General features: G+C 65.5%; 50 protein-coding genes (1 of these 50 cut by a window edge). 23 read left to right on the forward strand and 27 right to left on the reverse strand.

From position 1 onward, the window contains the following. Positions 1 to 6 carry the final stretch of an MlaD family protein gene (locus JQ572_RS22765; protein ID WP_211385064.1) on the forward strand. The gene continues 870 nt to the left of window position 1, outside the view, so the window shows 6 of its 876 coding nt (coding positions 871-876); its start codon lies beyond the left edge, outside the window; it ends in the stop codon at positions 4 to 6. A 244-nt stretch (positions 7 to 250) separates the two neighbouring features. On the opposite strand, the gene JQ572_RS22770 is transcribed toward JQ572_RS22765, so the two are convergent. Then, the gene (locus tag JQ572_RS22770) at positions 251 to 5956 is read right to left on the reverse strand and encodes an apolipoprotein A-IV repeat region-like domain-containing protein (protein ID WP_211385065.1); all 5706 of its coding nucleotides are present in this window, start codon (positions 5954 to 5956) and stop codon (positions 251 to 253) included. Between the two features lie 397 nt (positions 5957 to 6353). On the opposite strand from JQ572_RS22770, the gene JQ572_RS22775 reads away from it, so the two are divergent. Both JQ572_RS22775 and JQ572_RS22780 read left to right on the forward strand, forming a co-directional pair. Further along, positions 6354 to 6728: an Hpt domain-containing protein gene (locus JQ572_RS22775; RefSeq protein WP_211385066.1), complete on the forward strand. Its 375-nt coding sequence runs from the start codon at positions 6354 to 6356 to the stop codon at positions 6726 to 6728. A 166-nt stretch (positions 6729 to 6894) separates the two neighbouring features. Continuing rightward, positions 6895 to 7215, forward strand: coding sequence for a 2Fe-2S iron-sulfur cluster-binding protein (locus JQ572_RS22780; protein WP_027560383.1), 321 nt, complete (start codon positions 6895 to 6897; stop codon positions 7213 to 7215). A gap of 60 nt (positions 7216 to 7275) precedes the next feature. Here the strand turns inward: JQ572_RS22780 and JQ572_RS22785 are convergent, their stop codons facing one another. Continuing rightward, positions 7276 to 7743, reverse strand: coding sequence for an acyl-CoA thioesterase (locus tag JQ572_RS22785; protein WP_211385067.1), 468 nt, complete (start codon positions 7741 to 7743; stop codon positions 7276 to 7278). A gap of 182 nt (positions 7744 to 7925) precedes the next feature. On the opposite strand from JQ572_RS22785, the gene JQ572_RS22790 reads away from it, so the two are divergent. After that, positions 7926 to 8954 carry an NAD(P)/FAD-dependent oxidoreductase gene (locus JQ572_RS22790; protein ID WP_211385068.1) on the forward strand — a complete coding sequence of 343 codons (1029 nt, stop codon included), beginning with the start codon at positions 7926 to 7928 and terminating at the stop codon, positions 8952 to 8954. 138 nt (positions 8955 to 9092) lie between these two features. Further along, the gene (locus tag JQ572_RS22795; protein ID WP_211385069.1) at positions 9093 to 9704 is read left to right on the forward strand and encodes a DUF2147 domain-containing protein; all 612 of its coding nucleotides are present in this window, start codon (positions 9093 to 9095) and stop codon (positions 9702 to 9704) included. A gap of 89 nt (positions 9705 to 9793) precedes the next feature. Here JQ572_RS22795 and JQ572_RS22800 read toward each other — a convergent pair whose 3' ends face one another. Further along, entirely contained in the window at positions 9794 to 10891 is a 1098-nt protein-coding gene (locus JQ572_RS22800) for a hypothetical protein (RefSeq protein WP_249129201.1), read from the reverse strand. Between the two features lie 395 nt (positions 10892 to 11286). Between JQ572_RS22800 and JQ572_RS22805 the strand changes: the two genes are divergently transcribed. Further along, positions 11287 to 11643, forward strand: a complete 357-nt coding sequence (locus tag JQ572_RS22805) for a hypothetical protein (RefSeq protein WP_211385071.1) — start codon at positions 11287 to 11289, stop codon at positions 11641 to 11643. Positions 11644 to 11677: 34 nt separating this feature from the next. Here JQ572_RS22805 and JQ572_RS22810 read toward each other — a convergent pair whose 3' ends face one another. The 11 genes from JQ572_RS22810 to JQ572_RS22860 all read right to left on the reverse strand — a co-directional run bounded on the left by JQ572_RS22810 (position 11678) and on the right by JQ572_RS22860 (position 27006). Continuing rightward, positions 11678 to 12658, reverse strand: a complete 981-nt coding sequence (locus tag JQ572_RS22810) for a zinc-binding alcohol dehydrogenase family protein (RefSeq protein ID WP_211385072.1) — start codon at positions 12656 to 12658, stop codon at positions 11678 to 11680. Positions 12659 to 12784: 126 nt separating this feature from the next. Then, on the reverse strand, positions 12785 to 15040 hold the full coding sequence (locus tag JQ572_RS22815; RefSeq protein ID WP_211385073.1) for a TonB-dependent siderophore receptor: 2256 nt from the start codon (positions 15038 to 15040) through the stop codon (positions 12785 to 12787). A 191-nt stretch (positions 15041 to 15231) separates the two neighbouring features. Then, positions 15232 to 15501 (reverse strand): hypothetical protein, encoded by a 270-nt coding sequence (locus JQ572_RS22820; protein ID WP_211385074.1) that lies wholly within the window; start codon positions 15499 to 15501, stop codon positions 15232 to 15234. Between the two features lie 186 nt (positions 15502 to 15687). Next, a complete protein-coding gene (gene garD, locus JQ572_RS22825) occupies positions 15688 to 17229 on the reverse strand; it encodes a galactarate dehydratase (RefSeq protein WP_211385075.1) in 1542 nt (513 codons plus the stop codon). A gap of 130 nt (positions 17230 to 17359) precedes the next feature. Then, positions 17360 to 18808, reverse strand: coding sequence for an aldehyde dehydrogenase family protein (locus JQ572_RS22830; RefSeq protein ID WP_211385076.1), 1449 nt, complete (start codon positions 18806 to 18808; stop codon positions 17360 to 17362). Between the two features lie 18 nt (positions 18809 to 18826). Further along, a complete protein-coding gene (gene gudD, locus JQ572_RS22835; protein WP_211385077.1) occupies positions 18827 to 20170 on the reverse strand; it encodes a glucarate dehydratase in 1344 nt (447 codons plus the stop codon). Between the two features lie 26 nt (positions 20171 to 20196). Beyond that, entirely contained in the window at positions 20197 to 21141 is a 945-nt protein-coding gene (kdgD, locus tag JQ572_RS22840; RefSeq protein ID WP_211385078.1) for a 5-dehydro-4-deoxyglucarate dehydratase, read from the reverse strand. A 128-nt stretch (positions 21142 to 21269) separates the two neighbouring features. After that, positions 21270 to 22175, reverse strand: a complete 906-nt coding sequence (locus JQ572_RS22845) for a LysR family transcriptional regulator (protein WP_211385079.1) — start codon at positions 22173 to 22175, stop codon at positions 21270 to 21272. A gap of 122 nt (positions 22176 to 22297) precedes the next feature. Then, positions 22298 to 23650 carry an MFS transporter gene (locus JQ572_RS22850; RefSeq protein WP_211385080.1) on the reverse strand — a complete coding sequence of 451 codons (1353 nt, stop codon included), beginning with the start codon at positions 23648 to 23650 and terminating at the stop codon, positions 22298 to 22300. A gap of 233 nt (positions 23651 to 23883) precedes the next feature. After that, positions 23884 to 25839 (reverse strand): SGNH/GDSL hydrolase family protein, encoded by a 1956-nt coding sequence (locus JQ572_RS22855; protein ID WP_211385081.1) that lies wholly within the window; start codon positions 25837 to 25839, stop codon positions 23884 to 23886. A gap of 84 nt (positions 25840 to 25923) precedes the next feature. Further along, positions 25924 to 27006: a lysylphosphatidylglycerol synthase transmembrane domain-containing protein gene (locus JQ572_RS22860; RefSeq protein WP_211385082.1), complete on the reverse strand. Its 1083-nt coding sequence runs from the start codon at positions 27004 to 27006 to the stop codon at positions 25924 to 25926. A 428-nt stretch (positions 27007 to 27434) separates the two neighbouring features. On the opposite strand from JQ572_RS22860, the gene JQ572_RS22865 reads away from it, so the two are divergent. From JQ572_RS22865 to JQ572_RS22875, 3 genes are all read left to right on the forward strand, one after another. After that, positions 27435 to 27941, forward strand: coding sequence for a YciE/YciF ferroxidase family protein (locus JQ572_RS22865; RefSeq protein WP_211385083.1), 507 nt, complete (start codon positions 27435 to 27437; stop codon positions 27939 to 27941). Between the two features lie 139 nt (positions 27942 to 28080). Further along, on the forward strand, positions 28081 to 29490 hold the full coding sequence (locus JQ572_RS22870; RefSeq protein WP_211385084.1) for an MFS transporter: 1410 nt from the start codon (positions 28081 to 28083) through the stop codon (positions 29488 to 29490). Between the two features lie 112 nt (positions 29491 to 29602). Further along, positions 29603 to 32002 carry a bifunctional diguanylate cyclase/phosphodiesterase gene (locus JQ572_RS22875; protein WP_211385085.1) on the forward strand — a complete coding sequence of 800 codons (2400 nt, stop codon included), beginning with the start codon at positions 29603 to 29605 and terminating at the stop codon, positions 32000 to 32002. Between the two features lie 2 nt (positions 32003 to 32004). Here JQ572_RS22875 and JQ572_RS22880 read toward each other — a convergent pair whose 3' ends face one another. Beyond that, complete coding sequence (locus JQ572_RS22880; protein ID WP_211385086.1) at positions 32005 to 32439, reverse strand: hypothetical protein; 435 nt, start codon at positions 32437 to 32439, stop codon at positions 32005 to 32007. A gap of 65 nt (positions 32440 to 32504) precedes the next feature. Between JQ572_RS22880 and JQ572_RS22885 the strand changes: the two genes are divergently transcribed. Both JQ572_RS22885 and JQ572_RS22890 read left to right on the forward strand, forming a co-directional pair. Beyond that, on the forward strand, positions 32505 to 33092 hold the full coding sequence (locus tag JQ572_RS22885) for a hypothetical protein (protein ID WP_211385087.1): 588 nt from the start codon (positions 32505 to 32507) through the stop codon (positions 33090 to 33092). Positions 33093 to 33154: 62 nt separating this feature from the next. Beyond that, positions 33155 to 33754 (forward strand): YdcF family protein, encoded by a 600-nt coding sequence (locus JQ572_RS22890; RefSeq protein WP_211385088.1) that lies wholly within the window; start codon positions 33155 to 33157, stop codon positions 33752 to 33754. Between the two features lie 3 nt (positions 33755 to 33757). Here the strand turns inward: JQ572_RS22890 and JQ572_RS22895 are convergent, their stop codons facing one another. Beyond that, a complete protein-coding gene (locus JQ572_RS22895) occupies positions 33758 to 35101 on the reverse strand; it encodes an aminotransferase-like domain-containing protein (RefSeq protein ID WP_211385089.1) in 1344 nt (447 codons plus the stop codon). A 186-nt stretch (positions 35102 to 35287) separates the two neighbouring features. Between JQ572_RS22895 and JQ572_RS22900 the strand changes: the two genes are divergently transcribed. After that, positions 35288 to 35524 (forward strand): DUF1127 domain-containing protein, encoded by a 237-nt coding sequence (locus JQ572_RS22900; protein WP_211385090.1) that lies wholly within the window; start codon positions 35288 to 35290, stop codon positions 35522 to 35524. 797 nt (positions 35525 to 36321) lie between these two features. Here the strand turns inward: JQ572_RS22900 and JQ572_RS22905 are convergent. After that, the gene (locus JQ572_RS22905; RefSeq protein ID WP_211385091.1) at positions 36322 to 37185 is read right to left on the reverse strand and encodes a LysR family transcriptional regulator; all 864 of its coding nucleotides are present in this window, start codon (positions 37183 to 37185) and stop codon (positions 36322 to 36324) included. A 103-nt stretch (positions 37186 to 37288) separates the two neighbouring features. Here JQ572_RS22905 and JQ572_RS22910 point away from each other — a divergent pair, with 103 nt between their 5' ends. Beyond that, the gene (locus tag JQ572_RS22910) at positions 37289 to 38281 is read left to right on the forward strand and encodes a zinc-dependent alcohol dehydrogenase family protein (protein ID WP_249129202.1); all 993 of its coding nucleotides are present in this window, start codon (positions 37289 to 37291) and stop codon (positions 38279 to 38281) included. Positions 38282 to 38321: 40 nt separating this feature from the next. Here the strand turns inward: JQ572_RS22910 and JQ572_RS22915 are convergent, their stop codons facing one another. Both JQ572_RS22915 and JQ572_RS22920 read right to left on the reverse strand, forming a co-directional pair. Beyond that, complete coding sequence (locus JQ572_RS22915; protein ID WP_211385092.1) at positions 38322 to 38516, reverse strand: hypothetical protein; 195 nt, start codon at positions 38514 to 38516, stop codon at positions 38322 to 38324. 302 nt (positions 38517 to 38818) lie between these two features. Continuing rightward, entirely contained in the window at positions 38819 to 39802 is a 984-nt protein-coding gene (locus tag JQ572_RS22920; RefSeq protein ID WP_211385093.1) for an aldo/keto reductase, read from the reverse strand. A 102-nt stretch (positions 39803 to 39904) separates the two neighbouring features. Here JQ572_RS22920 and JQ572_RS22925 point away from each other — a divergent pair, with 102 nt between their 5' ends. Then, entirely contained in the window at positions 39905 to 40798 is an 894-nt protein-coding gene (locus tag JQ572_RS22925; protein WP_211385094.1) for a LysR family transcriptional regulator, read from the forward strand. A gap of 113 nt (positions 40799 to 40911) precedes the next feature. On the opposite strand, the gene JQ572_RS22930 is transcribed toward JQ572_RS22925, so the two are convergent. Beyond that, on the reverse strand, positions 40912 to 42009 hold the full coding sequence (locus JQ572_RS22930; RefSeq protein WP_211385095.1) for a hypothetical protein: 1098 nt from the start codon (positions 42007 to 42009) through the stop codon (positions 40912 to 40914). 246 nt (positions 42010 to 42255) lie between these two features. Between JQ572_RS22930 and JQ572_RS22935 the strand changes: the two genes are divergently transcribed. Further along, a complete protein-coding gene (locus tag JQ572_RS22935; protein WP_211385096.1) occupies positions 42256 to 43305 on the forward strand; it encodes a patatin-like phospholipase family protein in 1050 nt (349 codons plus the stop codon). A gap of 17 nt (positions 43306 to 43322) precedes the next feature. Here the strand turns inward: JQ572_RS22935 and JQ572_RS22940 are convergent, their stop codons facing one another. Together JQ572_RS22940 and JQ572_RS22945 are read right to left on the reverse strand one after the other, a co-directional pair. Beyond that, positions 43323 to 43751 carry a CBS domain-containing protein gene (locus JQ572_RS22940; RefSeq protein WP_211385097.1) on the reverse strand — a complete coding sequence of 143 codons (429 nt, stop codon included), beginning with the start codon at positions 43749 to 43751 and terminating at the stop codon, positions 43323 to 43325. A 190-nt stretch (positions 43752 to 43941) separates the two neighbouring features. Then, a complete protein-coding gene (locus tag JQ572_RS22945; RefSeq protein ID WP_211385098.1) occupies positions 43942 to 44763 on the reverse strand; it encodes a rhomboid family intramembrane serine protease in 822 nt (273 codons plus the stop codon). Between the two features lie 453 nt (positions 44764 to 45216). Here JQ572_RS22945 and JQ572_RS22950 point away from each other — a divergent pair, with 453 nt between their 5' ends. Both JQ572_RS22950 and JQ572_RS22955 read left to right on the forward strand, forming a co-directional pair. Further along, on the forward strand, positions 45217 to 45771 hold the full coding sequence (locus JQ572_RS22950) for a PAS domain-containing protein (protein ID WP_211385099.1): 555 nt from the start codon (positions 45217 to 45219) through the stop codon (positions 45769 to 45771). Between the two features lie 55 nt (positions 45772 to 45826). Continuing rightward, entirely contained in the window at positions 45827 to 46255 is a 429-nt protein-coding gene (locus JQ572_RS22955; RefSeq protein ID WP_211385100.1) for a cupin domain-containing protein, read from the forward strand. A gap of 61 nt (positions 46256 to 46316) precedes the next feature. On the opposite strand, the gene JQ572_RS22960 is transcribed toward JQ572_RS22955, so the two are convergent. Beyond that, positions 46317 to 46706, reverse strand: a complete 390-nt coding sequence (locus tag JQ572_RS22960) for a COG4315 family predicted lipoprotein (protein ID WP_211385101.1) — start codon at positions 46704 to 46706, stop codon at positions 46317 to 46319. Positions 46707 to 46845: 139 nt separating this feature from the next. Between JQ572_RS22960 and JQ572_RS22965 the strand changes: the two genes are divergently transcribed. Next, positions 46846 to 47367, forward strand: coding sequence for a GNAT family N-acetyltransferase (locus JQ572_RS22965; protein WP_211385102.1), 522 nt, complete (start codon positions 46846 to 46848; stop codon positions 47365 to 47367). Positions 47368 to 47385: 18 nt separating this feature from the next. Here JQ572_RS22965 and JQ572_RS22970 read toward each other — a convergent pair whose 3' ends face one another. Then, positions 47386 to 49335: a DEAD/DEAH box helicase gene (locus JQ572_RS22970; RefSeq protein ID WP_211385379.1), complete on the reverse strand. Its 1950-nt coding sequence runs from the start codon at positions 49333 to 49335 to the stop codon at positions 47386 to 47388. A gap of 378 nt (positions 49336 to 49713) precedes the next feature. Between JQ572_RS22970 and JQ572_RS22975 the strand changes: the two genes are divergently transcribed. Then, positions 49714 to 50067 carry a cupin domain-containing protein gene (locus JQ572_RS22975; RefSeq protein ID WP_211385103.1) on the forward strand — a complete coding sequence of 118 codons (354 nt, stop codon included), beginning with the start codon at positions 49714 to 49716 and terminating at the stop codon, positions 50065 to 50067. Positions 50068 to 50085: 18 nt separating this feature from the next. Here JQ572_RS22975 and JQ572_RS22980 read toward each other — a convergent pair whose 3' ends face one another. The 3 genes from JQ572_RS22980 to JQ572_RS22990 form a co-directional block, all read right to left on the reverse strand. After that, positions 50086 to 50598 (reverse strand): hypothetical protein, encoded by a 513-nt coding sequence (locus JQ572_RS22980; protein ID WP_211385104.1) that lies wholly within the window; start codon positions 50596 to 50598, stop codon positions 50086 to 50088. Positions 50599 to 50712: 114 nt separating this feature from the next. After that, positions 50713 to 51141, reverse strand: a complete 429-nt coding sequence (locus JQ572_RS22985) for a VOC family protein (RefSeq protein ID WP_249129203.1) — start codon at positions 51139 to 51141, stop codon at positions 50713 to 50715. 113 nt (positions 51142 to 51254) lie between these two features. Further along, positions 51255 to 52406, reverse strand: a complete 1152-nt coding sequence (locus JQ572_RS22990; protein ID WP_211385106.1) for a zinc-binding dehydrogenase — start codon at positions 52404 to 52406, stop codon at positions 51255 to 51257. Between the two features lie 107 nt (positions 52407 to 52513). Here JQ572_RS22990 and JQ572_RS22995 point away from each other — a divergent pair, with 107 nt between their 5' ends. The 4 genes from JQ572_RS22995 (at position 52514) to JQ572_RS23010 (ending at position 56271) form a co-directional block, all read left to right on the forward strand. Continuing rightward, positions 52514 to 52852 carry a GNAT family N-acetyltransferase gene (locus JQ572_RS22995; RefSeq protein ID WP_249129206.1) on the forward strand — a complete coding sequence of 113 codons (339 nt, stop codon included), beginning with the start codon at positions 52514 to 52516 and terminating at the stop codon, positions 52850 to 52852. 273 nt (positions 52853 to 53125) lie between these two features. Further along, positions 53126 to 54373 carry an MFS transporter gene (locus tag JQ572_RS23000; RefSeq protein ID WP_283814086.1) on the forward strand — a complete coding sequence of 416 codons (1248 nt, stop codon included), beginning with the start codon at positions 53126 to 53128 and terminating at the stop codon, positions 54371 to 54373. 51 nt (positions 54374 to 54424) lie between these two features. Then, positions 54425 to 55591, forward strand: coding sequence for an MFS transporter (locus JQ572_RS23005; RefSeq protein WP_211385107.1), 1167 nt, complete (start codon positions 54425 to 54427; stop codon positions 55589 to 55591). Positions 55592 to 55659: 68 nt separating this feature from the next. Beyond that, positions 55660 to 56271, forward strand: a complete 612-nt coding sequence (locus JQ572_RS23010; RefSeq protein WP_094895511.1) for a PilZ domain-containing protein — start codon at positions 55660 to 55662, stop codon at positions 56269 to 56271. The last annotated feature ends 277 nt before the right edge of the window (positions 56272 to 56548 follow it).

The raw sequence follows: 56548 nt of genomic DNA on the forward strand, positions 1-56548 counted from the left end.
CAATAGTAGCTGGTTCGCGCGCTTCTCACCGTCGTCATTGCGAGCGAAGCAAAGCAATCCAGACTGCCTCCGCGGGGACAGTCTGGCTTGCTTCGTCGTAAGAGCTCTCGCGATGACGGTGCTTGTAGGGGCCGTAATTCCCCGATGCGCAGTGAGCTGCTCGTGCAATGACAATCCAAAACAAAACGGAGCCCGCGAGGGCTCCGTTTTTCATTCGCTATTCGCTACTCGCCATATCGCAAGTTGCGTCTTACCCCAGCCGGCCTGCCGCGTGCGCCAGCAGCGTGTACACCAGGCCCGTTTCCGAGGTCAGGTGGTTGCGCAGCTCCTGCGGGCCGCGGCCGTCGCGAGCGACTTCGTCCAGCAGGCGTTCGAACTCGGCGACGTAGCGGTCGACCGTGCCCTTGAAGTTGCGGTCGGCGCGGTACTTGCGGGCGACCTCGTCGAAGGCCTTCTGGCCGGCGGGCGTGTAGAGGCGCTTGGTGAAGGCCTTGTTCTCGCCGCGCTGGTAGCGGTCCCACATCTCGGCGGCAAGGTTGCGGTCCATCAGCCGGCCGATGTCGAGCGACAGCGATTCCAGCGGATTGCCGCCACCCTGCGGAGCCTGCGGCTGCGGGGCCGGCGCAGCCTGGCGGCCGCGCGGCGCTTCACGCCCCGCGGGCGCGCCCTGGTTGGCGTCCGTGCGGTTCAGCAGGTCGGACAGCCAGCCGTCGCGGCCCTGATCGTTGCCCGCGGGTGCAACCGGCGGAGCCTCGGTGCGGCGCGCGGCCGGCATGCCGAGGTCGGGCGGCGGCAGCGTCGAGGCGCTGCCGGTGTCGCGCACGCGCGTCTCGGTGCTGCGCGCGCCGACGGTCGCCAGCATCGGCTCTTCCTGGCGTTGCACGCTGGCGCGGCCCGTCGTGGTGACGTCGAGGCCGCGGCCGTGCTGAGCCACAATGCGGTTGAGCTCGGCGAGGGCCTCGATCTGGTCGACGATCACCTTGCGCATCTGCGCGGTGCTCTCGGCGGCCTCCTGCGGCATCTCGAGCACGCCGCGGCGCAGCTCGTTGCGGGTGGCTTCGAGCTCATTGTGCATCTCGAACGCCATCTGCTTCATGCTGGAGACGAGGTTGCCGAACTTCTCAGCCGACTGCTTGAACATCGCATCCGCCTCGTCGGTGGTCTGGCGGTAGATGTCCTGCATGGCCTCGATGGTCTGGCGGTGCTCCTCCTCGGAGGCCGACCGCACCGCCTCGAACTGGCGGGTGATCGCGGCCGAACCTGCGCCGGCGGTCTCCGCGACGACGCGGGCGATGTCGCGGGCACGCTCTTCGGCGGCTGCCAGCGATTCATCGAGCAGGCCGGTGAAGCGCGACAGACGCTGGTCGAGATCGGTCGTGCGCAGGTCGATCGTGGTGACGAGCGATTCCAGCGCCTGCTTGCGTTCGGCCAGCGAGGCGGTGGTGTTCTTGTTGCTCTGCTCGACGACCTGGGCGGCCTCGACGAGCGCCTTGCCGTGCGCGTCGAACTGGGTCGACAGCTCGCCGAGATCCTGCAGCGCCCGGGTGGTCTTCGTGTTGAAGACGTTGAGCTGGTCTTCGAGGTTCTGCGTCGCAGCCCCGTTGCGCGAGGTGACGTCGTTCATCGCCGAGACGAAGTCGGCGACGCGCGTCACCAGCGCCCGCTCGAGCGAGTTGAGGTTGTCGTGCGCGCCGGTCAGCACCTCCTGGAGCAGGATGTTGCCTTCGCGCAGGCGTTCGAACAGGGCGACCGTGTCGGTGCGCAGGATCTTGCTGGTCTCCTGCATCTCGGTGACGGCCGCGATCGAGACCTGGCGCGACTGGTCGATCGCCGCGCGCGAGGCCTGCTCGAGGTCCTTGAGCGACTTGTTGACGGCACCCGTCGCCATCTCGCTCGCCGAGTTGATGGTCCGCGCCACCTCGGAGCCGTTGCCCATCATCGTCTGCGAGAACGCGTGGCCGCGCGTCTCGATCGACTTCAGCGCGTCCGACGTGACGCGGTCGATGTCGAGCGTGAGCTGGCTGGTCTTCGAGCCGATCGCGTCCACGAGCGAGCCGCGCTTGGCGTCGATCATGTTCGCGAGCCGGTCGGACTGCTGCTGCACATAGGTGACGATCTCGTCGGTCTTGCCGGTCATGGCCTGGCCGAAGCTGCTGCTGGCGGCGAGCACCGAGCGCTCGACGTCGGCCGAGCTCGACTTGACCCGCGAGCTGGCCTCGTTGGAGGCGTTGATCAGCGCGTTCTGGGCGTTGAGCGCACTGGTCTGGATGTCGTTGGTCGCGTTCGCGGTGGCCGCGCTCAGCGTGCGCTCGATCTCGGTCGAGATCGTGCGGATCTGGCTGGCGGCATCCGCCGACGTCGAGGTCAGCGAAGTCTGCGCCTCACGCGCGCTGTTGAGGATGGTCGAGGCGGTGTCGGCGCCGACCGAGGTCAGCGTGCGCTCGATGTCCGTGGTCAGAGACTTGATCTGGCTCGCCGCGTCCGTCGAGGCGGAGATCAGCGTGCCCTGGGCCTCGCGCACGCCGCTGGTGAGTGCCTCGATGGTGGCGCCGCCGGCGGTCGCCAGCGCGCGCTGCATCTCGGCCGCCAGCGAACGGACCTGGCTGGTCTGTTCGGCCGAGACCGACAGCAGGGTGGTCTGGGCGTCGCGGGCGCTGGTCGTGATCGTCTCGGCGGTGGACTGGCCGACCTGCGAGAGCGAGCGATGGACCTCGGCCGCGAGCGACTTGACCTGGCTCGCGGCATCCGAGGACGCCGTGACCAGGGTGCTCTGTGCCTCGCGCGCACCGGTCATGATGGACTCGGCCGTCGCGGTGCCCGCCATAGAGAGCGAGCGCTGCACGTCCGAGGACAGCGCCTTGATCTGGTTGGCGGTCTCGCTCGAGGCCGCGATCAGCGCGCTCTGCGCGTCGCGGGCGCCGGCGGTGATCGATTCCGCCGTGGTGGTGCCGGCCATCGAGAGCGAGCGCTGCACGTCGGCGGTGAGGGTCTTGACGTGGTTGGCCGCATCGGAAGAGGCCGTGACGAGCGTGGTCTGGACCTCACGGGCGCCGGCCAGGATCGAGGCTGCGGTCGCCGAGCCTGCCGCCGACAGCGTGCGTTCGACGTCGGCCGACAGCGACTTGATCTGGTTGGACGCATCGCCGGATGCGGCGACCAGGGTCGACTGGGCCTCGCGGGCGCTGCTCAGGATCGAGTTCGCGGCGCCGGTGCCGACCGCGGTCAGCGCGCGCTCGACCTCGGAGGAGGTCAACTTGAGCTGGGCGTTGACGTCGGAGGAGACCGTCATCAGCGACTGCTGCGCGGTGCGCGCACCGGTCTGTATGGTCTCGCTGGTGTTGACCACGAGGTTGGTGAGCGAGCGCTCGGCGTCCTCGACATGCGAGCGGATCGCGGTCGAGATCATCTCGGCGCGGGACATCATGTCCTCGCTGGCCTGGCGGCCGCTGCTCTCGATGCGGCCGGCGACGGCCTCGACACGCGAGCCGAGCAGGTCCTCGAACTGCGCCACGCGCACGTCGATGTCGCTAGCGACCGAGCCGACCTTGGTCTCGATGGCCTGGTGGATGTCCTGGAAGCGTGCCGTGACCGTGTCGGTCAGATGCATGCTGCGGCCGTCGATCAGCTCGGCGACGCTGGTGATGCGGCGGTCGACCGCCTCGATCGCCTGGGCGGTGCCGTCCGTGAGGGTCGAGGTCAGGATCGTGAGGCGCGTGTCGATCGACTGTACGGCCTGCGAAGCGCCGTTCGTCAGCGCGGTGTTGAGGTAGGTGAGGCGGGAGTCGATGGACTCGAGCGCCTGCGAGGCGCCACCGGTGAGGGTGGTCGTCAGATGCGTCAGGCGCGTATCGATCGCCTGGATCGTCTGCGAGGCGCCATCGGTCAGCGTTGTCGTCAGGTTGGTGAGACGGGAGTCGATGGACTCGAGCGCCTGCGACGCGCCGCCGGTGAGCGTCGTCGTGAGGTGCGTCAACCGCGTATCGACCGACTGGATCGCCTGCGCGGCACCGTCGGTCAGCGACGAGGAGAGCGTGTTGAGGCGTACGTCGATGGTCTCGGTGACGGACCTTGCGCGGGTATCGAACGACTGCTCGAGCGCGCTGACGCGGCTGCCGAGCTGTTGGTCGAATGTCTTGATGTGACCTTCGATGGTGCTGTCGAGGCTGGAGATCTTGCCGTTCAGCGAGGCATCCAGATTGGTGACACGTTCGCCGATCGTGGTCTCGAACTGCACCAGGCGCTGATCGAGCTTCGCGGTGATCTCGCCTCCGTTTTCGGTGAAGCGGGTGTCGAAATTGTCGACATAGGTCTTCAGCGACTCATGGATGTCCTGCGTGCGCTGGCCCATGCGATCGACGATTTCGCCGCCGAACGTCTTCACGGTGCGGTCGAACTCGGAGATGTGGCGGGTGATCAGCGCGCCCAGCGTGCCCGAGTCGCGGGCGAACTTCTCGACCAGCTCGGTGCCCTGGTTCTTCACCAGCTCGTCGAAGGCGCTCATCTGCAGCGACAGCGAGTCGTGCGCGGTCTCGGTCTGACTCACGACCTTGGCAACGAGGCTGTTGACGGTGGCGTCGAGCGCCTCGCTCGCCTTGTCGCCGCTCGTCATGATCTGGTTGGCGAGCCGGCTGCCGGCGTCGTCGATCTTGGCCGAGATGTCGTTGGAGCGCAGCTCGAGCTCGAGCAGCAGCGAGTCCGACGAATTCTTCAGGCTGTCGTGCACCTGCTCGGTGCGCTCGGAGATGCCGTCGACGATCGCGGCGGAGCGCTGCTCGAATTCGCCGGTGATGCGGTCGATGCGCTCGTTCAGCATCTCGTGGACGCGGTCGGCGAGGTCGACGAACTCGTCGTGGACGTGGCCGGTCTTGAAGTTGAGGCTGGTGGTCAGCCGCTCGCTGGCGTCGAGCACGGCGCGCGTGGTCTCGTTGCTGGCCTCCTCGAGGCGGTCGAGCAGGTCGCCGCCGCGCTCGCCGAGGGCGAGGATCATGTTGTCGCCGGCATTGCTCAGGGCGCCGGTGATGTGGGCGCCGCGCTCTTCGAGAGCGCCGGTGATGGACTTGGCGACCTCGTCGACACGCGAGGCGATCGCGTCCGAGATCAGCGCGATGTCGTGGCGCAAATCGATCTGCACACCGGAGATGGCGCTGCGGACCTGCTCTGCCTGGCCGACCAGGTTGTCGCGCTGATGCGCGATGTCCTGGAGCAGGGCGCGGATGCGCACTTCGTTGTCTGAATAGGCGCGTTCGAGCGCCGCGACCTCGTTGGCGACCAGCGTCTCGAGTTCGCCGGCGCGCGCGATCGCGCGCTCGATGCCGTCGCCCATCGCCGCGACCTCGCGGCGGATGGCCTGGCCGACGGTGACCATGGAATCGGAGGCCGAGCCTTCCGGCTCGGAGAAGCGAATCGCGACCTGCGCCATCGCCTGCGCGATCATGCGCATTTCCTGGCCGCGCCAGACCAGGCTCGCGAGGAAGTAGAACAGCATGATCGGCGCGAAGAACATCGCGATCAGGCCGGCGATGACGAGCACGCCGCCGCTCTGGCCCATGGCGGCCTGGATCGAGGGCAGGAAGCCGACCGTCAGCGCCGCGCAGGCTGCGAGCCATACGCCGGCGAAAATGGTGGCGAAGGTGTAGACGCTGCGGGCAGGGCGGCCCTTCTGAAGCGCCTGGAGCAACTGGCCGATGGTCTCGCGGTCGTCGTTGGCGGCACGGCGCGAGGAGCGCGGCTCCTCGATCGGATCGAACACCGCCCGTTCGTTCGCGGCAGGACGCGGCTCGAAGCCCGGTTCGTCGAACATCGGGGGAGCCGGCGGGGCTACCGGAGGTGGCGTTTCGCTGCGCATCGAGGCGTTGCGGCTGGTGTCCGCAGCGGTGTCGCTGATGTTCAGGGCTTCCTGGATCGCAGAAAGCGCAACTTCTGTGGGGTCTTTGACCTTTTTCGGAGTGTTCGCCATGTTCAGTCCGAGCCCTCGTTACTTTTACGCGTCCCCCCGCGAGCCCTGCGCGCTACGCAAGCCCACAGACCGGATCATGCCGCTTGCGCGGATCTCCGAGCCATCCCCACCCGGACGGCTTGTCCGCCAATTTCCGCAACATCCTATTGGCAGAGCGTCGCGAATGAAATGCCTGCGATTAAGACAATCTTAATCATCGTTAACAGGATCGCGCCGTAACGCCTTAGCAATAAATGCAATTCTCCACGGGACTCGCCGGATTGCGGCAACTTTTCGTCAATAAACGGGCGGATTTACGTAAAACGGCCCGAACACTTCGTTAACCATTTCCGTGCTTCGGTGAGAGGAACCTGACCGCCGGACCGGCGGACATCGCGCGATGCCGGGGGCCTGCGCCATGACGCCTGAACTGCAACGGATGGACTGGATGCCCTCGCCCCCGCTTGCACCCATCGACAGCCCGCTCGACCTCGATCACCTCTCCCGCATGACGCTCGGCGACCCTGAGCTGGAACACGAAGTGCTGGCGATGTTTGCCGAGCAGGCGGTCCGCCTGATCGCGGCGATGGCAGCGCTGCCGGCCGAGGCCGGCGCACTCGCCCACAAGCTGAAGGGCTCGGCGCGCGGGATCGGCGCCTTTGCAGTGGCGGACGCTGCAGCCAGCCTCGAGACCGCGATCCGGACCGGCCAGAACCGGCCCCACGCCTTCGCCGCGCTGAAAGAAGCGGTGACCGAGGCTCGCACCGCCATCGAGGCGATCCTGAAGCCTTGAGGCCGGCGCGGTCAGAACCGGGCTCTAGCGTCTTGTTTTGACGTATTTTCTTCCCGTAAAGCGGGATTCATTTCGCCTCAAAACGCTATGGCGCCGGGCTAATCGACCCGTTATAGGACAGCCCGGACCCTCCTTCATTCACAGCACCGCGGCAGCACGAGCACACATGGCCAAGATTCACTTTGTCGACCACAAGGGCGAAACCCGTACGGTGGAAGTCGAGAACGGCGCAACCGTGATGGAAGCCGCGATCCGCAACAGCATTCCCGGCATCGAAGCCGAATGCGGCGGCGCGTGTGCCTGCGCAACTTGCCATGTCTATGTCGACGAAGCCTGGCGCGAGAAGGTCGGCAGCCCGACGCCGATGGAAGAGGACATGCTCGACTTCGGCTTCGACGTGCGCCCGAACTCCCGCCTGTCCTGCCAGATCAAGGTTTCCGACGAGCTCGACGGGCTGGTCGTGGCGACACCGGAACGCCAGGCCTGATCTTTCATGTCTTTCTTGCAAGCCTGATTTTTGCAGCAGGCCCGATCCTCACTGATTGAATCATGGGCCCGGCATCGCGACCTCGATGCCGCGCTTGTGCCAGGGCCTCAGCTTCGCGATCACCTCCGCAGTGAGCGGCGTCGGCCGCCGCGACGCTTCGTCGATCGTCACGCCGACCGAAATCGCCGATGCGATGCACTTTCCTTCCGAAAACACGACCTGCTCGAACGTCACCGACGTTCGCCCCAGCTTCACGACGCCGAGGCCGAGCTCGATCGTGTTCGGCCAGTGCAGTTCGGCGCGGAAATGGATGTCGAGCCGCACCATGATCCAGGCGAGCCCTGGCGGCGTCAGCCCGTATTCCGGGCTCTTCATCAGCGTGACACGGCCGGTCTCGAAATAGGTGGCGTAGACCGCGTTGTTGACGTGCTGGTTCGGATCGAGATCGCCGAAACGGACATTGTCGGCGAGGCGATAGGGATAGTCCTCCAGGCGCGGCGTCGTATCGAGGCGGCTTGGTGCGTTCACCGATTGATCTCCGTCATATCCTTGATCGTTACAGCCCAGTTATCCTGACCCGGCAAGTGGGCACGGCTGCGGGGCGCTCCCGCTTTTATGCCTTCCCTGATCCATCCCCGTTGGCTAGACAGGCAGGGTCACCTCTGCCCGCCGGGCGCCGTCCAACCGATAACGACCGATAAAGAGACGACATGAGCGACGTGATCAAAACCGATGTGCTGATTATTGGCGCCGGCCCTTGCGGTCTGTTCGCCGCCTTCGAGCTTGGCCTTCTCGATATGAAGGTGCATTTCGTCGACATCCTCGACAAGGTCGGCGGCCAGTGCGCCGAGCTCTATCCGGAAAAGCCGATCTACGACATTCCCGGCATTCCGCAGGTTTCGGGGCAGGGCCTCACCGACGCGCTGATGGAGCAGATCAAGCCGTTCCATCCGACCTTCCATCTCGGCGAGATGATCGAGACGGTGGAGAAGATCGGCGATCCCGCATTTCGCTGCACCACGGACGCCGGCAAGGTGTTCGAATGCAGGGTGCTGGTGATCGCGGCCGGCGGCGGCTCGTTCCAGCCCAAGCGTCCGCCGGTACCGGGCATCGAAGCCTATGAGGGCACCTCGGTGCACTATGCCGTGCGTAAGATGGAGACGTTCCGCGACAAGAACGTGCTGATCGTCGGCGGCGGCGATTCCGCGCTCGACTGGACGCTCAATCTGCATCCGCTGGCCAAGCGCATCACGCTGCTGCACCGTCGCGACGACTTTCGCGCCGCCCCTCACAGCGTCGAGCAGATGCGCGCGCTGGTCGCAGGCGGCAAGATGGATCTGCGGCTCGGCCAGGTCACCGCGCTCTCGGGCGCCGAGGGCAAGCTCACCGGCGCCACCGTCAAGGGCAACGACAACATCGTGAGCGAGATTTCCTGCGACACCATGCTGCCGTTCTTCGGGCTGACCATGAAGCTCGGTCCGGTCGCGAACTGGGGCATCGCGCTCGAGAACAATCTGGTGCCGGTCGAGACCTCGGCATTCGAGACCAACGTATCAGGCATCTTCGCGATCGGCGACATCAACACCTATCCCGGCAAGATCAAGCTGATCCTGTGCGGCTTCCACGAAGGCGCGTTGATGTCGCAAAAAGCCCATCGTTACGTCTATCCTGACAAGCGGCTGGTGTTTCAGTACACGACCTCGTCCTCCAGCCTGCAAAAGAAGCTTGGCGTCAACTGACACGGCAGGACGGGGCGGCGATGCCCCATGTTTCTGGTGCTAGCGCTTCTGGTGCTGGAACCGTTCGCGAAATCGCCGTAGTCTGCGGCCATTGCGGTGGCGGCTCGGCAAGGCGATTGGCTCAGCAAGGTGATGATGATGCGGATTTTCTTTTCCAGCTTTCGGCTGCTCTCGCTCCTCGCGCTGTTGCTCGGTGCGGCAAGCCCGGCTGCGGCGCAAATGTCGGCTGCAGCGCCGGCCCAGCCGACCGCCGCGGGCCTCTGGCAAAAGGTCGAAGACGGCAAGACGGTGGGATGGTTCCTCTTCATCGACCACAACGGCATCTTCGAAGGCGTGATTGCAAAGACCTTCCCGCGGGCCGGCGATGATCCGAACGAGGCCTGCACGAAATGCACGGACGATCGCAAGAACGCGCCGGTGCTCGGGCTCTCCTTCATCCGCGACATGAAGCGCGACGGGTTGAAGTATGATGGCGGCAACGTGGTCAATCCGCGCGACGGCAACATCTGGAAGGCCAAGATGACCGTCAGCCCGGATGGCCAGACCCTGACCATGCGTGGCTTCCTCGGCATTTCGCTGTTCGGCAAGGACGAGACCTGGACGCGCCTGCCCGACGCCAACATCGCGCAGGTCGATCCAGCCATCGTCGCCAAATATCTTCCTGCCCAGGCGACCGCGGCGACGAAGCCGGTGCCCGCGCCAGCGGCGAAGAAGGGCGGCGCGATGATGGCGCCGGCGCAGAAGCAGTAGGGTTGCTTGCGCATTCTCTTGTAGCCCGCATGAGCGAAGCGACATGCGGGGCAGCCGTTATCGCTGCGCTCACCTGGGCTACAGGACCGTCAGTACGTTCGTGCCTTCCTGCACGGTGCATAGAAGGTGCCGCCGGCGACGACCCGCTCGAGGCATTGCCGGGGATCGGTGATCTCGCCGTCGACCCGGAAGTAATAGGCCTGCGTGCCGAGGCTCAGAACGTAATGTCCCGGCGGAAGTTCGAGCTCTGAATCGCCGGCGTGGAGCTCAAGCATCTCGGGCGCCCCGGGAATCGGTGACACCCGGAACGGATAGGCGAAGTTGCGGATGACGCCGACGTCGTCTCCGCCACTCAGCGCCTTGCCAGCGGCGTCGTTCGAGAACTCTCTGGCGATCCTTGCCACGACCCGAACCTCGACCCGTTCGGGAATCGCGTTTGCGACGTCGCGGCGGAATACGATGAATTTGACGCGCCCGTTCGGCAGATGCGGCCGGTCGGGGTTCTTGAACTCCGGTGAAATCGCGATGCGAATGTCCGGCGCCATGATGCCGGTCGCATTCAACTCCGCCAGCGACTTGTCATCGATCAAGGCGTAGACGCCGTAGTCGGTTGGAAGCACGCGCGCCGGTTTCGCCGGCGGCGCGACGGCGGTCACCATTTCAGGCTTGCTGACCGCCATCGTCGTCTCCGGTTTGGGCGGGACCAGCGCGATCTCCTGGGACTGGGATGAAACCAGCCGGCGCAGCGCGGCGATATGGTCTCGCTGCGAAATGAGGAGAACGATGGCGACGGCGGCAAGCAGGATGGCCCCTGTACGCTTCATCACCGGCCAGAGCGGGCCCGAGATCGCAGGCCGAGTGGACGCCTCGATCCCCGAGCGCAGCACCGGAGTGTCGGCGGACAAAAGCGGGCCGCTTGTCTGACCCGCCTTCGACGAGGTGAGTTGATGTTGCGGCAACCGCTCCAGCGGCGGCGCTTCACGCGAGAACTTCTCGACCTCCTCGATCGCGTCCTCGAGCGCCCGCTTCATCTGGTCGATGTTCTTGGCGTCGGCGTAGGTGAACTGCTCCTGGAGCTTGTAGCGGGCAAGATCGTAGACGAGCTGCCGCCTGAATTCCGGATCGTCCTTCACCGTCTCCAGCATGCGCGAAATCACCAGCGCAAACTGCACTTCGTTTGCGGGCAAATCGGTCGCGTCCTGCTGGCCAGGGAGCAACTCTCTGGAACTCATAGCGCTGACGGTCCGATGCCTGTCACGCCAACATCCGATTTCTCTAATCCAAACAGTCTGTTAAACAATGCGACAAGGTTCGCGGCAACGTTCGTACACGTCCCGGCACGACAAGGAAAGCCTCCAAAAATAGCTGCGGCAGATCGCGGGCGTGCTCAGCCTGAAGCAATGTGTGCACACAACAGCTTGCGGCAGTAGTTCCCCGGAATGCGTGCTGGCGCCGGATTTGCATAGCTGTTGCAAAGCCGCTGGGGAGCGAGTCGCCGTCTTCACGCCTGCCGCCACCGTGCGGAAGGCGGACGGCGGCGTCTGTCCCTCGCGGCGCCGATTGCGATCCGCAGGAAGACGACATGCGACTTGCCAGACTATGTGCTGCCTCGCTGTTGGGGCTGACGGCGCTGCTTGCGACCTCGGCGCTCGCGCGCGACGACGGCCGCTACGCGAATTCACCGCTAAAACCCTGGTTCGAGAGCCTGCACAGCGAATACGGCCAGTGCTGTTCCGATGCCGACGGCTATGTGGTCGCCGATGTCGATTGGGAATCCGACAAGGGCCGTTATCGCGTGCATCTCGACGACGAATGGGTCATCGTGCCCGACGGCGCCGTGATCACCGAGCCGAACAAGATCGGCCGCACCATGGTGTGGAAGCACTATATCGACGGCCATCCGCGCGTGCGCTGCTTCATGCCGGGCAGCATGACCTAGCCGTCCGGTCCGTCATCCGGGACGAGGCGCATCCTCAATCGGTGAGGACGACGATCTTTCCGCTGGCCGCGTTGGCGTCCATGCAGCGGTGCGCCTCCGCGATCTCCGTGAGATGAAAGACCCGCCCGACCTGGACGCGAAGGGCGCCTGTTTCGATCTGCCGTACCAGTTCCTGCAACGGCGTCTGCATGAAGTCGTCAGGGCCTCCGGAGTAAACCGTGAGGCTGACGGCATTGGGGATGACGTCCATCGGGCTGAATTGATCGAACCACCATTTGTCTCCGACCATGCCCGTCATGCAGACGATGCCGTTCGCCCGCACGGATTGCAGGGAGTCGGCCAGCGTCGTCGTGCCGACGAGCTCGAGCACCTTGTCGACGCCGCCTCCGCTTGCAGCCTTGACCTTCCCGGCGATCCGGCCGTCATCGATGATGGCAAGGTCCGCCCCGGCGGAGCGCATCAGGTCCGTGCGCGCGGGATTGCGCGTGGTGGAGATCACCTCGGCGCCGTGCTTGCTGGCGATCGCCGCGGCCGCAAGGCCAACCGAGGTCGTCCCGCCGCGGATCAGAAGCCGCTCGCCGTGCTTGAGCTGCAAGGCGGTGAACAGCGAACCCCAGGCGGTCTGGAGCATCTCCGGCAATGCGCCCAGCCTTTCCCACGACAGCGCGGTCTCGAGCGCCTGGACCTGTGCGGCCGGCACGCACACATATTCCGCGTAGCCGCCGTCGAACTGCCGTCCCATGCCGCCCATGGCCGTCGCGACGATCTGGCCCTTGCGAAACCGGCCGCCCGGCGCCTGCTCAACGAGGCCGACCGCCTCGATGCCGAGCACGCGCGGGAAGCTCACGCCCGGCGATAGCCCGCGCCGGGTGAAGAGCTCGGACCGGTTGAGGCCGAAGGCCTTGACGCGAATGAGAACCTGATCCGGGGCAGGCGTCGGCACGGGCCAGCTCTCGATGCGCAGCATCTCGGGTCCGCCGGCCTCGCGTATCACTGCTGCCTTCATCCGGGTCATATCATGAAAATCCTGCGAGCTTTGGCCAACTGGCTTGCAGGAGAAGGCGCAAAGATTCAAGCGCTGGCTCAGCGCGCGCTGTTGTGCGGCTACCTCATGCGCGGGGGTATGACGTCAACCTCCTTGCTAGAATTTGTAGGTCGCGCTGCCGAGTACCGTGCGACCGATGCCGAGGAAGCAGTCGCCGCGTGCGAGGCAGGTGGTGACGTGACGCTTGTCGAAGAGATTGCTGGCATTGACCTGAAATCGCCAGGGGCCGGTCTCGTAACGGACCATGGCGTCGAACAGGGTGTAATCGGGTGTGCGGATCGTGTCGGTGCCGTCCCATGACGTGCCGATATAGCGCACGCCGCCGCCAAGCGTGACGCCGGGCAGGCCGAGCAGGGAGAGACGGTACTTCGCCCAGAGCGAGGCCTGGTGGTCCGGCACGGTCTCGACATGCTTGCCCGTGTTGTCGCCGCTCTCCACGCGGGCATCGAGATAGGTGTAGGCTCCGATCAGGTCGAGCTCCGGCGTGATGCGCGCCAGCACCTCGAGCTCGGCGCCGCGGATGCGGACCTTGCCGGTCTGGATCGAAATCAGCGGATTGTCGGGGTCGCTGGCCAGCCGGTTCCGTTCGGTGGTGTCGAAGATGGCGCCGTTGATCGCGTTGCCAGGTGTCGGATTGTACTTGAAGCCGAGCTCCACCATCTCGCCGCGCTGCGGCGCGCAGACCGTGGCGCAGACGCCGCTGCCGAACACCGGATTGAACGACTGCGCATAGGTCACGTAAGGCGTGACGCCGAACGGCAGCTCGTACATCAGTGCGGCGCGGCCTGTGGTCGCCTGGTAATGCTCGACCGGAGAGCCCTGCGTGGCGCTGGTGACGTCGTCGTGGCGCAGGCCGAGCACTGCGAGCCATGGTCCGAGCCGCAACTGGTCCTGCGCATAGAGGCCGAGCTGGCTCTGGCGGAGATCCGGCTCCGCCGACATGACCGGCGGCGTGACGCCGGTGTAGACCGGCGCGTAGAGATCGAACGGCGTCGCATCGTAGCCTGCGCCGGACGATGCACGCTCCTTGTAGCCGCGGTAGTCGATGCCTAACAGCGTCTTGTGCAAGAGCGCGCCGGTTGCGAACTTCAGCTCGGCATTGCTGTCCGAGGTGAAATTGTCCTTGACGCTGTCCCGGGCCCAGATGTAGCGCGCCACCGTGCGACGTTCGGCATCCAGGAATGGATTGTCCGGCGTGGAGTACACGTCCGGATACAAGCCGTGATAAATACCCTCGACACGAGTATAGCGTAGGTTCTGCCTGACGGTCAGAGCGTCGTTGAAGCGGTGCTCGAACAGGCTGGAGACCGCGCCGGTCTCGGTCCGGTAGCGATCCCAGCCCGGCTCGCTGGTGAAGCGGTTGATCGGAATGAATCCGTTGGGGCCGGGATAGAGCGTGCCTTCGTGCGGCAGGAAGGCGGTCGACGAGCCCGTCTTGTCCTTTTGATAGGTGCCGAGCACGGTCCAGCTGGTGTTGTTGGTCGGCCGCCACGTCAGCGACGGCGCCAGCACGATCCGGTCGTCCTTGACGTAGTCGGTCTGCATGTTCCTGTCGCGAAAGACGCCGACGAAGCGGTAGAGCCACTCGCCATCCCCGGTCAGCTTTCCGGTGGAGTCGAGCTGCACCTGCTTGCGGTTGAAGCTGCCATATTGCACGCCGATCTCGTTGGCGGCTTCCGCCTGCGGGCGCTTCGAGATCAGGTTCAACAGGCCCGCCGTCGAGGTGTCGCCGTATAGCACGGAAGAGGGGCCGCGCAAGACCTCGATGCGCTCCAGCGTGTAGGGCTCCGGCCGCCATTCGTTGAAGTTGAAGGTGTTCACCACACGGGTGCCGTCGAGATAGATATTGGGGTCCTGGCCGCGGATGCGCGGATAATCGCCGCGCGAGTCCGCGCCGTAGGCATCGGCGAACACGCCGGGCACGTAGCGCAGCGCTTCCTGCACGGTGGTTGAGCCCTGGTCGGTGACCCGGTCGGCGGTCACCACGCTGATCGATTGCGGCGTCTCGCGCAACGGCGTGTCGGTCTTGGTGCCGGTGCCGCTGCGGGTCGCGACGTACCCGTGGACCGGGCCTGTTGCGGTCTCCGTCACCGTGCTTGCGCCGGCTGACGGCGCATTGGCATTCGACGGCATCCGTTCGGCCTGACGACGGCGGCTCGCCGCCTGCGCAGCCTGGCGGGAGCGAAGCGGACGCGGACGTGCCGCCGGCCGCGATGATGACTGTTCGACGACGACGGCGGGCAGCTGTTGAGACGATGATTGCGCCTCGGCCGGTGCGGCGTCCACCAAGCCTGCCAGCAGCGGCAGGACGCCGCCGATCAATCCCGCCGTCGTCCGTAGATATGTTGTCATTTGCGACCCCATCATTTGCGGGGCGACGACTAACAAGTGTAGTCGGAAGCTTGAAGTGCAGGAGGGACGCAATAGTCCCGCAATCATCGGATTTGGAATTAGTATTCATATAAATCGAGCGCGCGCCGATTGATGTCGGCGCGCGAATGCGGGAATGAGATAATGAGGTGGTGCGCCTCGCTCAGCGCCGATCAACGCTGCTCGCTGGTGGCGTTGGCGGCCGCAAGCCGCTTGACGCGCGGCGACAGCACGGACATTTGCGTGGGCGAGGCGGGCATGCCGGCGACGACCATCGCGGGCGCAGTCGGCTGCTGCTCGACGCCGGCGCCGCCGAGCACCTGGACTTGCGTCGTCGAGATCGGAAACGAATTCACTTCGTAAGAGGGAAGCTCGCCGGCGAATGCACCGGCCGAACCCGCCATCATCGCACCGGCAGTGGCAATCATCGAGAGAATACGCATTGAAAAATCTCCGTTGAAAAATATCAATCGGAGGTTTGGTCGCGGCGCTGCCGCCACAGGTTCGCTCGTGGACGAACATTCGCTCGCCGCCGCCGGACATATTTGATTGCGTGGTGCGACGGAACGAAGCAAGGCGGAAACGCATCGCTTCTGTGTTTCAGGACGGTTTCGCCGGCGCGGTGATCTTCAGGTCACCGGCGCCGGATTGAACAGCGTCAGATCGTTGTGGATGCCCCAGCGGTCCGACCATGGCTTTGTCCGGCCGCTGGCGACGTCGAGGATCAGGCGGAACAGGTCCCAGCCGGTTTCCTCGATGGTCTTCTCGCCGGTGGCGATGCCGCCGGCGTCGAAATCGATCAGGTCTTTCCAGCGGCGCGCAAGCTCGCTGCGGGTCGCGACCTTGATCACAGGCGCGGCCGCAAGCCCGTAAGGCGTGCCGCGGCCGGTGGTGAACACTTGCAGCGTCATGCCGGAGGCGAGCTGGAGCGTGCCGCAGATGAAGTCGGAGGCAGGAGTGGCCGCGAACAACATGCCTTTCTGCGTTGCCTTCTCGCCGGGCGCGAGCACGCCGGTGATGGCGGACGAGCCGGACTTGACGATCGAGCCCAATGACTTCTCGACGATGTTGGCAAGACCGCCCTTCTTGTTGCCGGGCGTGGTGTTGGCGCTGCGATCGGCGCCGCCGCGCGCCAGATAGGAATCGTACCAGGCCATCTCGCGCACCAGCGCGCGGCCGACGTCCTCGTTGATTGCGCGGCGGGTGAGAAGCTGGATGGCGTCGCGCACTTCGGTGACTTCCGAGAACATCACGGTGGCGCCGGCGCGCACCAGCAGGTCTGCGGCGAAGCCAAGGGCGGGGTTGGCCGTGACGCCGGAAAACGCGTCGCTGCCGCCGCATTGCAGGCCGATCACGAGATCGGCCGCCGGGCAGGTCTCGCGGGTGCGCTTGTTGAGGATCTTCAGGCGCGCTTCGGCCTGCGTCATGATCGCGTCGACGATCGCGCCAAAGCCGTCGAAGGCTTCGTCCTGCATGCGGACAATGGCGTCGCTGACGCCTTCCGGCACCAGCCGCTCGGGCGCGAGCTTCTCGCATCCCAAGCTAATGACCAGGATCTCGCCGCCGAAATTCGGGTTCAGCGCGATGTTTTGCAGCGTGCGGATCGGCACAACCGCGTCCGGCGCGTTGATCGCGACACCGCAGCCATAGGCGTGCGTCAGCGGCACGACGTCGTCGACGTTCGGATATTTCGGCAACAGCTCGGCGCGGATGCGCTTCACCGCGTATTCCATCGTGCCCTTGACGCATTGCACGGAGGAGGAGATGCCGAGGATGTTCTTGGTGCCGACCGAGCCGTCGGTGTTGCGAAAGCCTTCGAAAGTAAAGCCTTCGAGCGGCGGCAGCGGCGCGGGGACGGCGGTGGAGATTTCCAGCTTGTCCAGCGCTGGCGCCTCCGGCATGCGGATGCGCGCCTCGTCCACCCATTCGCCGGCCTGGATCGGCGCGAGCGCGTAGCCGATCACCTCGCCATAGCGGATGATCGGCTGATCTTGTGCGATGTCGACCAGCGCCGTCTTGTGGCCTTGCGGCACGAAGGCGCGCAGCGTCAGGCCGCAGGCAAAGCGCGAGCCGGCAGGAAGCCCGAAATCATTGACCACGATCGCGACATTGTCGCGCTCGTTGAGCTTGATGTAGCGGGGCTGCTCTTTCGCTGCCACTGACTGGTCCATTTGCTTTGCCTCAGAAGCTGAAGTCGTAGGGTGGGGCAAAGGCGCAACGCGCCGTGCCCACCATGCTTCACACCGAACCCAAGCGGTGGGCACGCTTCGCTTTGCCCACCCTACGATATCTTGCCCTTGGTTAGCCCGGATAGGTATAGGCGGTCTTCACCGTGGTGTAGAACTCGCGGGCATAGGAGCCCTGCTCGCGGGCGCCGTAGCTCGAACCCTTCCGGCCGCCGAACGGCACGTGATAATCGACGCCTGCGGTCGGCAGATTGACCATCACCATGCCGGACTCGCTGTTGCGCTTGTAGTGCGAGGCGTATTTCAGGCTGCTGGTGCAGATGCCGGAGGCGAGGCCGAACTCGGTGTCGTTGGAGATTGCCAGCGCCTCCTCGTAGTTCTTGGCGCGGATGACGGCGGCGACGGGGCCGAAGATCTCCTCGCGCGCGATGCGCATGTTGTTGTTGGCCTCGGTGAACAGCGCCGGCTGCAGATAGTGGCCGGGCGTCTCGCGCTTGAGCAGCTCGCCGCCGAAGGCGAGCTTGGCGCCCTCGTCCTGGCCGATCTTGATGTAGCGCAGGTCCTGGTCGAGCTGGCTCTGGTCGACCACCGGGCCGATATGGACGCCGGCCTTGAGCGCGTCGTCCACCGACAGGCCTTTCAGGCGCTCGGCCACCGCCGCGACGAAGCGGTCATGGATGCCTTCAGTGACGATCAGGCGGGAGGAGGCGGTGCAGCGCTGGCCGGTCGAGAAATAGGCACCGTTGACGGCGACCTCGACGGCGGTCTTGAGGTCGGCGTCGTCGAGCACGACCAGGGGATTCTTGCCGCCCATCTCGAGCTGGAACTTCTTCATCGGGTTCGACAGCACGCAGGCCTGCGCGATCTTGCGGCCGGTCTGCACCGAACCGGTGAAGGAGATCGCGGCGACGTCGGGGTGATCGAGCAGGGTCTGGCCGACGACCGAGCCGGAGCCGACCACGAGGTTGAATACGCCGGCGGGAATGCCGGAACGGGTGATGATCTCGGACAGAGCGTGCGCCGAGCCCGGAACCAGTTCAGCGGGCTTGAACACCACGGTGTTGCCGTAGCAGAGCGCCGGCGCGATCTTCCAGGCGGGGATCGCGATCGGGAAATTCCAGGGCGTGATCATGCCGACGACGCCGACCGGCTCACGGGTGAGCTCGACGTCGAGGCCGGGACGGACGGAGGCGCCCTTCTCGCCGATCAGGCGCAGCGCCTCGCCGGCGAAGAACGCAAAGATCTGGCCGGCACGCGCGACCTCGCCAATGCCTTCCGGCAGGGTCTTGCCTTCCTCACGGGCGAGCAGGCGGCCGAGCTCTTCCTTGCGGGCGATGATCTCGAGGGAAATCTTGTTCAGCGCGTCGTAGCGCGCCTGCGGCGTCGACTGCGCCCAGGCGGGGAAGGCGGCCTTGGCGGCGGCGATCGCTTTTTCGGTCTGCGCCTTGTCGGCCTTGGCGTATTCGCCGACGAGGTCGTTGGTGTTGGAGGGGTTGATGTTCTTGGTGACGCCGGAGCCGTCGACCCACTCGCCGCCGATGAAGTTCTTCAGGATCGCAGTCATGTATTCCTCCAGAGTTTCTTAGCGAACGAGGCAGGGACGCTTGTCGTCGAAGGTCCAGCCGGGGATCAGGTCCTGCATGGCAATAGCGTCATCGCGGGCGCCAAGTCCATGCTGCTTATAGAGGTCATGCGCGGCGTCGATGGCGGCCCTGTCGATTTCGATACCCAGGCCCGGCCGGTCGGGCACGGCGATCTTGCCGCCCTTGATCCGGAGCGGCTCTTTGGTCAGCGCCTGGCCGTCCTGCCAGATCCAGTGCGTGTCGATCGCGGTGACCTTGCCCGGGGCGGCAGCGCCGACATGGGTGAACATGGCGAGCGAGATGTCGAAATGGTTGTTGGAGTGCGAGCCCCAGGTCAGGCCGTTGTCGCGGCAGGTCTGGGCAACGCGCACCGAGCCCTGCATGGTCCAGAAATGGGGATCGGCGAGCGGAATGTCGACCGCTCCCAGACGCAAGGCATGCGAGAGCTGCCGCCAGTCGGTTGCGATCATGTTGGTCGCGGTCGGCAGCCCGGTGGCGCGGCGGAACTCGGCCATGATTTCTCGGCCGGAGAAGCCGGCTTCGGCTCCACAGGGGTCCTCGGCATAGGCGAGGATGCCGTGCATGTCCTTGCAAAGCCGGATAGCCTCGTCGAGTGACCAGGCGCCGTTCGGGTCCAGGGTCACGCGCGCGTTCGGAAAGCGCTTGGCGATGGCGGTGACGGCCTCGATCTCCTGCTCACCGCGAAGCACGCCGCCCTTGAGCTTGAAATCGGCGAAGCCGTAATGATCGTGGGTGGCTTCCGCGAGCCGCACCACGGTCTCCGGCGACATCGCCTCCTGATGGCGCAAGTTGAACCATTCCGGCTTGCCGGTCTCGCCCGCGACGTAGTCGAGTTTGCTCTTGCGGCGATCGCCGACGAAGAAGAGATAGCCGAGCGTCTCGACGCTTTTGCGCTGCTGGCCCTCGCCGAGCAGCGCGGCGACGGGCAGGTTGAGATGCTGACCGAGCAAATCGAGCAGCGCGGATTCAATCGCCGTGACCGCATGGATCATGACGCGCAGGTCGAATGTCTGCTTGCCGCGGCCGCCGGCATCGCGGTCGGCGAAGGCGGTGCGGATGTCGGCGAGGATGTTGTTCATCGCGCCGACGGTCTTGCCGGTCACGAGATCGCGGGCATCCTGGAGCGTCTGCCAGATCTTCTGCCCGCCCGGCACCTCGCCGACACCGGTGTGACCGGCATTGTCGGTGAGGATGACGATGTTGCGGGTGAAGAACGGCGCGTGCGCGCCGCTCAGATTGAGGAGCATGCCGTCGCGGCCTGCGACCGGGATCACCTGCATCGCGGTGACGACCGGTGCGCCGGTGATCTCGGTCCTTGCCATCGTCCGCTCCTCCCTGTTGTCGTTTGTTATTCTGCAGCCTGTTGTGACGATCGGATGGCGGGCAGATCCTTGACCAGCGCCGTCACTTCCGCGATCTCCTGCTCGGTGAGATCGGTGAGGGGCGGGCGGACCGGGCCGGAATCGCGGCCGATCACCTTCATGCCGGCCTTGATGATCGAGACCGCATAGCCCTTCTTGCGATTGCGGATCGCGATCAGCGGCAGGATGAAATCCTTCAGCCCGGCATGGATCGTCGCGTGATCGCGCTTGCGCACGGCGTCGTAGAAATTGGTGGCGAATTCCGGAACGAAGTTGAACACGGCCGAGGAGTAGGTCGTCACGCCCATGTCGAGATAGGGCAGCGCGAATGTCTCCGCGGTCGGCAGGCCGCCGATATAGGTCAGGCGGTCGCCGAGCTTGGTGTGGACGCGGGTCATCAATTCGATGTCGCCGATACCGTCCTTGTACCCGACGAGGTTCGGGCAGCGCTCTGCGAGACGCGCCAGCGTGTCGGGCTGGAGGATGGCGTTGTCGCGGTTGTAGACGATGACGCCGATCTTCACCGAGGCGCAGACCGCCTCGACATGGGCGGCAAGGCCGTCCTGCTCGGCATGGGTGAGATAGGGCGGCAGCAGCAACAGGCCGTCGGCACCGGCCTTCTCGGCCCCGATCGCGATCTCGCGGGCGATTGCGGTGCCGTAGCCGGTTCCGGCGAGCACGGGCACGCGGCCCTTGGTCTCTTCCACGGCGATCTTGACGACCTGCGGAACTTCGGTCGGCGTCAGCGAGAAGAACTCGCCGGTGCCGCCGGCCGCGAACAGGCCGGCGACGTCATAGCCGCAGAGCCAGTCCATGTTGGCGCGGTAGGTCGTTTCGTCGAAGGAGTAATCCGCCTTGAACGGCGTGACGGGGAAGGACAGGAGGCCGGATCCGATCTTATGGGCCATCTCCTGCGGGGTCATCTTGCTCATGGGCGCTGCTCCCTTATTGCGTGTTGTGGAGGACGCAACCAAGGCCTGCGCGTCCATGCGCCGTTGTTTAGGCAACCGTTCTATGCGCGTCCAAGCCAAAGCCTATATCGACCGATGCGAAATCAGCATCAATCTTCCATCGTCTCCGCGGAGGACAATTCACCTGCGATTTTGACGAGCGCCGACAGCAGCGGATTCTCGTCGTCGCGGCGCCAGACCATGAACAGCTCGACAGGCACGCGCGTGCGCAGCTTGAGCGGCCGCAGCCGCACGTCGGAGATCTTCAGGCTTGCCGCGGCCGCCGGCACGATAGCAAGGCCGAGGCCGGCGCGGACCATGGCGAGGATCGAGTGGATCTGGCTGAGGTGCTGCACATAGCGCGGCAGCACGTCGGCGCGAGTGAACAGCGCCACCAGCAGATCGTGGAAATAGCGACTTTCATAGGGCGAATACATCACGAAGGGCTGGCCGTCGAAATCCTTGATGGTGACGGTTTCGGCGTTCGCCAGCGGATGCTTCTTCGGGATCGCGGCGAGCAGGGGCTCGGCGACGACGCGGCGGCTGGCGATTTCCGGGCGCGCGATCGGCGGTCTGAGCAAACCCGCATCGATCTGGCCGGAGCTCAACGCCTCGAACTGGTCGCCCGACACCATCTCCTTCAGCGAGAAGTCGACTTCGGGCAGCTTGGCGCGGCAGGCTGCGACGAGCTCCGGGAGGAAGCCGTAGGCGGCGGCGGCGGTGAAGCCGATCTTCACCGAGCCGGTCTTGCCGAGCGCGATGCGACGGGCGACCTGCGAGGCACTTTCGGCGAGCTTCAGGATGCGCCGCGCCTCGGGCAGGAAGCTGCGCCCGGCAGGTGTCAACCGCACCGAGCGGCTGGTACGCTCCAGCAGCGGCGCATCGATGATGTGCTCGAGCACCTGGATCTGCCGGGACAGCGGCGGCTGGGTCATGTTCAGCCGCGCGGCGGCGCGGCCGAAATGCAATTCCTCCGCCACCGTGACGAAACAGCGGAGCTGGTTGAGGTCGAACATCGATACATGCCTTAGATGAATAAGGCGTTTCCCCGGCACTTCTAGCATCGATTACCCCCAAAACAAAGACGGCGGCTGTGACGCCGCCGTTGAGTTGCCTGGTCAAGCTCCCGCAGGAGCCCTCAGGAGGAACGTTTGAGCACCACCCGCTCGATCTTGCCGACGATCACGAGATAGGCGAATGCGGCCACCAGCGCGTTGGCGCCGACGAAGACCAGCGCGCCGTTGAACGAGCCGGTCGCGGCCAGGATGTAGCCGATCACGATCGGGGTGCTGATCGAGGAGAGGTTGCCGAAGGTGTTGAACAGGCCGCCCGAGACGCCGCCGGCTTCCTTCGGCGAGGTGTCGGAGACGACGGCCCAGCCGAGCGCGCCGATGCCCTTGCCGAAGAAGGCGAGCGCCATGAAGCCGACCACCAGCGCCTGCCCGTCCACATAGTTGCAGGCGATGATCGACATCGACAGCAGCATGCCGCCGACGATGGGGATTTTCCGCGCCAGCGTCAGCGAACCCGTCTTGCGCAGGATGGCGTCGGAGATGACGCCGCCGAGCACGCCGCCGATGAAGCCGCACAGCGCCGGCAGCGTCGCGACGAATCCGGCCTGCAGGATCGACAGGCCGCGCTCCTTGACGAGATAGACCGGGAACCAGGTCAGGAAGAAATAGGTCAGCGTGTTGATGCAGTACTGGCCGAGATAGACGCCGAGCATCATGCGGTTGGAGAGCAATTGGCGGATGTGGTCCCAGCGGGGGCCGGAGTCCGGCGCACGCTCGTGCTTCAGATCGTCCTTCGGCGCGTCGAGATCGACCAGCGCGCCGCCGTCCTTGATGTAGTCGAACTCGGCCTCGTTGATCCCGGGATGCTCCTTCGGGCCATAGATGGTCTTGATCCAGGCGAGACCCATGAGGATTCCGAGCGCGCCCATCACGAAGAACACGTAGCGCCAGCCGTAGTCGTGCGCGATCCAGCCCATCAGCGGCGCGAAGATCACGGTGGCGAAATACTGCCCCGAATTGAAGAAAGCCGATGCGGTGCCGCGCTCGTTACCGGGAAACCAGGCCGCGACGATGCGGGCGTTGGCGGGGAAGGACGGAGCCTCGGCGATGCCGACCAGGAAGCGCAGGCCGAACAGCACGGTGATCGCGGTGCCGGCGCTGAAGAAGCCGACCCAGCCCTGCATCATCGTGAAGATCGACCAGACGATGATGCTGAAGGCATAGACGAGGCGCGAGCCGTAGCGGTCGAGCAGCCAGCCGCCCGGCACCTGCGCGATCACATAGGACCAGCCGAAGGCCGAGAAGATGTAGCCCATGGCGACGGGATCGAGATGGAGCTCCTTGGAGAGCGCGGGGCCCGCGATCGAGAGCGTGGCGCGGTCGGCGTAATTGACGGTCGTGACCAGGAACAACATGGTCACGATGAACAACCTGACGCGAGACCTCCTCACGTCCGTTGCGGACACCACTGCGCTCATCACGCGCCTCCTTAGAACTCGAAATGTTTCCTCACTGCGACTCCTAGAGGCGCGCGCGGCAAAGTGTCCAAGTTCAAGGGGGTATCGATCGATGCCGTTTTTGGATTGATGGAACGGCAGGTCGAGGAAACGATGCGTGGAAATCGTGACCGGGATCGAGTGCTCGAGCCACCAACTCGTCATTGCTTCGCTGCGCTCGCGATGACGGCGCGGAGAGAGTTCGCTCTTGCTATTTACTGCTGCGCGCCCGGAAGCAGTTGCGGCAGCAGTCCGCGCGTCACGCCGGGCGGCACGGCATCGAGCCCGAGCACTGCGCTCGCGGCCGGCAGCGCCGCGTCCGCCATCGCGGCGTGACCTTCGGCGCTCGGATGCACGGCGCCGCCATAGATGGCGGAGAGCACGCCCCAGGTCGCGTCGTGGATGTCGGTCGGCTGGCTCGCGGCCGGCAGGCCTTGCGGATAGGTCATGGCCGCGAAGTAGCTGTCATTGGCGTCGCGGATCCAGCGCGCGCGCGGCAGATAGGCGCGGAATTCGGAGGCGCTGCGGCCGCACAGCATCGGCTGGCTCGCCGCGCTCACGATATCGGGATTGAAGCTCTGGCCGTTCTCGGCAAAGCAGGTGCGGTCGAATTCCGGATCGTTGCCCGAATGCGCGCAGAAGCCGTGATCGGCGAACGCGGCCTGGTGCGCGTCGACGAAGGTCATGCGGTCGGCTTCCGGATCGCGGCACAGCGCACCGCGGGTGCAGGTGGCAAGGCCCTTCAGTTGCGGCAGGAATTCCGTGTCGACGAAGGTCGAGACGCGGGCGAGGCGCTGCGGGTCGGCGTTGAAGGACGGGTGGATGTCGAAGCCGGCGCGGCCGCCGCGGCAGGGCACGCCGCCATCGGCGAGCGCCGGGTTGGCGTAGGAGACATAGACCACGTGCGAGAGGTCGCCGCCGACCAGCGGCTTAAGCGCCTCGCGCAACTTGACGAAATTCTGCGGCAGCTCGCGCGCCAGCGCATCGCGGGAATCATCGACGTTCGCCATCACGCCGGAGCGGCGGAACAGGGCGCGCTCGGTCGCGGTGTCGACGATGACGTCGGCGACGAGGCCGGAGAAATAGACGTCGTTGGCGCCGACCGAGAGCAGCACGAGGTCGAGCGTGCGGTCGGGCTGGCGCTTCCTGGCGGCGGTGAGCGCTTCACGCAACTCGGCAACCTGCGCGTTCACGCTGGTGTTGCAGACGCCGGTCTTGCCGGGCGGACATTCGCGGGCGCGCTGCGAGCCGAGCAGTCCGTCGCCAATGCTGGCGCCGGTGCAAGCGAGCGGCAAAAAGGTCACCGCGACGTGGGTGTAGCGCACAGCGAGCGCCAGCGCGGTGCGGGCCTGGTAGCTGTAGAGCGAGCGGTGGCAGGGTGAGTTGAACCAGAGCGCGCCGTAGCGCTGCCAGTTGGCGAGCGAATCCGGCGCCTCGCAGGCGCGGCCGCCTTTGTAGCCGGCGCGGCTCGGTCGGTAGTACTGGCCGCCGGCGGCGGTGCCGAGATAGGAGCGGAAGCAGAAGCCTTCGTCGGACAGCGCCAGCGGCCGATCCGGATTGCCTTCGCCCGAGGCGATGCTGTCCCCCAAGCCGGCCACGAAGATGTCGCGAACCTGGATCTCGGCCTGGACACGCTGGGTCGGATCGGAGCCGGAGGAGACGTCCACGCTCGCGACCGTCTGCTTGCCATAGCGGACCCGCAGATTGACCGGCTCGGCGCAGTCGAAAGTCGAGGTCTGCGGCCCGTCGCCGTCGTCGAACGACCAGGCGCAGGTAGCGCCGACCGGCACCGCGCCGGTGAGGCGCACGGTGACGGGGTGATCGACCGGGGTGAGGTAGTTTTCCTTCACGTTGTCCCGGGTGCAGGGCTGGTTGACCCGGCCCTGGAGGTCGATGCAGAGGCGGTTGACCATGTTGCGGGCCCAGCCCCGACCCTCGCTCTGGAGTTCCAGCGATTGTTCGGCGGCGAGAATGCTGCGGTTACCCGCATTCTCGACATGGAGCAGGAAATCACGCTCCTCGCGGAACAGCCGGAAGCGGTTGCGCACCTCCCAATTGATCTGCAGGGCGCCGGAGTCCTGCGCGGCGGCGCGCTCGGGCGGCAAGGCGGTCAGGATCCCGGCAAGCAGCAGGGCGCCTGCGGAGAGAGTGCGAAGGGATGCTCGGATCATGGCCCGCGTCTTCAACGGCAAAGTTGAGGCGGAAATAAGAGAGCATTGCTCCCCCGCCTGCAACCTTTGTCTGGACCGTCCGCGTCAGCGCTTGTTGGCCTGCCGCAGCAGCCGCTCGCGCTCCATGGGCGTCACCTGCTTGGGCAGGTTGGCCTGTGCGCAGGCCTCCGCCAGCCGCCGCCGCTCCTGCCAGGGCTCCACCACGTTCATCCAGAGCTCGCGCGCGCCCATGATGGAGATGGCGAGGCCGAACGGGATCACGAAATAGAGAATGCGGAACACCAGCAGCGTCGCCAGCAGCTGCTCGCGGCCGAATTCCGGCAGCGCCACCAGCATGGCGGCATCGAACACGCCGATCGAGCCGGGGGCATGGCTGGCGAAGCCGAGCAGGGTCGCCAGGATGAACACCACGGCAAGCGACAGAAAATCGATCTGCGGACTGGCCGGCACCAGCAGATACATCGCCAGCGCGCAGAAGCCGAGATCGACCACGCCGATGAGGATCTGCACCAGCGTCAGCGGCGCCGAGGGCAGCACCACCTTCCAGCCCTTTTGGCCGAGCTCGCGCCGCTTCTCGCCCATGCAGAGCCAGACCAGATATGCGGCGATCGAGGCGAGGCCGCCGAGCGCGATCAGCCGATTGATCGATGACGGCAGCTGATCCATGTAGGACGCGGCGTCGGGATGGATCGCCATGCCGATCGAGAGCACGAAGATGTTACCGAGCCAGAAGGTCAGCCCCGACAGGAAGCAGATTTTCGCGACGTCGATCGCGTTCAGCCCGTAATCGGAATAGATCCGGAAGCGGATCGCGCCACCCGTGAACACCGTGGCGCCGATGTTGTGGCCGATCGAATAGGACGTGAAGCTGGAGAGCGCCGCGATGCGATAGGGCACGTGCTTCTTGCCGATCGTTCGCAGTGCAAAAAAATCGTAGAAGGTCAGCGTACAGAACGCGAAAAAGACGCAGATCGCCGCCAGCCCGATATTGCCGCGGGGAATCTCGGTCAACGCGGTCAGGATGACACCGGTATCGATGCCCTTGAGGGTCCGCACCAGCGTGGTGATCGCGAAGGCGATGATGAAGACGCTCGCGGCAATGCCGAGCCGTCGCCAGCCGATCCATCTCTTGAAGCCGCGTTTCAGCGCGGGCAGCAGTCCGTGCATTCGTCCTCCCGGCGGGGGGCAAAACCGACCGGGCCAGAGATTGGCCGGTCGGGTGCGATCACTGCCCGAAATGGGCTTCGATCGCTAGGCATGATGTAGCTCATTTAAGGCAAAAACAGTAACTTGTGCAGCCCTTGACAATGATAGGTTCTGCGCCGGACCGGCCACTTTTGTCATACGCGGTTCACATCGGGCGGGCGTTAAGCATATGAGTCGTGGGACCGGTTCGGCTCTCGCGTCCGTGTCTCGGCATGGTTTCAAATCCTGGCGCGGTCGGCATTGTTCCAGCTCAAGCGATGCGGGCTTTTTTGGAACGCCGATGCCGGGTGCCCGTTAGGCCACCATCAGCAATCGAACATGGCGGAATACGCGGCTTTTCTTGCAGGCCGCTGCGTCCGTGTTCCCGAAACCTCGAGAGGATCGGACCGATGGGACTGTTCACGAAAGACATCAAGACCATGAACGACCTGTTCGTGCACCAGCTTCAGGACATCTATTATGCCGAGCAGCAGCTCGCCAAGGCCCTGCCGAAAATGGCCGACAAGGCCACCGATCCGCAGCTGAAACAGGGCTTTTTGACGCACCTCGAAGAAACCAAGCAGCACGTCAAGCGGCTGGAGGAAGTGTTCAAGATGCACGGTGCTCAGGTGAAGGCGGTCGACTGCCCGGCGATCGACGGCATCATCGAGGAGGCCGACGAGACCGCCGGCGAGGTCGCGGACAAAGCGGTGCTCGACGCCGCCCTGATCAACGCAGCGCAGGCCGCCGAGCATTACGAGATCGCCCGCTATGGCAGCCTGATCGCCTGGGCCAAGCAGCTTGGCCGCAATGACTGCGCCAGCGTGCTCGCCAAGACGCTGGAGGAAGAGAAGGCGACCGACAAGAAGCTGACCACGCTCGCCGAGAGCAAGGTGAATCTCCGCGCGGCCAGCTAAGGTGAGGTAATCAAAAAAAGCGCCGCGCGGCCATCCGCGCGGCGCTTGCATGTGACGCATCCATCATTCGGTCATTGTCGAAACATGACGGCGGGATGGAAGCGTATGTTTCGCATGGGGCTGCAACCGAGTTGGCAGCATGCGAGCAAGCACCATCAAAAATGAATCCTTCGGCGACGGAGCCGGCGCGCCGCGTGCCGGCTCGCGTCTTGCAACCTCCCTCACGCTCGCCGCGATGAGCCTCGGCTATGGCGTGGTGCAGCTCGACGTCACCATCGTCAACACCGCGCTCGGTGCGATGGGCAGGACGCTCGGCGGCGGCGTCGCCGAGCTGCAATGGGTGGTCAGCGCCTACACCATTGCATTTGCCGCGTTCATTCTGACGGCCGGCGCGCTCGGCGACCGGATCGGCGCCAAGCGCATCTTCATGGCGGGCTTCGCCATCTTCACCGCGGCCTCGCTCGCCTGCGCACTGGCGCCCAATGCGGCCGTGCTGATCGCAGCGCGGCTGGTCCAGGGCCTGGCGGCGGCGATCCTGGTGCCGAATTCTCTCGCGCTGCTCAGTCATGCCTATCCGGACGACCGCGAGCGCGGCCGTGCCGTGGCGGTCTGGGCCGCCGGAGCGAGCCTTGCCCTCACCGCGGGCCCGTTCGTCGGCGGCGCGCTGATCACGCTGGTCGGCTGGCGCGCGATCTTCCTGGTCAATCTGCCGATCGGGCTTGCCGGCCTGTGGCTGAGCTGGCGTTACGCCAGCGAAACCACGCAGGCGCGCTCGCGCGAGATCGATCTGCCCGGACAGCTTGCCGCGATCGGTGCGTTGGGGGCGCTGGCCGGCGCGATCATCGAAGGCGGTTCGCTCGGCTGGGAACATCCAGCCGTGATCGCGGCCTTCGTCGGAGCCGCCATTCTCGGCGCGCTTTTCGTCTGGCGCGAGAGCCGCGCGGTACAGCCGATGCTGCCGCTGTCGCTGTTCGGCCACCGGCTGTTCGCGCTGACTTCGCTCGTCGGGTTGCTCGTCAACATTGCGATCTATGGCCTGATCTTCGTGCTCAGCCTGTACTTCCAGAGGATCAACGGGCTGTCGGCGTGGTGGACCGGTCTCGCCTTCGTGCCGATGATGGGGGCGGTGCTGCCGTTCAATCTGCTGGCGCCGCGCCTCGCCGAGCATATCGGCCCGTGCCCGACCATCGTCGTCGGCGCCTGCGTCTCGGCGCTTGGCTGCCTCGGCCTGCTCTGGATCGAGGCCGGGACGAGCTATTGGGCGATCCTTGCCCAGATGATTGCGATCAGCGGCGGACTTGGGCTGCTGGTGCCGCCGCTGACCTCGACCTTGTTGGGCAGCGTCGAGAAGGCGCGCTCCGGTATCGCGGCGGGCGTCCTGAACGCGACGCGGCAATCCGGCAGCGTCCTCGGCGTCGCGCTGTTCGGCTCGCTGGTGGCCTCGGAGGGGGCGTTCGTGACCGGCATGCATCTGTCGCTGATTCTGTCGGCGGCGGTGCTGCTGCTCGCCGCCGCCGTGATCGGCCTCGGTGCACCGGCGCGCGGATGAACAATCCGAGCGAATGGACACACCTTCCGTTCACCATCCCCGAAGGGGGCACGTAGCCAGTTACCGACTATCCACCTCTGTCGGTTCAAGTGCGGGTCGATAGGGGCCTGCAATGTACCAAGTATTCTACTGTCTCGCCGAAGAGCACGACTGGCGGCTTGTGGCGCTTGGCGGCGCTGTGTGTCTGCTCGCAAGCGCGGCGGCGATCAGCCTGTTTCACCGGGCTCGGGCGTCGAACGGCCCCGGTCGCCTGGCCTGGATCGCCCTGGACGCCGCCGTCAGCGGATGCGGCATCTGGGCGACGCATTTCATCGCGATGCTCGCCTACGGGCCGGGTGGCGCCGGCGCTTACAACATCCCGGTGACGATCCTTTCCCTGGTCTTCGCGATCTCCGTGACCTTCGTGGGGCTGAGCATCGCGGTATCATCCTCACGCGCGCCGTGGATCGTGCTCGGCGGCGCAATCGTCGGCACAGGCGTCGCGACGATGCACTACACCGGCATGGCCGCGCTGGAGATGCCGGCGCGCGTGGACTGGATCGGAAGCACGGTTGCCGCCTCCGTGCTGTTCGGAGTTGTGTTTGCAGCGCTCGCGCTGTTCGTCGCAGCGCGGCGCGACAACCGCTTCCATGCGCTGGCCGCGACCGCCCTGCTGACGGTCGCCATCGTCGCGCATCATTTCACCGCGATGGGCGCGGTGCTGCTGACGCCGGACCCGACGATCGCGATCAGCGGGCTGTCCGTCTCGCCGGCCTCGCTGTCCTTCCTCACCGCAGGTGCCGCTGTTGCGATCATCGCGATTGCGCTCGTGGCCGCGCTGCTCGACCGCCGCGCCAAGGGCGAGCTGGGCCGCCAGCAGATCGTGCTGGACACGGCGCTCGAGAACATGTCGCAGGGACTGTGCATGTTCGACGCGGACGGCAAGATCATCCTGTTCAACGAACGCTATGCCGCGATGCTCGGCCGCACCGACATCCCGCTCGCCGGCCGCCTGCTGGTCGATGTGCTGCGGGAGGAGCAGGCCAGGGGCCAGTGGCAGGGCGATGCGGGCGAATTCTTCGCCCGCCTCGTCGCCGACGCGCGCGAGAGCCGTACCACGACCGATGTCGTCAGCAGGCTGGGCCGGTCCATCCGGGTCGTCAACCAGCCGATGCAGGGTGGAGGCTGGGTCGCGACCTTCGAGGACATCACCGAATGGCTGGAGGCGCAGGCCAAGATCTCGCACATGGCCCGCCATGACGCGCTGACAAGTCTGCCGAACCGCGTGCTGTTCCACGAGCAGCTCGAGCAGGGATTGCTCCGGACCAGGTCGGGCGACCAGCTCGCGGTGCTTTGTCTCGATCTCGATCATTTCAAGGACATCAACGACTCGCTCGGCCATCCCATCGGCGATGCGCTGCTCAAGGAGGTCGGCCGCAGGCTGAAGGCCACCGTCGGCGAGAGCGACACCGTCGCGCGGCTCGGCGGCGACGAGTTCGCCGTGGTCCAGATCGGACGGTCGGAGGAAACCGCGGCAAGATCCCTTGCCGGCCGCCTCGTCGAGGTGGTCTCGGCGCCTTACGAGATCGACGACCATCAGATCGTCATCGGCGTCTCGATCGGCATCTCGCTGGCGCCGCAGGACGGCAACAATCCGGACGAGCTGTTGAAGAACGCCGACCTCGCGCTGTATCGGGCCAAGGCGGACGGCCGCGGCACCTATCGGTTCTTCGAGACCGGCATGGATGCGCGCGCGCAGGCGCGGCGCCTGCTGGAGATGGATCTGCGCGCGGCGCTGCAACGCGACGAATTCGAGGCGTACTATCAGCCGATCCGCGACGTCGCCAGCGGTCGCGTCGTCGCCTTCGAGGCGCTGCTGCGCTGGAACCATCCGCAGCGCGGCCTTATCGCGCCGATCAGCTTCATTCCGCTGGCCGAGGAGACCGGACTGATCGTTCAGCTCGGCGAGTTCGTGCTGCGCGGCGCCTGCGCCGACGCGGCCACCTGGCCCGACGATGTCGACGTCGCCGTCAACCTGTCGCCGGTGCAGTTCAAGAATCCGAACCTGATCGCATCCGTGACCGAAGCGCTGGCCGCTTCGGGACTCGATGCGCGCCGTCTCGAGCTCGAGATCACCGAATCCGTGCTGCTTCAGAACAGCGAGACGACGCTGACCACCCTGCACGAGCTGCGTGCCATGGGCGTGCGCATCTCGCTCGACGATTTCGGCACCGGCTATTCGTCGCTGAGCTATCTGCGCAGCTTCCCGTTCGACAAGATCAAGATCGACCGCTCCTTCGTGTCGGAGCTGGCGACACGGGAGGATTCCATGGCGATCATCCGCGCCGTGACCGGTCTCGGCCGCAGCCTCGGAATCGTCACCACGGCGGAAGGCGTCGAGAACGACGCGCAGCTCGAGCTGCTCAGGCGCGAGGGCTGCACCCAGGCGCAGGGTTATCTGTTCAGCAAGCCGCGGCCGGCTTCCGATGTCGCGATCATGCTGAACCGGCCGCGGCTGCGCGCGACCGCCTGAGGTCAGCCGCGGCGCAGCGCGAAATGCGCGCCGCAGAACGCCATCACGGCGCCGAGGCATAGCGCCGCAAGCCCGGCCAGCACGCCCGAGACCGTAGGGATCGGGCTGGGCGCCGAGGCAACCTGGCCCGCGCCCGCCAGCAGGAGCACGCCGACCGCGATCAGGAACTGCCGCATCCGTTGCGGGATCTGGCCGTCGGCGGCGCTCTGCATCAATGTCGCGGTGAAATAGCCGCCGGAGAAGCCAACCGAGGCGATCAGCCACCAGGCGATCGCCGCGCCCGCCGGGATGAACTCATGCGTGTCGGAGTGCCAGAGGCCCCCGAGGTCGAGCCCGTAGCGCGCGCCCAGCATGTGCACCGCAAGCGCGAGCAGCACGCCGGAGATCACGGCGGCGCCGAGAATCAGGCGGCGCGGGAAAAAGATCGTCTCAGCCATGCCCCGCTTGTAGGATGGGGGAGGGCGATGATGCAAGCTGATCGCGGATTGGATTGATTGTGAAGATGCAGGGCGCGGGAGCCGACGCGGCGCCGGTCGCGAGCTATGCCTACAAGGCGTCGCTGATCGGCTCGGCGCATCGCTTCGAACTGACGGACGAGGGGCTCTCCTGGCACATCCCCGGCCGTTCCGGCCTGTGGCGCTATGACGAGATCAGTGCAATCCGGCTGTCGTTCCGACCCGTCTCGATGCAGCAGCACCGCTTTCGCGCCGATGTCAGCCACACCAAGGGCGGCCGTATCGCGATCCTGTCGACGAGCTGGCAGACCGCGGCGCTGATGGCGCCGCAGAACAATGGTTTTCGCGATTTCATCATCGAGCTTCATGCGCGGATGGCGAAAGCGGGCAGCCGCGCTGTGCTGACCGCCGGTCTGGGCCGCCAGACCTATGCCGCGGTGCTGGCCTTCCTGGCGGTGCTGACGGTGGCGATGACGGGACTCCTGATCCGCGCGCTCATGATCGGCGAATTGGCGGGCGCGCTGTTCATCATCGGATTTGCCGCGCTGTTCGCCTGGCAGGTCGGCGGCTTCGTGCGGCGCAACCGGCCGCAGAGCTACAGCTTCGATCGCGTGCCGAAGGCCTTGCTGCCCTAGCTGCAATCGTCCGCAATCAAACGTGACTTCGCGCGCCGGCGCCGGTGTCGGATCGTGCAGCCATGTCCACCCTGGATCGCAGCGCGCGCCGGCCTACGGCCGATGAGATCGCCGAGATCAACCGCACGCACCTGATCGACACGCCGCTCGCGCCGGCCGATCTGTTGTTCGTGTTCGGGACCCGGGAGGATGTCGCACTGCGCGCCGACACCGCGGCGCGGCTGTGGCGCGAGGGCTATTTTCGTTGGTCGATTGTCAGCGGCGGCGTGACGCCGGGCTCGGAGCAATCCGAGTGCACGATCATCAAGGCGGCGATGATTGCGGCGGGTATTCCGGCGGAACTTGTCCTCGAGGAGCATCGCGCCATGAATACCGGGGAGAACGTGATTTTCTCGCTGCCGGTCATCGATGCGGCGCTCGGACTGCAGAACATTCGCAGCGTGATCTGTCTCGGCAACACCTGGACCGCGCGGCGCTACCCGATGACGTTGCATCGGCACTGGCCCGAGGTCGAGAAGATGCTGCTCACCGTCGACAGCTTCGCGACGCCCCGCGCGCTCTGGCATACCGATGCCGAATTTTGCCGCCGCATGCTGCATGAATGGGACAAGATCGAGCCGTACAGGGCGGAAGGCTTCATCGCTGAATGGCCGAAGACCTGAGAGCTACTCCGTCGAGTCGAAATCCTCTTCCTTTGTGCCGAGCAGCGACACGAGCGTGCGCAGGCCGGCATCGAGCTGCTCGAACGTGGGCGGGGCGAGCGCGAGGCGCACCGCATTCGGTGCATGGCCATGAGCTATCGCGAAGGTGGAGGACGGTGTCAGCGCGATGCCGCGCCGGGCCGCCGCGGCGACGAAGGTCTGTGAGCGCCAGTGTGACGGCAGCGTCAGCCAGAGATGATAGGAGCGCGGATCGGCCGAGATCTGGTAGCCGGCGAGCAGCCTTGCCGCGGTCTGCTGCCGGCGCGAGGCGTCGATCCGCTTCAGCCGTGTCAGCTCGGCGACGGTGCCGTCGGCCATCAGCCGCTGCCCGGATGCGAGCGCGTGGCCCGAGGCGATCCAGCCGCCGGTCCTGACCGCGCCCATCACGCTTTCGCGCAGATGCGGCGGCGCCACCAGGATACCGAGTGCAAGGCCCGGTGCGACCTTCTTGGACAGGCTGTCGATCACGATGCAGCGCTCCGGCCCGAGCGCGGCCAGCGGGGTGTCGTCGGCGAGAAAGCCGTAGACGCTGTCCTCGATGATGGTGAGGTCGAGCTTCTCGGCGACGCGCATGATGTCGGCGCGCCGCGTCGCGTTCATGGTGACGCCGAGCGGGTTCTGGATGATGGGCTGGAGATACAGCGCCGACAGGTGCGCTTCGCGATGCGCTTTCTGAATTGCATCGGGCCGCGCGCCAAACTCGTCCATCGGAATCGGGACCAGCGTGATGCCGAGCCGCGCCGCGATGCTCTTGACGTAAGGGTAGGTCAGCGCCTCGACGCCGCAGCGGCCGCCGGTGGGAACGAGGGCGGCGAGTGCGGCCGCGAGCGACTGCTTGCCGTTGGCGGTGAAGACGATCTGCTCGGCCTGCGGCGCGAAATCCTTGCGCGCGAGATAGGCGGCGGCGGCATTGCGCGCGCTCTTGGTGCCGGTGCTGGTCGAGACGCGCAGCGCGGATTCGAGCGCGTCGACGCGCTCCAGCCCCGCAAGGCTCTTGGCGATCATTGCCCATTGCTGCGGCAGCAGCGGGTAATTGACCTCGAAGTCGATCCGCGCGTCGCGCGGCTCGCTCAGCGCCTCGACCTCGCGCCTGATGTCGCCGGAGATGAAGGTGCCGCGGCCGACCTCGCCGACGACGAGCCCGCGGCGGAGCAACTCCGTATAAACCCGGCTCGCGGTCGAGACCGCAATGCCACGGTCATAGGCAAAATTGCGCTGCGGCGGCAGCCGGTCGCCGGGCCTTAACGTGCCGTTAGAGATATCCGAGGCAATGGCATCGGCAAGCTTCACGTACTCGAACTTGGACATTATTGCACCGAGAGCAATGTTTCACTTGCTCCGAGCAGTGTACTGGAGCATTTAAGTTCCATCAAGTTCCGCGATTGAGCCGAGGGAGCGAGAGCAATCCAACGGCAAATGAGGTGCAGGCGCTGACAGCGTCTGCGCCAACGGCACCTGCTTCGCCGCACGGAACAGCTGGCCGGAGAAAGAAAAATGACCACGATCTCGCAAACTGCCGGGCGGAGTTTACGCCCATCCTCGTCGGGCGGATTCTTCCGCACGCTCGCCAACGGCGCCTATGCGCTGTTCGACCGCCTGGAGCAACGCTCCGCCGTCAAGACGCTGAACGAACTCGACGACCGCGCCCTGCGCGACATCGGAATCACGCGCAGCCAGATCGAGGACGCGGTCTACGGGCAGTTCAAAGCCGAGCTGACGCGTTATCTGTAAGCTTCTCCGTGTCCCGGACGCGCCGCAGCGTTCTTGCGCTGCTGCGCAGAGCCGGGCCCGGAAGGCCACGCAAAGCGCTGATGCATGGGCCCCGGCTCTGCAGCGCACCGCTGAAGTAGCGCTGCGCTGTGTCCGGGGCACGAGACCTTTGTTCGACGATCGTCATAGCTAGTCATCCTCGCGGCTTGTTCGCCCGAGCTTTGCTTGGTCGCCTTGCCCCCTTGGTGAAAGAGGGCGCAGGGAAGACCGGGTGCCGGCTGGCACCCGCGGTCCACTGTGCGAAGTTGCAGTGAGAAATCTGCACAGTGGCATACAGGTGTAGCCAGGACATCCGGCCTTCCCTGCGCAGTTGTGTTACGGCTTATGTCGCGCTCTCCCCGGGGAGCGATGCACTATTGCCCCCGTCGCCTTGCGGATGGCTGATGCGCGCGCCCGGTTGGACGGCACACATCACCGCAAGACTTGGCGCACAGACCCCGGGCGCCAGGACCACACGATTTTGCCGTACGCGGATCACACCGGTCGTGTGCGCGAGGCCTTCGCTCACGGTTGCCCGCCCTGCGAAGCCGTTCGCGCCGGTGTGGCCCACGTCCACCGCCGTCCGGCCCGCGTTCGTGACGATCGCGATACGCCCCTCTTCCTTGGGCCGGAGTGAGACGACACATACGTCGTTTCCGAATTTCGGTAAAGTGGAATATTTTCGCCGATCGGTATCGACCCATGGATGGCGTGTTTTGCCCGTCGTGTAACGCAAGGTGTTGTGGATGCGCAGGGTGAGTTCCCGCAGCGCAACCACCCTACGAGATCACCTCACCCGCCAACCGCTCGATCACGATATCGAGCAGCGCGCGCAGGCGTGCCAGCCGGCGCAGATCGCGGTGGTAGCCGACAAAAGTGTCCCGGCCGGGCGGCGTTGTACCGATATCGAGCGCGACCAGCCGGCGATCGCGGTCGCCGAGCGGACGCGGCAGCACGGCGAACCCGCCACCGCTCGCGCAGAGCTCGGCCTGCGCCTGCCTGTTATTGCTGCGCGAGGCGATTTCCGCATTCGGCAGCGTGCGCTTCAGCCAGACCGCGTCGGGCATGTCGGCGAATTCAGCATTCATGGTGATGACGCGGACGCCGCTTCCGTCGCCGGCGCGCGGCGCTTTACTGCCCTTCCTGCCGTAGAGCGCGTAGGGAATGTGGAGCAGCTTCCTGGAAATGACTTCAGGCTCGTCGAACCGCTTGATGCGGAAGACGAGGTCGGCCTCGCGGCGCGACAGGCTGTAGAGGCGCGCATCGGTCAGAAGTTCGACCGTCACCCTGGGATGGCGCTCGCCGAAGGCGGCGATCACCGGCGACAGCATCACCGTCCCGAACCACTCCGACGACGACAAACGCAGCAAGCCGTCGAGCTGGGTCTCCGTGCCGGACGCTCGCCGCTCAAGGGCGATCGCCTCCTCCTCGATCCGCTCGGCATGCTGCAGTACGGCTGTACCCTCGTCGGTGAGGACAAAACCATCGGCGGTGCGCTGGAACAGCGTCTGCCCCAATGCCGTTTCGAGGGCTCGAAGCCGTCGTCCCATGGTCGGCTGGGTCTGGCCGATCTTTCGCGCGGCAGCGCCAAGCGTGCCTTCGCGCGCAATCGCCAGGAAGATGCGCAGATCGCTCCAGTCCATGGGCGTCTCACCATACAAAACTGTATGATAATCGTACATCATTGTTCCTTCTCATGCAAAAATTCATGAGCATATTGGAGGCCGACAACGGAGCAGGACAATCATGACGAGACAATCGACGATGCGTGCGGCTGTGCTGGAGACCCACAACGCACCGCTGCGCATCTCAACCATCTCCACGCCCGACATCGGCCCGTCAGAGGTGCTGGTGCGGGTACGTGCGAGCGGGGTCAATCCGCTCGACACCAAGATTCACGCTGGTGCTGCGGCGCATGCGCGCCACCCGCTGCCTGCCATTCTCGGAATCGATCTCGCCGGCACGGTGGAGCGCACCGGGGACCACGTGACGCAGTTCAAGCCCGGCGACGAGGTCTATGGCATGACCGGCGGCGTCGGCGGCGTGCCGGGATCGCTGGCCGAGTTCGCCGCTGTCGGTGCCGACCTGCTGGCGCTCAAGCCTGGCAATCTCAACATGCGGGAAGCGGCCGCCCTGCCCCTCATTTTCATCACGGCCTGGGAGGGCCTGATCGACCGCGCGGCGTTGAAGGCCGGCCAGAAGGTCTTGATTCACGGCGGCGCGGGCGGCGTCGGCCATGTCGCGATCCAGATTGCACGCGCCTTCGGAGCAGATGTGTTCGCGACCGGCTCGCCGTCGCAGCGCGCCACGATCGAAAGTCTTGGCGCTGTCTTCATCTACCGCGACGTTGCGCCCGAAGATTACGTTACGGAGCAGACCGGAGGACGCGGCTTCGACATCGTCTTTGATACCGTCGGGGGCAAGGTGCTCGATGCCTCCTTCGCGGCGGTGCGCCGCTTCGGCCATGTCGTGAGCGCGCTCGGCTGGGGCACGCATGCGCTGGCGCCGCTCTCGTTCCGCGCCGCCACCTATTCCGGCGTGTTCACGCTGCTGCCGCTGCTGTCAGGCGAAGGCCGCGCGCATCACGGAGAGATCATGACGGAGGCGACGCGGCTGGTTGAGGCCGGCAAGCTGATGCCGCGGCTCGACGCCAGGCACTTCACGCTGGAGAGTGTTGGCGATGCCTATGCGCTGATCCGGGATCACGCGACGAAGGGCAAGCTGGTCGTGGATGTCTGAGGCGGAGTCTGCAGCCCGGCTCTGCAAAGCTACGGTCGGGCTAGTCCTCGCTGGACGCCGCGAAACGGTTGCGCAGATAGGCTTGCGACAACAGGAAGAATAATGCGCGCTCGCCCTGATATTTGGCGGACGGCCGCGTGCGCTCGAAGCCATCGGCAAAGACCTTGCCGGACTGGTCGCACACCTGCCATCGCCAGCCAAACCGCTTACGCCTGGTGAGTATCACTTCGTACATGCTGACGGGCTTGGTCCCCTGCTCCTGCCGGTTTCACAGGCGCACGAGCCCGCTCCGGCTTCCCCCATATGAAGGATACCCGACATATAACCCAGCCCAACCGAAAGAGAACAAAATTGATTATCGGAAATACGTATCTTGCACCGGCTTTGACGAAGTCGCGATGCTGCTGGAATAAGCCGGTAAGGCCGGTGTTTAGCGCCGCTCCGGCGCAGCTTGGTAGCCCTGGCAAGGGTATTCAAATCGGAACACAGGCGCGAAAGTCCGGTAAGCAGATGCTCACCGGACTTCCATGACGGACGTCAGCGCCCGACGCGGGCCTGCAGATGCGCGGGATAGCGGTCGCCTTGCACGGCCACCCTGGCCAACACCGCTGCAATGGCCGCGAGATCCGCATCCGACAATGTCACCGCCGCCGCGCCGACATTCTCCTCGAGCCGGTGCAGCCTGGTGGTGCCCGGAATCGGCACGATCCACGGTTTCTGCGCGAGCAGCCAGGCCAGCGCGATCTGCGCCGGCGTCACTTTCCGCGCCGCGGCGATCTCGCCAAGCAGATCCACCAGCGTCCGATTGGATTTTCGTGCGCTGGATGAGAAGCGCGGTACGATATTGCGGAAGTCGCTCGCATCGAACGTCGTGCTCTCGGTGATCGCGCCGGTCAGGAAGCCCTTGCCGAGCGGGCTGAAGGGAACGAACCCGATGCCGAGCTCTTCCAGCGTCGGCAGAACCTCGTGCTCCGGCTCGCGCCACCACAGCGAATATTCGCTTTGCAATGCGGTCACGGGCTGGACCGCATGAGCACGGCGGATGGTCGAGGCGCCCGCCTCCGACATGCCGAAGTGCAAGACCTTGCCCTCGCTGATCAATTCCTTCACGGCACCGGCGGTATCCTCGACGGGCACGCCGGGATCGACACGGTGCTGATAGAACAAATCGATGCGGTCGGTCTTGAGTCGCTTCAGCGCTGCCTCCGCGACTGCCTTCACATTGGCCGGCGTGCTGTCGAGCCCGGCGTCGACCTTCCCGCCCTTGAAGCCGAACTTGGTGGCGATCACCACCTTGTCGCGAAACGGTGCAAGCGCATCACCCAGCAGTTCCTCGTTGAGGAAGGGGCCATAGGCCTCCGCAGTGTCGAACAAGGTCACGCCGCGCTCGAAGGCGGTCCTGATCAGCGTGATCGCCTGCGTCTTTTCCGTCGCCGGACCGTAGCCGTAGCTCAGTCCCATGCAGCCGAGACCGAGGGCGGAAACCTCCAGACCACTCTTGCCCAGTTTGCGCGTCTGCATTGCAGCTCTCCTTGAAAATCACGTTCGACTGCGAACTTAAGCCGCATGACACCCTGCGATTAGATGATAAAATCGGCATGTACTCATGATCGGGACTCATGAATGGCCCGCACCAACATCAATGACCTCGTCGCCTTCCTCGCGGTCGCGCGGGAGCGCAGCTTCACCCGCGCCGCGGCCCAGCTCGGCGTGTCGCAATCGGCGCTCAGCCACACGGTCCGGGGCCTGGAGGAACGGCTCGGCCTGCGGCTCTTGACCCGCACAACCCGCAGCGTCGCGCCGACCGAAGCCGGCGAGCGCCTGCTCCGCAATATCGGACCGCGCTTCGCGGAGATCGACGCGGAGCTGTCGGCGCTGACCGCACTGCGCGAGACCCCCGCCGGCACCGTCCGCATCACCACGGGCGAACATTCGGCGCAGACCATCCTGTGGCCGGCGCTCGCAAAGCTGCTGCCGCGCTATCCCGACGTCAAGGTCGAACTCGTCGTCGACTACGGCCTGACCGACATCGTCGCCGAGCGCTACGATGCCGGCGTCCGCCTCGGCGAGCAGGTCGACAAGGACATGATCGCGGTGCGGATCGGGCCGGAGATGCGCATGGCGGTGGTCGGCGCGCCCGCCTATTTCGCCGCGCGCGGCAAGCCGAAGCAGCCGCAGGATCTGACCGCTCACAATTGCATCAATCTTCGCCTGCCGACCTATGGCGGAATCTATGCCTGGGAATTCGAGAAGCGCGGCCGCGCCGTGAAGGTGCGGGTCGACGGCCAGCTCGTGTTCAACACCGGCCTGCTCAGAATGAATGCCGTGCTGGCGGGGCTCGGTCTTGCCTATCTTCCGGAAGACCTCGTGAAGCGGGAGATCGCCGACGGGCGGCTGGTCCGCGTGCTCGCCGACTGGTGCGCGCCGTTTGCGGGCTATCACCTCTATTACCCGAGCCGGCGGCAGCCGACACCGGCTTTTGCGGTGCTGGTGGAGGCGCTCAGGTATCGGAAGTGACCCCCCTCGCAATCCAGAGGCCCTCAGCGGAAAGATTCTGGATTGCTTCGCTACGCTCGCGATGACGGCACGGAGAGAGCTGACGCCCGGTCAGATCGACCCGCGGAGCAGAATCAGCGCGCGACCACTTCGACTTCGCCGTCGACGCCGTTGACGACGTTGAAGCCGCGCTCGTAGACCTTGCCCTCGTTCTTGGCGATGGCGCGGTATTCGCCTTCGGAGAGCACGACGCGCGGGAAGGCGCCGATCGATTCCTTGATGACGTCGCCGCCGGGGGTCAGCACCGACCAGGCGGTGTTGGCAAGCGCCTCGCCGCCCTTGTCGCTGACGAGCTTCAGCGTGATGACGGCAGCACGGTGGGTGATGGTGACGTCGGTGAGCTTGCCGGCCTGGACACGGATGTCCGAGCGCACCACCGAATTGGCGTCGCCATAGTTGGAGATGATGTAGTAGGTCCCCTCGGGGATCAGCACGATGTCGCCGGCGGCGACGTTGGGCACCAGCGCGGCGCGCTCGCCGGCCTCGAACTGGCTGCCCTTGTAGATCGCGAACGAGATCTGGTTCTGCGGAATGCGGCTGGTGCCGACGCGGCCCTCGATGCGCAGGCCGCCGGCCGGCAGCACGAAGGACTCGCGATCGGTCTCGGCCTTCAGGCTGACCGTGCGCACCGCGCTGACGAGGCCGAAGGCGACATGCACGACGTAATTGCCGGGCGGCAGAACGATGTTCGGGGTGGCGTTGCGGTCCTCGCGGATCAGCTTGAAGGTGCCGTTCTCGTCGGGGCGGTCGGCGAACACGCGCCAGACCAGGCCGCTGGTGATCGCGGGAGCTTCCTTGCCGTATTTCGCGGTCAGCGACAGCACGCCCTGGCCGGGCACGGCGGCGTTGAGCGGCGCGGCCGGCGGCACGGTGCTGACCGCGGGCGGCGGCATGCTGGGCGAAACCGGCTGCGTCAGGGTCGGCGGCAGGCTTGGCTGAAGGCTTGGCTGAAGGCCTGGCGGTCCGGCGCCCGGCCCGGAGGGCGGTGCCAGATTGATGGCGCCGCCGGGATCGGGCACCGAGGCGGGCGGCACCGGCGGCGGACGATCAGAGAAAAGCTGCGCCTGCGCAGCGCCTTGACCAAGGGTAACGAGGCACGCAGCAACGATCAGCGCCGGCAGCAGCGATACGCTGCGCCGCCATCCGATGATGCCGTCACGCCTGAGAGTCATGCCCCTGCTTTTCACCGAAAACGCGGCAAATTCAAGCCTCTGAAACCCCGGGAAATACGGCCCGATACGGTTTTTTGGAACCCGCTTGACGCCTGCGTGATTACGCTGAAGGCAACCGCCCCCGCCATACTCCTGCCCCGTGCCCTTCCCAAACCGGCATAAACCATGCTTCGCGCCGGTTCTGGCGAAGCGCAAATACGGTGCCTAGTCTGATGAGTGGGGCTGGCCCGGCGTAGGAGAGTTTCGGTGCTGGATATCTTGAAGGGTCGAGGCGCGAACGGCTCGAATGGCGACAAGGTGGCCGAGAAGGTTGGCCTGGGCAGCATCCGCCGGCCGGTCATTGGCCTTTCCCTCGGTGGCGGTGCCGCCCGCGGCTTCGCCCATATCGGCATTATCAGGACCCTGCTCGCCAACGGAATCGTACCCGACGTCGTGGTCGGCACCTCGATCGGCGCGGTGGTCGGCGGCCTCTATGCGGCCGGTCGGCTCGATACTCTGGAAGAATGGGGCCGCAGCCTGCAAGGCATGCGCAACATCCTCGGCTATCTCGACATCCGCCTCAACGGCTCGGGCCTGATCGGCGGCGAGAAGCTGGCGACCCGGCTCGAGGAAGCCTGTGGCCAGACCCCGATCGAGGACCTCCCGATCAAGTTCGCCGCGGTCGCGACCGAGGTTCGCACCGGCCACGAGATCTGGCTGACGCGCGGCCGCGTGGTCGATGCGATGCGCGCCTCCTACGCCCTGCCCGGCATCTTCACTCCGGTCCTGATCGGCGATCGCTGGCTGGTCGACGGCGCGTTGGTGAACCCGGTGCCGGTCTCGGCTGCCCGCGCGCTCGGCGCCGAAATCGTCATCGCCGCAAATCTTTCCAGCGATATCTTCACCTATTCGACGACAGTCTATTCGCACGGCGCGATGCCTGAACCGGTGATCCCCGTGAGCGAAGAGACGACGTCAAAGCGGCGCTTCCCGAGATTCTTCTCGCCTGAGAAGACGGTGAAGCGCGAGTTCTTCGGAGGTGGCAGCGCCCGGCCCGGCCTCTCTTCGGTGATGGTCGACGCCTTCAACATCATGCAGGACCGCATCACCCGCGCCCGCCTCGCCGGCGATCCGCCGGATCTGCTGATCACGCCGCGGGTCGGCCAGTTCGGCTGGTTCGACTTCCACCGCTCCGAAGACCTCATCGCCTTGGGCACCCGCGCCGCCGAGCGTGCACTGGACTCCATCCAGGAGGCAATCCACGTGCTGGCGCCGCCGCCCGAGGGCACGGCGCCGAAAGCCGGCGCGCAAGACTGATCAGGCCGTCTAACTGATCAGGCCGTCTTGATGTAGTCGCGCAGGGCTTCCTGCTCGGCTTCGTATTCGCGGACGCGCCATTTGACGATGTCGCCGATCGAGATCAGGCCGACCACCTTGCCGTTGTCGACGACGGGCAGGTGGCGGAACTTGCCTGTTGTCATCATCTCCATGAGCTCGGCGACCGTGTCGGCTTCCTTGCAGCTCACGACCTTGCGGGTCATGACCTGAGCGACCGGTTCCTCCAGCACGGAAGCGCCGCGCTCGCCGAGCACGCGCACGATGTCGCGCTCGGACAGGATGCCTTCGAGCCGGCTCTGGTTCATCACCAGCACCGCGCCGATCTTCTTCTCACCGAGCAGCTTGACCGCGGCGGCCAGCTTGGCGTCGGGCTCGACGCTCATGATCTGGTGGCCCTTGCTGTTGAGAATCGAACGTACCGTCATTGTCGCCTCCCTGAATCGGAACCGTCCGCCTTTGGCGGTCCGGACTTGTTCTTCGAGTCTTCAACTAACAGTTTCGGCGCCGGTTTCACGCTTCAGGCGCTTTGCGAAGCATCGCCGCTAGCGGCTTGTCGCTTCGGAACATTCTTGGCGCAAATGATGGATGAATTCGGGCGGCACCGCAAGCGCCGCTTCAAATACGGTCTGAAACGTCCTGTGATGACGCATCCGCAGCATCGTTTCGCATGCGCGGCACGGGATCGAACAACGCAAACAGCAGGAGTCCCGCGAAGAAGCCGCCGATATGCGCCTGCCAGGCGACGCTCGTGGTCTCTGAATCGATCCCGATCGCACCGACGCCGAAGATGATGTTGACGCCGAACCACACCGCGAGGAAGCCCACCACCCGCCCGTCGCGCAGCGCCCGCGACAGCGGCAGCGCCGGAACTCTTGCGGCGGTATCGGCGTCCGATCGGTTGAACGACAGGAAGCTGCCGCGGACGAAGGCGAAGCGGATCGCCGCCGCCATCGCGCCCGACACCGAGGCCGAGGCGCCGATCATCGGCGCCACCGCGTGCTCGTGGGTCACGAGATGGGCGAGCGCGCCGGCCGCCGCCGTCACCGCGAGAAACAGGAAGAACCTGACAGGGCCAAAGCGCCGCGCCAGCGCACTGCCGAACGGCAGCAGCCAAAGCACGTTGAAGCCGAGATGGGTGAGATTGGCGTGCAGCAGCGAATAGGTGACGAAACTCCAGACCTTTGCGCCGGCCCCGCCGGGAATCTGCAGATTGAGCAGCGAGGCATCGTAGCGCTTGGGGATGAAGCCGAAGACGTCGATGGTCCAGTTCTCGAGCTCCGGCGGCAGCAGCACCCGCAGATGGATGACGGCCAGCAGGACGATATAGGCTGTCAGGGCCAGGGGCAGCGTCAGGATCGGCTCGCGCGGAGCCGCCTCGACGACGGCCGGCACGTCTGGCGACGAATCCTGCGGCGGAGAATCTTGCGGGGAATCCAAGGCAGCGTCGCTTTCAAGCCCGATCGGAGCGATCCGCTTGGAGATAGTCGCCTTTACCTGCCTTGCGCAAGTGAACAAAAGGAAAAGGCAGGGCCCTGGGAAGCCCTGCCTGTCCGTGCCGGCCTTCCGGTACTCCCAGGGAATAAGGTGTATCCCCACCCCTCCCCGCAGCCCGTGACCAAACTGTTTGACGCCCGTGTACAGGCCTCGCCGAGAACCTGGAGAAAAGCGGCGAGGCTTGCGACCGCGGTCACCATAGCAGGCGCCATGCCGGCGCAAAGCGCATAGTTAATTTAACGTTAACGACGCAAAGACGGCTCCGGAGGCGGCGAAAACGCCCTCGCGGCATGGACGCTGCAAATCCCCTCCTGCACAACAACAAAGGGATCGCGGGTGCACTGATGCGGGACAGGTTTGTCCCGCAAGGTTGCACCCCGGGGTGAGCGTTCAGTCATGAAACATCCGTCGAGCCGCGCGTTCTTCGCGTATTGGGACAACAAGCGCGGCGCTGCGCGGGCCCCTGACCGGGCCGATATCGACCCGGCGGCCGTCCGCGGCCTGCTCGGCGACATCTTCGTGCTGTCCTGCGAGCCCAGGTTCGGCTTTCCGTTCCGCGTCGCCGGCACGCGCGTCTGCGCGCTCGCGGGGCTGGACCTCAAGGACCAGAGTTTTGCGGCGCTGTTCACGGATGCCAGCCGCCGCGAGATCGAGGAGATCACGACAATCGTCGCCGACGAGACGCTGGGTGCGATCGCCGGTGTCACTGCCGCGCGCGAGGACGGCAGCAAGGCGCATCTCGAGCTGCTGCTGCTGCCCTTCAACGCCCGCCCGCATACGCCGGTGAGCGTGACCGGCGTGCTCGCGCCGTTCGACGACGAATGCGGCTCGCTTGGCCCGTTCGCCCTCACCTCCTGGCGCTATCTGCACCAGCCGGAGAAGCTGCTGCCGCGTGCGATCCGCAAATTGCAGGTCGCCCGCGGTCTGATGGTGTATGAGGGGCTGCGGTAGCTCTCGTTTCGATCTGAGCGACCTCGATGCAGGCTCTCACCGGGATGACAATGCCATGTCCGACATCATCAATTTCGGCGCGCTCCAGCTCCGCTTCCTGCAAAGCAAGGATGACACCGGCGGCAGCGTCGATATCTTCGAAATGACGCTGCAGCCGAATGCGCGGATGCCGATCCCGCACTATCACGACCGCTGGGACGAAACGATCTACGGGCTGTCCGGCGTCTCGACCTGGACGATCGACGGCAGGCAGACCGATCTTGACCCCGGAGAATCCATCTTCATCAAGCGCGGCATCGTACACGGCTTTATCAACCGTTCGACCGGGCCGGCGACATGCCTGTGCATCCTGAGCCCCGGGGTGTTGGGCCCGCAATATTTCACGGAGATGGCGGCGCTTCTGTCAGCCGGCACACCACCAGATCCCGCGAAGATGAAAGAGACGATGCTGCGCTATGGCCTGGTGCCGGCGCCGCCGGCGTGACACGCGCGAGAATGGGGACGGGCTGCCAAGCGCAGCCCGCCGGCACGTCTCGAAGGATCGCTTACGGCATCGCCAGATGCCAGGCACCGTTGAGAAAACCGTCGCCGGTGACGTCGCCGGGCTTGGTGTCCTTGGCGAAGGTGTAGAGCGGCTTGCCCTTGTAGGCCCACTGCTTAGAGCCGTCGTCGCGCGTGATGACGGTGTAGCCGTCGGCGGCGGTATCGCTGGCCTCGGCCTTCAGCACCGGCCAGTTTGTCGCACACGGGCCGTCGCAAGCCGATTTGCCGTCCGCGTCCTTGTCGAAGGTGTAGAGCGTCATGCCCTTGGCGTCGGTGAGCACGCTGCCCTTGTCGGTCTTGCCGGTCTTGGTCGGCGGCGCTGCGAACGCGGCGGGAACGATCGCGAGCGAAACGGCGAGCGTGAGCGCAAGGCGGATCGGGGATATCGTCATGGTCTCTCCTGTCATGCAATGGGCTTGCATGAGGTAGGACGCCGCCCGAGCCGTGGTATTCCTGAGAGCACGTCAAAGATATTTTTCGCTGCGCGCATCGTCGCATCGGAATAAAACGGGTTGAATGAGACCGACCGACATGAGCAAGCCGCATTGGCGTCCCGCGCACATATCCGACCTGCCGGCGATGAGTGCGATCGCGGCGCGCATCCATCCCGACCTTCCCGAGCGTCCCGAGGTGTTGGCGGAAAAGATGCGGCTCTATCCCGACGGCTGCTGCGTGCTCGCGGCGGACGATGCGATCGCCGGCTACGGCCTGTCGCATCCCTGGAAGCGGCAGCAGATCCCGCCGCTCGACCGATTGCTCGAACGGTTGCCCGGCGATGCCGATTGCCTCTATGTGCACGACGTCGCCGTGCTGTCCGACTTTCGCGGCGGCGTCGCGCGCGACTATGTCGCAACCATCGAGAAGCTCGCGCGGGCATCCGGCATCGCGGCGCTTGCGCTGGTGTCGGTCTACGCCACGCGGCCGCTGTGGGAAAGTTTCGGCTTTCAGCCCGTCACGGCGGATGCAGAGTTACGCAGCAAGCTTGCATCCTACGGGGAAGGCGCAATCTACATGCTTCGTGATCTCGCCGCAGCGCCGCGTGCCGACATCTGAACTTCCGCGGCTGGAGTTCTAGCCGCGGTGTTTCTTCTTTGCCTTCTTTCCCGGTGCGCCCTTCACAGACCACGGCGTGACCGAGGGCTCTGCCTGGCCCGGCTTGTTCTTGTGCTTCTTTTTCTTCCCGAAGGCCGGAGCATCTTCGAATTTCGGCGCGCGCTCGCCGTGAGGCTTAGGGCGTGGCTTGAATTCGCTCGGCTCGCGCGCACGGTCCTGACGTTCACGACGATCACCGTCGCCGCTCTCGCCCCGAGGCGCGTGGGACCGCTCTTGCGAAGGCGCCTGCCGCTGCGGCGCGTCCGCCATCGGCTCGAGGCGGATATTGTCTTCCTTGTCCGGACGCTTGATCTTGACGGCGAAGGAATCGGCGACCCGCTCGGAAATCTCGAACTCGGTCGTGGTGTCCATGATCTTGATGGCGCCGATGTCGCCCTTGTCGATGCCGCCGCGACGGCAGATCATCGGCAGCAGCCAGCGCGCTTCCGCGTTCTTTTTGCGTCCGATGTTGGCGCGGAACCAGACGCTGCCGTCCGCCATGCCATGTTTCGACGATTTTCCCGATTTGGGTCGAGGCCTTTCGGGGCGATCGTCGCCGCGCGAGTTGCGGGCATCGTCGCGCGGTGCACGGACATTGTCACGCCCGCGATCGTCGCGCGGCCGGCTGCTGCGCTCGCCGGGATCGATGATATCTTCGGGCGACGGCAGCCGCGCGCGATAGAGCCGCGCCAGCGCGGCGGCGATATCCTCGGCCGACCGCTCGGCCAAAAGCGCCTGCGCCAGCACCAGATCGTCGGCGGTCGTCTCCTCCGTGAACAACACGTCCTTCATGCGCTCATGATCGAGCTTGCGGATTTCCTCAGCCTGCGGCGCCGTCCCCCAGACCGCGTCGATGCCCGAGAGATTGAGCAGCAGCTCGGCGCGCCGCCGTCGTGCCGGCACCACCAGCAGGACGCTTGTGCCCTTTCGGCCCGCACGTCCGGTGCGGCCCGAGCGATGCTGCATGACCTCGGCGTCGTTGGGCAGATCGGCATGAATGACGAGGTCGAGGCTCGGCAGGTCGATGCCGCGCGCGGCGACGTCGGTCGCCACACAGACGCGGGCGCGTCCGTCCCGCAAAGACTGGAGCGCCACGGTTCGCTCGTTCTGTGTCAATTCGCCTGACAACGCGACGACGGAGAAACCGCGCTCCAGCAGCGCCGCCTGCAGATGCCTGACGCCATCGCGCGTGCTGCAAAACACCAGGGCGCTCGGCGACTCGAAGTAGCGGAGCACGTTGACCACCGCATGTTCGACGTCGCCGGGGGCGACCCGGATGGCGCGGTACTCGATATCGGCGTGACCGCCTTCGTCGCCGGCGACCTCGATCCGGAACGCCTGCTGCTGGTACTGCTTGGCCAGCGCGACGATGCCGCGCGGAAACGTCGCCGAGAACATCAGGGTGCGGCGCGTGTCCGGCGTGGTCTTGAGGATGAACTCCATATCCTCGCGAAAACCGAGATTGAGCATCTCGTCGGCCTCGTCGAGGACGACCACCTTCAATTCCGAGATGTCGAGGCGGCCACGGCGCAAATGATCGCACAACCGGCCGGGCGTGCCGACCACGATGTGAGCGCCGGCCGCAAGCTCGCGCTGCTCGCGCCGCGGATCCATGCCGCCGACGCAGGAGACGACGCGCCCGTCGGCGTGCTGAAAAAGCCAGGCCAGTTCGCGATGAACCTGCAAGGCGAGTTCGCGGGTCGGCGCGACGATCAAGGCGAGCGGTGCGCCTGCGCGCGCGAAGCGCTCGGCGTCGCCCAGCAGGTCCCTGGCCATGGCGAGCCCATAGGCCAGCGTCTTGCCGGAGCCGGTCTGGGCCGAAACCAGGAGGTCGCGGTCGGCAGCCTCGTCCGCGAGCACGGCGAGTTGAACGGGGGTCGGACGGTCGTAGTTGCGCTCGGCCAAAGCTCGGGCGAGCGGCGGACTCATGGTCGGGAAAGACACGGGATAAAACCTTGGTTGGTCCAGGCGCGGAACGTCGAGCCGCGCGACCTGAAGCTGCGCAGGCGGCAAATGGTCCGGCCGCACGCGTGGTGATTTGATTTGGACGCTCTTTACGCCAAGCGCGGGCAAATCACCATGCCTATGACGCATGGCCTTGGCGCCATCGGGAATAAGCTTACCGGCCGCGTGACCCACTACATCCAGCGTTTTCCGGCCGATTTGCTGCATATAGCGGGATTCTGCGTCAAATCAGGTCCGGGGACCGCATAGCCAGGCAAGATCGCCCGATTGGCTGGCACCAAGTCTTGTCGCATCCGAAATTCGATCCCAGATCGTGCCTGACGGGAGAGCAACGGGTGAAACATGGCCGACAACATATCGCTTGCCGACAAGCTCGCGACCTTTGAGGACTTCTGGTCTCCACGGACGATCACGACCTTCAACGATTGCGACGTCATGGTGGTGAAGGTGAAGGGAGAGTTCACCTGGCACAAGCACGACGACACCGACGATTTCTTTCTCGTCCTCAGGGGTCGTCTGGACATCGAGCTGCGCGACCGCACGGTGACGCTCGGTCCGGGCGAACTCTACGTCGTGCCCAGGGGTGTCGAGCATCGCCCGGTGGCGCGCGAAGAGACTCACCTCCTGCTCATGGAGCCGACGGGCACACCGAACACGGGCGACAAGGCCACCGCAGCGTTGCGCAAGCTCGCATAGAGGGGCAACGTGCCGGCCCTAATCCCGGGAGGTCACCAGCCTGCCGAAGCCGCCGACCAGCCTGCCTCTTGCCCGCGCGACAGCGTCCCTCGCCGCGCGGCTCAAGGCGCGGATGGCGCGCCAGGCTTCGGTCGCCTGCAGCCATGCCTTGACGTCGGTGAACTTGCCATAGGCCCAGGCGAAAGCCGGAATCCGCATCAGCTTGTCACGCGTGAGATGGAATAGGCGCTCGACCAGCACGAGCTTGAGCAGCTCGCCCACGATGAACGTCACAGCACCGCCCAAAACCTGTCCGGTTGCGGCAAGATAGGCCGCCACGGGCTTGATCGGCTCCAGAATGATCACGGGTACGGAAAACAGGGCGAGCGACGGATAAGGCGACAGCGATCTGATCCAGGCGCGCAATCGCCTGAACTGGAGATGCCGCCCGAGCCAGCGCGAGATTGGCCTCGCCACGGCCATGAAGACCGCATCCACCAGAAAGTAGATGGCGGCCAGGATGTAAGTGACGGGTTTCAGGATGCGCTTCACGATGAACTCTCCCGTCAACTCAAAGCCGGAACCTGGACCTAAGTTTCACCCCGGCGTGAATAACTCGCGGATTTTCGATGGAACTTTTCGGGCGCCGGTCCCAGTCTGCGCGGTTCAGAGCTCCGCGTAGACTTCCAGGAGATTGCCGTCGGGGTCGCGGAAGAACAGCGTGCGATGCCCGAAGGACTGGTTCGTCGGCGGTGACAGCAGCGCCACGCCCTGCCGCACCAGCTCATCGGCGCACGCATCGACTCCGGCTGCGGACACCTTGAAGGCCAATTGCAGCGAGGCAGTGCCGGTCGGGATCGGCGCATCGGCGGCGGTCCGGCCTGGCTTTGCGAGAGCCAGCGTGTTGCTGCCCAAGCCGTACTCGATCCAGTTCGGCGACAGCTCCCGCAGCAACGGAAAGGCGAGGATATCCTCGTAGAAGCGCCGCATCGCCGCCATGTCGCGCACGAAGACGACGGTGTAGTCGATCGCGCGGATGGCGCGGAAGGGCGAACTGGTGCGGTGGTCGGGTTCGGTTGTTTGTTCGTTTGTCATCTCGTCCTTCATTCCAAACTCAGTCTCTTAGCCTGCATGAGCGAACCGATATGCGGGAACGTTTGATCCCCAAACACCCCGGATATCGCATCGCTCATCCGGGCCACAAAACCTTATTCCACCAGTTCCGGCCATGGCACGATCGTCGACTTCACCGTCTTCATCGCCATCGCATCCCTCACCGCTTGCGCGACGCCCTCTTCCGTGAACGGATAGATCGTCTGCATCTTCAGCCAGGGGTATTTGCCCGCCGTGCGATAGAGCATGTCGACGCCGAGCGGCAGATCGTTGCCGGTAAAGCCCCAGGAGCCCAGCACGTTGAGGTCCTTGGTGCAGATGCGGTGCCAGGACGTCTCGATCGAGCCGGCATCGGTGAACTGGCCCATCTCGACATAGGTGCCGCCGTCGCGCAGCATCTCGATGCCTTCGGGACCGGCGGTCGGATGTCCCGAGCAGTCCATCACCAGATCGGCGCCGAAGCCGCCGACGATGTCGCGCACGCGCGCGATACGATCTTGCGGTGTCTTGAGCTCCTCGATGTTCACCGTCGCCTCCGCGCCGAACTCGCGGGCGAGCTTGAGCCGCGGCTCCTCCGGCGCGCCGACGCAGATCACGCGCCCTGCTCCCATCTCCCGCGCGGCCGCGACCGCCAGAATGCCGATCGGACCTGAACCCTGGATCACCACCGTGTCGCCCCAGCTGAAACCTCCGGCACGGGTCGCGCGGTTGAAGGCGCGGATACAGGAGGTCAGCGGCTCGGACAGTGCGCCCAGCCGCAGCGACATGTCGTCGGGCAGCTTGTAGATCTTGGTGCCCGGCAGCATGTCGAGATCGACATAGACATATTCGGCCCAGCCGCCCCACATGTGAGGCGCCATCTCGAAGCCGAGATAGCGGCCGTAATAGACCGGCGTCAGGCATTTGTTGGCGGTCTGCGGGTAATGGATGCAGTAATAGCAGCGGCCGCAGGGCATCAGCGGCGGGATCATCACTTTCGATCCGACCTTGAGCGGCTTGCTCATGAAGTCCTCGGTGAACTCGTCGCCGCATTCGACGATGATTCCGCCGAGTTCGTGGCCGAGCGTGAACGGCCAGGGCAGCGGCTTCGGCCAATGCCCTTTGAGGATGTGAAGATCGGTGCCGCAGACCCCGCAGGCACCGACCTTGATCAGCGCGGCCTTCTTGCCGACCTTCGGCCACGGCACGGTGCGGATGACGGGCTCCGAGCCCGGTCCTGCGTGGGTGCAGACGCGGATCTGGTCCATGGTGTGTCCTCGATGCCCGTCTGTTATGATTGGTGGTGCGGGCGTGAGGCGAAGCGTATGTGAGATGCGCGGTCGTGCCAAGGTGCGGCAGTTCGAGGGCAACGCCGATGCTGCGTGATTGTCGAAACGAGGATGCCGAGGCGATCACGCGCGTCGCGCCCGCAGCGTTCGCGGAGTTCGAGCAGCATTATTCCGACTGGCCGATGTTCTCCGCCAATGTCGCAAGGATACCGGAGCTGGCCAAGACCGGCGAGATCATCGTCGCCGAAGATGACGGCCAGATCGCCGGCGCCGTAACCTATGTCGGTTCGCAAGCCCCGAAGCCGGCCTTCTTCGAGCCGGCCTGGCCGATCATCCGCATGCTGGTGGTCGATCCGGTCACGCGCGGCAAGGGCATCGGCCGGCAATTGACCGAAGAATGCCTGCGCCGCGCCGAGCGCGACTAGGCGCAAGTCATCGCGCTGCATACGACGCCGATCATGACGGTCGCGCTGCCGATGTATCTGCGGATGGGATTTACCTGAGTTCGCGAGGCGCCGGATATTTTGGGCGTGCCCTACGCGTTTTACGTGAGGCCTGTGGCGTAGGCTACGGCGCCTGCCCGTCGCAACGGTGGAATGTGTGGCGGCGATGCATGGCTGATCTCCAGGCACACCCAAGTGTCTTGAGCGACAGATCGCCAACGTGTATGGCCGCAAGAGTCCCACCCAGGTGATCGCTTGAACCCCCTCCCCCAAAATCCCGTGGTCGCGTCCGGCTCGTTCGCGGCGATGAAGTCGGTGCCCTACCGCCTTCAGTTCATCGCCTACGTGCTGGCGATGATGGCGGACAATATCGAGCATGTGATCAGCTACTGGGTGGTGTTCCAGAAATTCCATTCCCCGACGTTGGGTGGTTTTGCCGTGCTGTCGCACTGGCTCCCGTTCCTGCTGTTCTCGGTTGCCGTCGGCGGGCTCGCCGACCGGTTCGATCCGCGCCGCATCATCCAGTGCGGCATGCTGCTGTTCATTGTGGCCTCCGCGGGATGGGGCTTCTTCTTCATCACCGACACGATCCAGATGTGGCACGCGATGCTGCTGCTGGTGATCCACGGCTGCGCCGGCGTGTTGTGGCAGACGCCGAACCAGCTCCTGCTCTACGACCTCGTCGGGCCCGCCGATCTTCCGAGCGCGGTGCGGCTGAACGCCATGGCGCGCTATCTCGGCATCCTGGTCGGGCCCGCCGTCGGCGGAATCATCATGCTGACGCTGGGCACCTCGCACGGCATCATCTTCAACACGCTGTTCTACCTGCCGATGCTGCTCTGGCTGTTCTGGGCGCCGGTGCGCGACAAGAGCGTCGCGGTGCGGCGCTTCGCGGTGCGCGGCCTTGCCGACATCATGCTGACGATCCGCGCCATCGGCACGCAGCCGGTGCTGACGGCGATGACGTGGCTCGCTGGCCTCACCTCCTTCATGATCGGCAATGCCTATCACGCCCAGATGCCGGGCTTTGCCGGCGATCTCGGCCATGGCGATCCCGGCGTCTCCTACAGCGTGCTGCTCGCGGCTGACGCGGCCGGTGCGCTGCTCGCCGGCATCGCGCTGGAATCCTGGGGACGCCTCAAGGGCACGCCGCGCACAGCGATCATGCTGGCGATGCTGTGGAGCGTGACGCTGCTCGGCTTCGCCGCGGTGCGGATTTATCCGGTTGCAATCGTGCTGCTGTTCTCTGCGGGCTTCTTCGAGCTGTCGTTCAACACCATGGCGCAGGCGCTGGTGCAGTTGAATGCACCGCACGACATCCGCGGCCGCGTCGTCGGCCTCTACAACATGGCGGGGCTCGGGATGCGGGCTTTCAGCGGCATCACGGTCGGGCTGTTCGGCGCGGCGATCGGCATTCACTGGTCGCTCGGGCTCTCGGCCGCGGTGCTGCTGGCGCTGCTGTGTCTCCTCTACGGGCGCGCGACGAGAAAGAGGGCCAGTTGACTCCGGCGTCTCGCCACCGCACGTTTGCACAGGGCTTGGGGAGATGAGGCGTTGCGCAATCGCTGGGGCATTCTTGCGATCCTGTTCGTCGTTCGCCTCACCATCGCGTTCCAGTTCCAGAGCGTGGCCGCGGTCGCGCCGCTGCTGCAACAGAGCTTCGGCGTCGGGCTCGCCGATATCGGCATTCTGATCGGACTTTATTTCACGCCGGGCGTGGTGCTGGCGCTGCCGGGCGGCGCGATCGGCCGGACCCTCGGCGACAAGCCCACGACCATCGCGGCGCTGCTGCTGATGACGGCCGGCAGCCTCGTCATGGCCGCAACCGATGTGTGGGGCTGGCAGATGGCAGGCCGGCTCGTCTCGGGCGCCGGCGGCGTGCTGCTGACGGTGCAGCTCACCAAGATGGGCACCGACTGGTTTGCGGGCAAGGAGATCGCCACCGCGATGGCGATCTTCGTCAACTCCTGGCCAGCCGGCGTTGCGATCTCGCTGCTGGTGCTGCCGGCGATCGGCACGGCCTATGGCGCAAGCGCGGTGTTCCTGGCGGCGGGCGCACTCACTGCAATCGGGATCGTGCTGATCACACTCTATCAGCCGCCGCCGGGGGCAACGGCCAGCGCGACCGGCTCCGGCCGGCTTGATCCCCTCGCGCTGCTGGCGGTGATCGTCGCGGGCGCGATCTGGGGTCTCTACAATGTCGGCTTCGCCATGATCTTCTCGTTCGGCCCCTCGCTGCTGGTCGAGCGCGGCTGGAGCATCGCGGCGGCAGGATCGGCAATCAGTCTCGTGATGTGGCTGTCCGTGATCTCGGTGCCAACAGGCGGCTATCTTGCCGATCGCTTCAAGCGGCCGTTCTTGCTGGCGATCGCAGCCAGCCTCATCGTGGCCGGGCTGCTGGCCTGGCTGACCCGCTCGGACGCGGTGATCACGATCCTGGTCCTGATCGGCCTCATCGGCGGCCATCCGGCCGGCCCGATCATGAGCCTGGCCGCCCGCGTGCTCCGCCCGGAGACAAGGGCGATCGGGATGGGCGTGTTCTACACGCTGTTCTATGCCGCGATGATGCTGGGACCGGCGGTGGCGGGCCGGCTCGCCAAATCGGCCGGGACCGCCGCGGTCGCGCTCGACCTCGGCGCGCTGACGGTGCTGGCCTGCCCGCCGCTGATGTGGCTTTTCGAGTGCATCGTGTCTGTCCGTAGTCGACGCGCCCAATCCTAACGCGGCATTAACCCTGTGCACCTTAGGGTCGTGCCGGACTCCGCCAGGCGGGGGGTCGGGTTGTGAAAATGGCGTTGGCGAACAAAAAATTTCTTCCGGCCGCCGAGGAACGTCGGCGTTTCCAGCGGGTGAAGGTTCACCTGCTCGGCCGCTATATGCTGCCGGACCGCCGTGAATTCCCCTGCCAGGTGATCAACATGTCGCCGGGCGGACTGGCGCTGCTGGCCCCCGGCATCGGCAATGTCGGCGACCGCGTGGTGGCCTATCTCGACCATATCGGTCGCGTCGAAGGCAAGATCACCCGCATCATCGACAACGGCTTCGCCATGACGGTCGGCGCGACGCCCCGCAAGCGCGACAAGCTGGCCGCCCAGCTCACCTGGCTCGCCAACCGCGACATCCTCAATTTGCCTGAGGACCGCCGCCACGACCGTATCGTGCCGCGCAACCCGATCGCGGTGCTGACGCTCGAGGACGGCACCAAGATGACCTGCCGCATCATCGATCTCTCGCTTTCGGGCGCGGCGATCGCCGCGGAGAACCGGCCGCCGCTGAAATCGACGGTGCTGCTCGGCCGCGTGCAGGGCCGCGTGGTCCGAAACCTCGAAGACGGCTTCGCGCTGGAGTTCGTGCACGCGCAGCCGATCGAGACACTCGAAGAGAGCGTTACCGCGCGGTAAAGCGCGACAGCGCCAAAACCACTGTATTTCGAGCCTTGAAGGCGGCCTCCGCAATGCGGACGCCGCCTTTTTCGTGCACGTGACGCGCCCGGCGCGGGTTAACCCGAGGGCTGCGCAAGCGCGCAAACAACGGTTCCAGCAGCGTTTCCGCGTTAACACGTAAAATTTGAATCAATTGCGGTCATTTCAAATTTTACGAGAATTCGATTCAAGTATAGATCGAATTCGCTGCGTCTTTTACTTGTATTCGTCTCGACTTGACTTGGCTGACTTAGCG

It is taken from the genome of Bradyrhizobium sp. SZCCT0153 (genome assembly GCF_018129995.1).
GTDB classification, from domain to species: Bacteria; Pseudomonadota; Alphaproteobacteria; order Rhizobiales; family Xanthobacteraceae; genus Bradyrhizobium; species Bradyrhizobium japonicum_G.

What these genes read in the sequence shown, in the direction of transcription:
- JQ572_RS22770 (WP_211385065.1), bottom strand. Translation starts at nt 5,956, where the DNA reads ATGGCGAACACTCCGAAAAAGGTCAAAGACCCCACAGAAGTTGCGCTT.
- JQ572_RS22775 (WP_211385066.1), top strand. Translation starts at nt 6,354, where the DNA reads ATGACGCCTGAACTGCAACGGATGGACTGGATGCCCTCGCCCCCGCTT.
- JQ572_RS22780 (WP_027560383.1), top strand. Translation starts at nt 6,895, where the DNA reads ATGGCCAAGATTCACTTTGTCGACCACAAGGGCGAAACCCGTACGGTG.
- JQ572_RS22790 (WP_211385068.1), top strand. Translation starts at nt 7,926, where the DNA reads ATGAGCGACGTGATCAAAACCGATGTGCTGATTATTGGCGCCGGCCCT.
- JQ572_RS22795 (WP_211385069.1), top strand. Translation starts at nt 9,093, where the DNA reads ATGCGGATTTTCTTTTCCAGCTTTCGGCTGCTCTCGCTCCTCGCGCTG.
- JQ572_RS22805 (WP_211385071.1), top strand. Translation starts at nt 11,287, where the DNA reads ATGCGACTTGCCAGACTATGTGCTGCCTCGCTGTTGGGGCTGACGGCG.
- JQ572_RS22810 (WP_211385072.1), bottom strand. Translation starts at nt 12,658, where the DNA reads ATGACCCGGATGAAGGCAGCAGTGATACGCGAGGCCGGCGGACCCGAG.
- JQ572_RS22815 (WP_211385073.1), bottom strand. Translation starts at nt 15,040, where the DNA reads ATGACAACATATCTACGGACGACGGCGGGATTGATCGGCGGCGTCCTG.
- JQ572_RS22820 (WP_211385074.1), bottom strand. Translation starts at nt 15,501, where the DNA reads ATGCGTATTCTCTCGATGATTGCCACTGCCGGTGCGATGATGGCGGGT.
- garD (WP_211385075.1), bottom strand. Translation starts at nt 17,229, where the DNA reads ATGGACCAGTCAGTGGCAGCGAAAGAGCAGCCCCGCTACATCAAGCTC.
- JQ572_RS22830 (WP_211385076.1), bottom strand. Translation starts at nt 18,808, where the DNA reads ATGACTGCGATCCTGAAGAACTTCATCGGCGGCGAGTGGGTCGACGGC.
- gudD (WP_211385077.1), bottom strand. Translation starts at nt 20,170, where the DNA reads ATGGCAAGGACCGAGATCACCGGCGCACCGGTCGTCACCGCGATGCAG.
- kdgD (WP_211385078.1), bottom strand. Translation starts at nt 21,141, where the DNA reads ATGAGCAAGATGACCCCGCAGGAGATGGCCCATAAGATCGGATCCGGC.
- JQ572_RS22845 (WP_211385079.1), bottom strand. Translation starts at nt 22,175, where the DNA reads ATGTTCGACCTCAACCAGCTCCGCTGTTTCGTCACGGTGGCGGAGGAA.
- JQ572_RS22850 (WP_211385080.1), bottom strand. Translation starts at nt 23,650, where the DNA reads ATGAGCGCAGTGGTGTCCGCAACGGACGTGAGGAGGTCTCGCGTCAGG.
- JQ572_RS22855 (WP_211385081.1), bottom strand. Translation starts at nt 25,839, where the DNA reads ATGATCCGAGCATCCCTTCGCACTCTCTCCGCAGGCGCCCTGCTGCTT.
- JQ572_RS22860 (WP_211385082.1), bottom strand. Translation starts at nt 27,006, where the DNA reads ATGCACGGACTGCTGCCCGCGCTGAAACGCGGCTTCAAGAGATGGATC.
- JQ572_RS22865 (WP_211385083.1), top strand. Translation starts at nt 27,435, where the DNA reads ATGGGACTGTTCACGAAAGACATCAAGACCATGAACGACCTGTTCGTG.
- JQ572_RS22870 (WP_211385084.1), top strand. Translation starts at nt 28,081, where the DNA reads ATGCGAGCAAGCACCATCAAAAATGAATCCTTCGGCGACGGAGCCGGC.
- JQ572_RS22875 (WP_211385085.1), top strand. Translation starts at nt 29,603, where the DNA reads ATGTACCAAGTATTCTACTGTCTCGCCGAAGAGCACGACTGGCGGCTT.
- JQ572_RS22880 (WP_211385086.1), bottom strand. Translation starts at nt 32,439, where the DNA reads ATGGCTGAGACGATCTTTTTCCCGCGCCGCCTGATTCTCGGCGCCGCC.
- JQ572_RS22885 (WP_211385087.1), top strand. Translation starts at nt 32,505, where the DNA reads ATGCAGGGCGCGGGAGCCGACGCGGCGCCGGTCGCGAGCTATGCCTAC.
- JQ572_RS22890 (WP_211385088.1), top strand. Translation starts at nt 33,155, where the DNA reads ATGTCCACCCTGGATCGCAGCGCGCGCCGGCCTACGGCCGATGAGATC.
- JQ572_RS22895 (WP_211385089.1), bottom strand. Translation starts at nt 35,101, where the DNA reads ATGTCCAAGTTCGAGTACGTGAAGCTTGCCGATGCCATTGCCTCGGAT.
- JQ572_RS22900 (WP_211385090.1), top strand. Translation starts at nt 35,288, where the DNA reads ATGACCACGATCTCGCAAACTGCCGGGCGGAGTTTACGCCCATCCTCG.
- JQ572_RS22905 (WP_211385091.1), bottom strand. Translation starts at nt 37,185, where the DNA reads ATGGACTGGAGCGATCTGCGCATCTTCCTGGCGATTGCGCGCGAAGGC.
- JQ572_RS22910 (WP_249129202.1), top strand. Translation starts at nt 37,289, where the DNA reads ATGACGAGACAATCGACGATGCGTGCGGCTGTGCTGGAGACCCACAAC.
- JQ572_RS22915 (WP_211385092.1), bottom strand. Translation starts at nt 38,516, where the DNA reads ATGTACGAAGTGATACTCACCAGGCGTAAGCGGTTTGGCTGGCGATGG.
- JQ572_RS22920 (WP_211385093.1), bottom strand. Translation starts at nt 39,802, where the DNA reads ATGCAGACGCGCAAACTGGGCAAGAGTGGTCTGGAGGTTTCCGCCCTC.
- JQ572_RS22925 (WP_211385094.1), top strand. Translation starts at nt 39,905, where the DNA reads ATGGCCCGCACCAACATCAATGACCTCGTCGCCTTCCTCGCGGTCGCG.
- JQ572_RS22930 (WP_211385095.1), bottom strand. Translation starts at nt 42,009, where the DNA reads ATGACTCTCAGGCGTGACGGCATCATCGGATGGCGGCGCAGCGTATCG.
- JQ572_RS22940 (WP_211385097.1), bottom strand. Translation starts at nt 43,751, where the DNA reads ATGACGGTACGTTCGATTCTCAACAGCAAGGGCCACCAGATCATGAGC.
- JQ572_RS22950 (WP_211385099.1), top strand. Translation starts at nt 45,217, where the DNA reads ATGAAACATCCGTCGAGCCGCGCGTTCTTCGCGTATTGGGACAACAAG.
- JQ572_RS22955 (WP_211385100.1), top strand. Translation starts at nt 45,827, where the DNA reads ATGTCCGACATCATCAATTTCGGCGCGCTCCAGCTCCGCTTCCTGCAA.
- JQ572_RS22960 (WP_211385101.1), bottom strand. Translation starts at nt 46,706, where the DNA reads ATGACGATATCCCCGATCCGCCTTGCGCTCACGCTCGCCGTTTCGCTC.
- JQ572_RS22965 (WP_211385102.1), top strand. Translation starts at nt 46,846, where the DNA reads ATGAGCAAGCCGCATTGGCGTCCCGCGCACATATCCGACCTGCCGGCG.
- JQ572_RS22970 (WP_211385379.1), bottom strand. Translation starts at nt 49,335, where the DNA reads ATGAGTCCGCCGCTCGCCCGAGCTTTGGCCGAGCGCAACTACGACCGT.
- JQ572_RS22975 (WP_211385103.1), top strand. Translation starts at nt 49,714, where the DNA reads ATGGCCGACAACATATCGCTTGCCGACAAGCTCGCGACCTTTGAGGAC.
- JQ572_RS22985 (WP_249129203.1), bottom strand. Translation starts at nt 51,141, where the DNA reads ATGACAAACGAACAAACAACCGAACCCGACCACCGCACCAGTTCGCCC.
- JQ572_RS22990 (WP_211385106.1), bottom strand. Translation starts at nt 52,406, where the DNA reads ATGGACCAGATCCGCGTCTGCACCCACGCAGGACCGGGCTCGGAGCCC.
- JQ572_RS22995 (WP_249129206.1), top strand. Translation starts at nt 52,514, where the DNA reads ATGCTGCGTGATTGTCGAAACGAGGATGCCGAGGCGATCACGCGCGTC.
- JQ572_RS23010 (WP_094895511.1), top strand. Translation starts at nt 55,660, where the DNA reads ATGGCGTTGGCGAACAAAAAATTTCTTCCGGCCGCCGAGGAACGTCGG.